The sequence below is a fragment of the Vannielia litorea genome, from assembly GCF_018424695.1.
Taxonomy (GTDB): domain Bacteria; phylum Pseudomonadota; class Alphaproteobacteria; order Rhodobacterales; family Rhodobacteraceae; genus Vannielia; species Vannielia litorea_A.
Genome location: NZ_QTNQ01000034.1, coordinates 1 through 41,440, shown reverse-complemented (window position 1 = coordinate 41,440; position 41,440 = coordinate 1). Strand labels below are relative to the sequence as shown.

At 63.4% G+C, this 41,440-nt stretch carries 48 protein-coding genes, 1 tRNA gene and 2 pseudogenes; 39 read left to right on the top strand and 12 right to left on the bottom strand.

Going from position 1 to position 41,440, the window contains the following annotated elements; all coding sequences use genetic code 11:
- Positions 1-204 precede the first annotated feature (204 nt).
- From DYI42_RS12970 to DYI42_RS12960, 3 genes are all read right to left on the bottom strand, one after another.
- Positions 205-519 (bottom strand): hypothetical protein, encoded by a 315-nt coding sequence (locus tag DYI42_RS12970; protein WP_213546400.1) that lies wholly within the window; start codon positions 517-519, stop codon positions 205-207.
- Between the two features lie 59 nt (positions 520-578).
- Entirely contained in the window at positions 579-833 is a 255-nt protein-coding gene (locus tag DYI42_RS12965) for a hypothetical protein (RefSeq protein ID WP_213546399.1), read from the bottom strand.
- A 473-nt stretch (positions 834-1,306) separates the two neighbouring features.
- Positions 1,307-1,972, bottom strand: coding sequence for a S24 family peptidase (locus DYI42_RS12960; RefSeq protein WP_213546398.1), 666 nt, complete (start codon positions 1,970-1,972; stop codon positions 1,307-1,309).
- 89 nt (positions 1,973-2,061) lie between these two features.
- On the opposite strand from DYI42_RS12960, the gene DYI42_RS12955 reads away from it, so the two are divergent.
- The 23 genes and pseudogenes from DYI42_RS12955 to DYI42_RS12850 all read left to right on the top strand — a co-directional run bounded on the left by DYI42_RS12955 (position 2,062) and on the right by DYI42_RS12850 (position 17,764).
- Positions 2,062-2,280, top strand: coding sequence for a hypothetical protein (locus DYI42_RS12955; RefSeq protein ID WP_213546397.1), 219 nt, complete (start codon positions 2,062-2,064; stop codon positions 2,278-2,280).
- 119 nt (positions 2,281-2,399) lie between these two features.
- The gene (locus DYI42_RS12950) at positions 2,400-2,639 is read left to right on the top strand and encodes a hypothetical protein (RefSeq protein ID WP_244867896.1); all 240 of its coding nucleotides are present in this window, start codon (positions 2,400-2,402) and stop codon (positions 2,637-2,639) included.
- Positions 2,636-2,788, top strand: coding sequence for a hypothetical protein (locus tag DYI42_RS12945; RefSeq protein WP_213546396.1), 153 nt, complete (start codon positions 2,636-2,638; stop codon positions 2,786-2,788). The genes DYI42_RS12950 and DYI42_RS12945 overlap by 4 nt, the downstream gene beginning before the upstream one ends.
- On the top strand, positions 2,781-3,020 hold the full coding sequence (locus tag DYI42_RS12940; protein ID WP_213546395.1) for a hypothetical protein: 240 nt from the start codon (positions 2,781-2,783) through the stop codon (positions 3,018-3,020). The genes DYI42_RS12945 and DYI42_RS12940 overlap by 8 nt, the downstream gene beginning before the upstream one ends.
- Positions 3,020-3,589 (top strand): hypothetical protein, encoded by a 570-nt coding sequence (locus DYI42_RS12935; protein WP_213546394.1) that lies wholly within the window; start codon positions 3,020-3,022, stop codon positions 3,587-3,589. Before DYI42_RS12940 ends, DYI42_RS12935 begins: the two co-directional genes overlap by 1 nt.
- Positions 3,590-3,615: 26 nt before the next feature.
- Complete coding sequence (locus tag DYI42_RS12930) at positions 3,616-4,308, top strand: hypothetical protein (protein WP_213546392.1); 693 nt, start codon at positions 3,616-3,618, stop codon at positions 4,306-4,308.
- An 11-nt stretch (positions 4,309-4,319) separates the two neighbouring features.
- Positions 4,320-4,580: pseudogene (locus DYI42_RS24485) on the top strand (DNA translocase FtsK); the annotation flags it as partial.
- A gap of 51 nt (positions 4,581-4,631) precedes the next feature.
- Positions 4,632-4,946: a DUF2312 domain-containing protein gene (locus tag DYI42_RS24280; protein WP_244867900.1), complete on the top strand. Its 315-nt coding sequence runs from the start codon at positions 4,632-4,634 to the stop codon at positions 4,944-4,946.
- Between the two features lie 2 nt (positions 4,947-4,948).
- Positions 4,949-5,509: pseudogene (locus DYI42_RS24670) on the top strand (DNA cytosine methyltransferase); the annotation flags it as partial.
- Positions 5,510-6,828: 1,319 nt separating this feature from the next.
- Positions 6,829-7,422 carry an HNH endonuclease gene (locus tag DYI42_RS24665; RefSeq protein WP_213546403.1) on the top strand — a complete coding sequence of 198 codons (594 nt, stop codon included), beginning with the start codon at positions 6,829-6,831 and terminating at the stop codon, positions 7,420-7,422.
- Between the two features lie 183 nt (positions 7,423-7,605).
- Positions 7,606-8,025, top strand: coding sequence for a RusA family crossover junction endodeoxyribonuclease (locus DYI42_RS12910; RefSeq protein WP_213546388.1), 420 nt, complete (start codon positions 7,606-7,608; stop codon positions 8,023-8,025).
- A complete protein-coding gene (locus DYI42_RS12905; protein ID WP_213546386.1) occupies positions 8,022-8,495 on the top strand; it encodes a winged helix-turn-helix domain-containing protein in 474 nt (157 codons plus the stop codon). Before DYI42_RS12910 ends, DYI42_RS12905 begins: the two co-directional genes overlap by 4 nt.
- Positions 8,492-8,815 carry a hypothetical protein gene (locus DYI42_RS12900; protein ID WP_213546384.1) on the top strand — a complete coding sequence of 108 codons (324 nt, stop codon included), beginning with the start codon at positions 8,492-8,494 and terminating at the stop codon, positions 8,813-8,815. The genes DYI42_RS12905 and DYI42_RS12900 overlap by 4 nt, the downstream gene beginning before the upstream one ends.
- A 261-nt stretch (positions 8,816-9,076) precedes the next feature.
- Positions 9,077-10,024 (top strand): YdaU family protein, encoded by a 948-nt coding sequence (locus DYI42_RS12895; protein ID WP_213546383.1) that lies wholly within the window; start codon positions 9,077-9,079, stop codon positions 10,022-10,024.
- Positions 10,021-10,695, top strand: coding sequence for a hypothetical protein (locus DYI42_RS12890; protein WP_213546382.1), 675 nt, complete (start codon positions 10,021-10,023; stop codon positions 10,693-10,695). Before DYI42_RS12895 ends, DYI42_RS12890 begins: the two co-directional genes overlap by 4 nt.
- A 115-nt stretch (positions 10,696-10,810) precedes the next feature.
- Positions 10,811-11,980 (top strand): SEC-C domain-containing protein, encoded by a 1,170-nt coding sequence (locus DYI42_RS12885; protein ID WP_342344659.1) that lies wholly within the window; start codon positions 10,811-10,813, stop codon positions 11,978-11,980.
- A gap of 205 nt (positions 11,981-12,185) precedes the next feature.
- Positions 12,186-12,707: a terminase small subunit gene (locus DYI42_RS12880; protein WP_213546380.1), complete on the top strand. Its 522-nt coding sequence runs from the start codon at positions 12,186-12,188 to the stop codon at positions 12,705-12,707.
- Positions 12,697-14,034, top strand: a complete 1,338-nt coding sequence (locus tag DYI42_RS12875) for a phage terminase large subunit (RefSeq protein WP_244867899.1) — start codon at positions 12,697-12,699, stop codon at positions 14,032-14,034. Before DYI42_RS12880 ends, DYI42_RS12875 begins: the two co-directional genes overlap by 11 nt.
- Positions 14,031-15,353: an anti-CBASS protein Acb1 family protein gene (locus DYI42_RS12870; protein WP_213546367.1), complete on the top strand. Its 1,323-nt coding sequence runs from the start codon at positions 14,031-14,033 to the stop codon at positions 15,351-15,353. Before DYI42_RS12875 ends, DYI42_RS12870 begins: the two co-directional genes overlap by 4 nt.
- Positions 15,346-16,494: a hypothetical protein gene (locus DYI42_RS12865; RefSeq protein ID WP_213546366.1), complete on the top strand. Its 1,149-nt coding sequence runs from the start codon at positions 15,346-15,348 to the stop codon at positions 16,492-16,494. The genes DYI42_RS12870 and DYI42_RS12865 overlap by 8 nt, the downstream gene beginning before the upstream one ends.
- 3 nt (positions 16,495-16,497) lie before the next feature.
- Positions 16,498-16,938 carry a hypothetical protein gene (locus DYI42_RS12860; protein WP_213546364.1) on the top strand — a complete coding sequence of 147 codons (441 nt, stop codon included), beginning with the start codon at positions 16,498-16,500 and terminating at the stop codon, positions 16,936-16,938.
- Positions 16,939-17,204: 266 nt separating this feature from the next.
- Positions 17,205-17,489, top strand: a complete 285-nt coding sequence (locus DYI42_RS12855) for a DUF4031 domain-containing protein (RefSeq protein WP_274608815.1) — start codon at positions 17,205-17,207, stop codon at positions 17,487-17,489.
- A complete protein-coding gene (locus DYI42_RS12850) occupies positions 17,486-17,764 on the top strand; it encodes a hypothetical protein (protein ID WP_213546360.1) in 279 nt (92 codons plus the stop codon). Before DYI42_RS12855 ends, DYI42_RS12850 begins: the two co-directional genes overlap by 4 nt.
- A gap of 385 nt (positions 17,765-18,149) precedes the next feature.
- Here DYI42_RS12850 and DYI42_RS12845 read toward each other — a convergent pair whose 3' ends face one another.
- The gene (locus DYI42_RS12845; protein WP_213546358.1) at positions 18,150-18,437 is read right to left on the bottom strand and encodes a hypothetical protein; all 288 of its coding nucleotides are present in this window, start codon (positions 18,435-18,437) and stop codon (positions 18,150-18,152) included.
- 315 nt (positions 18,438-18,752) lie between these two features.
- On the opposite strand from DYI42_RS12845, the gene DYI42_RS24660 reads away from it, so the two are divergent.
- Positions 18,753-19,046 carry a thermonuclease family protein gene (locus DYI42_RS24660; RefSeq protein WP_369334182.1) on the top strand — a complete coding sequence of 98 codons (294 nt, stop codon included), beginning with the start codon at positions 18,753-18,755 and terminating at the stop codon, positions 19,044-19,046.
- Positions 19,047-19,145: 99 nt separating this feature from the next.
- Here DYI42_RS24660 and DYI42_RS12840 read toward each other — a convergent pair whose 3' ends face one another.
- Positions 19,146-21,260, bottom strand: a complete 2,115-nt coding sequence (locus DYI42_RS12840) for an ATP-binding protein (protein WP_213546356.1) — start codon at positions 21,258-21,260, stop codon at positions 19,146-19,148.
- A gap of 68 nt (positions 21,261-21,328) precedes the next feature.
- Here DYI42_RS12840 and DYI42_RS12835 point away from each other — a divergent pair, with 68 nt between their 5' ends.
- Positions 21,329-22,555 (top strand): DNA cytosine methyltransferase, encoded by a 1,227-nt coding sequence (locus DYI42_RS12835; protein WP_213546354.1) that lies wholly within the window; start codon positions 21,329-21,331, stop codon positions 22,553-22,555.
- Positions 22,556-23,183: 628 nt separating this feature from the next.
- Here DYI42_RS12835 and DYI42_RS12830 read toward each other — a convergent pair.
- Positions 23,184-23,258 (bottom strand) — tRNA-Thr (locus tag DYI42_RS12830).
- A 284-nt stretch (positions 23,259-23,542) separates the two neighbouring features.
- On the opposite strand from DYI42_RS12830, the gene DYI42_RS12825 reads away from it, so the two are divergent.
- Both DYI42_RS12825 and DYI42_RS12820 read left to right on the top strand, forming a co-directional pair.
- Positions 23,543-24,343 carry a hypothetical protein gene (locus DYI42_RS12825; protein WP_213546352.1) on the top strand — a complete coding sequence of 267 codons (801 nt, stop codon included), beginning with the start codon at positions 23,543-23,545 and terminating at the stop codon, positions 24,341-24,343.
- Positions 24,327-25,208 (top strand): lysylphosphatidylglycerol synthase domain-containing protein, encoded by an 882-nt coding sequence (locus DYI42_RS12820; RefSeq protein WP_213546350.1) that lies wholly within the window; start codon positions 24,327-24,329, stop codon positions 25,206-25,208. The genes DYI42_RS12825 and DYI42_RS12820 overlap by 17 nt, the downstream gene beginning before the upstream one ends.
- A 3-nt stretch (positions 25,209-25,211) precedes the next feature.
- Here DYI42_RS12820 and DYI42_RS12815 read toward each other — a convergent pair whose 3' ends face one another.
- From DYI42_RS12815 to DYI42_RS12790, 6 genes are all read right to left on the bottom strand, one after another.
- The gene (locus DYI42_RS12815) at positions 25,212-26,261 is read right to left on the bottom strand and encodes a glycosyltransferase family 2 protein (RefSeq protein WP_213546348.1); all 1,050 of its coding nucleotides are present in this window, start codon (positions 26,259-26,261) and stop codon (positions 25,212-25,214) included.
- 3 nt (positions 26,262-26,264) lie between these two features.
- Entirely contained in the window at positions 26,265-27,815 is a 1,551-nt protein-coding gene (locus DYI42_RS12810; protein ID WP_213546346.1) for a hypothetical protein, read from the bottom strand.
- 192 nt (positions 27,816-28,007) lie between these two features.
- Positions 28,008-29,591 (bottom strand): FAD/NAD(P)-binding protein, encoded by a 1,584-nt coding sequence (locus DYI42_RS12805; RefSeq protein WP_213546344.1) that lies wholly within the window; start codon positions 29,589-29,591, stop codon positions 28,008-28,010.
- A 15-nt stretch (positions 29,592-29,606) separates the two neighbouring features.
- The gene (locus DYI42_RS12800; protein ID WP_213546343.1) at positions 29,607-30,677 is read right to left on the bottom strand and encodes a YeeE/YedE family protein; all 1,071 of its coding nucleotides are present in this window, start codon (positions 30,675-30,677) and stop codon (positions 29,607-29,609) included.
- Between the two features lie 42 nt (positions 30,678-30,719).
- Positions 30,720-31,094 carry an ArsR/SmtB family transcription factor gene (locus tag DYI42_RS12795; protein WP_440870642.1) on the bottom strand — a complete coding sequence of 125 codons (375 nt, stop codon included), beginning with the start codon at positions 31,092-31,094 and terminating at the stop codon, positions 30,720-30,722.
- Between the two features lie 15 nt (positions 31,095-31,109).
- The gene (locus tag DYI42_RS12790; protein ID WP_244867893.1) at positions 31,110-31,523 is read right to left on the bottom strand and encodes a hypothetical protein; all 414 of its coding nucleotides are present in this window, start codon (positions 31,521-31,523) and stop codon (positions 31,110-31,112) included.
- 60 nt (positions 31,524-31,583) lie between these two features.
- On the opposite strand from DYI42_RS12790, the gene DYI42_RS12785 reads away from it, so the two are divergent.
- The 12 genes from DYI42_RS12785 to DYI42_RS12730 form a co-directional block, all read left to right on the top strand.
- Positions 31,584-32,321 (top strand): cytochrome c biogenesis CcdA family protein, encoded by a 738-nt coding sequence (locus tag DYI42_RS12785; protein WP_213546341.1) that lies wholly within the window; start codon positions 31,584-31,586, stop codon positions 32,319-32,321.
- A 15-nt stretch (positions 32,322-32,336) separates the two neighbouring features.
- Positions 32,337-32,894: a thioredoxin family protein gene (locus DYI42_RS12780; protein WP_213546339.1), complete on the top strand. Its 558-nt coding sequence runs from the start codon at positions 32,337-32,339 to the stop codon at positions 32,892-32,894.
- A gap of 133 nt (positions 32,895-33,027) precedes the next feature.
- Positions 33,028-33,504, top strand: a complete 477-nt coding sequence (gene soxX / locus DYI42_RS12775; protein WP_213546337.1) for a sulfur oxidation c-type cytochrome SoxX — start codon at positions 33,028-33,030, stop codon at positions 33,502-33,504.
- Positions 33,505-33,549: 45 nt separating this feature from the next.
- On the top strand, positions 33,550-33,969 hold the full coding sequence (gene soxY, locus DYI42_RS12770) for a thiosulfate oxidation carrier protein SoxY (RefSeq protein ID WP_213546335.1): 420 nt from the start codon (positions 33,550-33,552) through the stop codon (positions 33,967-33,969).
- Between the two features lie 27 nt (positions 33,970-33,996).
- Complete coding sequence (soxZ, locus tag DYI42_RS12765) at positions 33,997-34,326, top strand: thiosulfate oxidation carrier complex protein SoxZ (RefSeq protein ID WP_213546333.1); 330 nt, start codon at positions 33,997-33,999, stop codon at positions 34,324-34,326.
- Between the two features lie 30 nt (positions 34,327-34,356).
- The gene (soxA, locus tag DYI42_RS12760) at positions 34,357-35,217 is read left to right on the top strand and encodes a sulfur oxidation c-type cytochrome SoxA (RefSeq protein WP_440870641.1); all 861 of its coding nucleotides are present in this window, start codon (positions 34,357-34,359) and stop codon (positions 35,215-35,217) included.
- A gap of 87 nt (positions 35,218-35,304) precedes the next feature.
- Positions 35,305-37,002, top strand: a complete 1,698-nt coding sequence (gene soxB / locus DYI42_RS12755) for a thiosulfohydrolase SoxB (RefSeq protein WP_213546332.1) — start codon at positions 35,305-35,307, stop codon at positions 37,000-37,002.
- 37 nt (positions 37,003-37,039) lie between these two features.
- On the top strand, positions 37,040-37,477 hold the full coding sequence (locus DYI42_RS12750; protein WP_213546331.1) for a DsrE family protein: 438 nt from the start codon (positions 37,040-37,042) through the stop codon (positions 37,475-37,477).
- Positions 37,478-37,525: 48 nt separating this feature from the next.
- Positions 37,526-38,800, top strand: coding sequence for a sulfite dehydrogenase (soxC, locus tag DYI42_RS12745; RefSeq protein WP_213546330.1), 1,275 nt, complete (start codon positions 37,526-37,528; stop codon positions 38,798-38,800).
- The gene (locus tag DYI42_RS12740) at positions 38,784-40,139 is read left to right on the top strand and encodes a c-type cytochrome (RefSeq protein WP_213546329.1); all 1,356 of its coding nucleotides are present in this window, start codon (positions 38,784-38,786) and stop codon (positions 40,137-40,139) included. The genes soxC and DYI42_RS12740 overlap by 17 nt, the downstream gene beginning before the upstream one ends.
- On the top strand, positions 40,136-40,843 hold the full coding sequence (locus DYI42_RS12735) for a c-type cytochrome (RefSeq protein ID WP_213546328.1): 708 nt from the start codon (positions 40,136-40,138) through the stop codon (positions 40,841-40,843). Before DYI42_RS12740 ends, DYI42_RS12735 begins: the two co-directional genes overlap by 4 nt.
- Positions 40,844-40,874: 31 nt before the next feature.
- Positions 40,875-41,440 (top strand): FAD-dependent oxidoreductase (locus DYI42_RS12730; RefSeq protein WP_213546327.1); only part of this gene is annotated, 566 nt, incomplete at its 3' end.

Genomic DNA, 41,440 nt, shown 5'->3' with positions numbered 1-41,440 from the left:
CCCTCACGGAACGGCATGTGCCGGCGGCGGGGCGGGAGGAGGGGGAGGAGACCCCGCCGCCGGCACATGCCGTTCCGTGAGGGACGTCGGCATTCGAATTGGAAAGGTGACCGGCGGGCATGTGGGCCGGGACAGATGCCCGCCCGCCGGTCGAGGTGACGCCGTCAGGCATGAGGCGTTCTTTGTTATCTGCTCGATTGTTCATCAGGCGACCCTCGCAGAGAGGTGGGAGGGAAGGTCGCGGAGGATGCTCAGGCGCTCGTTCTGGAGGTCGGCGATCTTTCCCCGATGGTGCGGGCCGGAACTCCAGGACGAGTTGTCCAGCTGAGTGCGCGCCTGGGCGATATCGTTGTCCAACCGGGCGAGGCAGCCGAGGATCTCTTCGTCTGTCGCCGGACCGACGACAGACCGGAAACTCACGCCGTTGCGAGAGGCAATTCCCTCCATCTGCTCGCGTGAGCCCACGAACGTGGTCTCCAGCCCGGTTCTGATCGATGTGAGTTTGGCGCTGTAGAGCATGGGTCTCTCCTTCGTCTGGCCCATAGTGCTGCCGCCCCGCAGGGCGGCAGGCGGATGGGTCAGTTGGACAGGCGGTCAGCGAGGTCTTTGATGTTCTGCGCGACCTCTGCGGACACTGCGGGCCGCGTCTCGCCGCCGCTCGGCGGGGCGATGACACCGGCGCGGGCGGCGCAGGTGGGGTCGGCAAACTGGAGCGCGTTGGTGCCTTCAATGGGCTTGGTCGCGCAGCCGGTCACCTTCTCGGTGATGCTCTGAGCCATGAGCGGGGCGCTGAGGGCAATCAGCAGCGCTGTGGCGGTGGTGAGGGTCTTCATCGGGGTCTCCTTCTCTGGTGCCCGGGGGGTGGGCGAGTAGAAGGGAGTTTGCCAAATGGCAAAGTCATTGGCAAGGGAAAAGTTTGCCAAATGGCAACTTTCCTCGCAATGAGCCGAATCGTCAGGGTGTGGTTGTGTTGTCGATAGGCGCGGCGCTTAGCGGCAGCGGCCCTCGTATACGTATGCTGGTACGGTTTCGTTCCTGGATCGCGATGTGATCGCATATCCAGAAGGGCAGTGTTGGGCGTTTCCTAGGAATTGGCCAATGAGCATCTCGTGCTGAGAGCGGAGCTCCTTGGGGTCATCGATGATGCCATCATAGGCGTCTGCGTGAACGACGTATCGGAACGTCATAGATCCATCTGGCGCTCTGCTTACTGAACCATTGCCCTTCATGAGATCGACCGCCGTGTTCGGATCCCCAAGGCATCCAGAAAGGCTGATCAGCAGGCAGGCGCACAGAATCTTCTTCTTCATGGTTCTTTCTTCCCTGTCCAGATCACCCGGCCGACAATCTCGATATCCATTGGATCCGCATCTTCTTCGGGGAAGTCCCGCACATTGTCGGAGCGAATGATGATGCTGGTCTTCCCGCGCCCCCAGCGCAGACGCTTCACTTTCAACAGATCATCATGCCGGATCACGAACATGCCGTCGTAGGCGATGTTCTTCTTTGTCGTGTCTACCATCACCAAGTCGTCATGGCTCAGGGTCGGGAGCATGCTGGCGCCGGTCACGCTGATGATGGCCAAGTGCTGTGGTGCGGTGGTCGTCAAGTGTCGAAGGTAGCCAGATGGAAAAGCAAGGTTCTCGGCCACGGCCTCGTAATCGGGAACAATCATGCCCACGCCGGCCGCCGCCGCAATATCGTAAACTGGAACAGAGGTGAGCGCTGCGTCGGAGGGGGCGCTGTTGCCGAATGCAGTCGGCGGGGTGGCTAAGGAGGTTGATGCGGTGCCGGTCAGGCCAAGGGCTCTGAGCAACTTCTCCGCATTTTCCGCGGATGTCGACGATGTTGGTCGATGCTTGAGCTTGGTTATGACATCGTAGCTGACGCCGGAGCGGCGCGACAGCTCTGCAGCTGACACGCCGCTTTCTTCCCAAGCCTGAATTATCCGATCGCGCACTGTCTTGCTCATGTGCGCGACTAAAGCACTTTGCCTGCCGACATCATATTTGCCAATTGGCATTGACATGATGTTGCCAATAGGCAAATGTCGGTGCTGATATGACGGAGCAAACCAACATCACCGAAGAGGTCAGGCGGTACTGCGAAGATGCAGGCATCGCCCCTTCGACCTTGTCCCTTCGGGCGCTGGGCAACGGGCGCTTCTTCGAGCGGAAGAAGCGGCGCGACATCAAGGATGCGGAGGACAGTGAAAAGCTCCGCGCCTACATGGCTCAGAACCCTCCCCAAAAGCAGTCCGATGGCGAGACTGCCGCATGAGCCGCTGTGTCGCCACGCAAGCAGAGGCCGGAGCTGTTGCCCCGGCCTCTGATCCTTTCTCTGGCTCCAAATCGTCAGGTCGCTGTTCACACACGCAACCTGGACCAGGAACCAAAGGAATGTCCTCAGGAAAGTTTTCCAAGCAGCAAGCGCTGTCGTATCGGCAAGCGTTCAAGGCCCGCTGGCAAAAGTTCATCCACAGTCACTTCGAGAGCCCCGAGCACGTTGCATTCACCTTCGGCGTCGATGCGACGACAGCGCGAAATTGGTGGGAGGGTAGCAACGCCCCCAGCGGTTTTGCTGTGGGCATGGCCTACGAGCGCTTCCCGTCCGAGGCGGCGCGGGAGCTGCGTGGATGATCCGGGTTCAGATCACGTGGCTCCGTTTTCAAGTCGCGCTCGGCATCCACATTGGCGCCACCGGCGACTTGATTGCCGCGCGCGCCGCTGCGCGGCTGAAGAAAATCTCCGGAGAACCTTCCGGGAACACTCGGGGTCGCCATGGCTGACGGAGCCCCTTCAGTCCCTGACCTCGCTTTCGACGGAGAGGCGTCCAGCATCAAGCGGGATGGCGAGCACCTTGTGATCCGCCTGCCTATCGTCGAGGCGCACAGCCTGCGGGTCGCCCTCCAGCCGTGTCCTTGCAAGGGCGCCAAATCAGCAAGCACCGCTGACATTCGCATTCGCATGTCCAAGGCCATCGCGAAGGCGATCTTCGCCAAGCCTCGGGACGGGGGCTGATGATGGCAGACCTGACACCAAAGCAGTGGGTGGCGTTGCAGATCCCATATGCCCGCGGAATGGCCGAGCTCGCTCCCGCCGAGAACGCGGCCAGGCGGGCAGGGGTGAGCAGCATTCGTTGCGCGCGCCCGCCGGTGGCCCTCATCACCGGGCCGAAGCGCAGGCTCACGGCAGCGCCATCGTCGCCACCGGCACCCGCGCCGTTGATCCCGAAAAGGACGAAGCGCGCAGCAAAGGCAGAGCGGAAGGAGATCCTGCGCGCCGCCTTCAGCCCCGAAAAGACCGTCCCGGGCCTCGCGGAAGAAACCGGGTTCCCTGACCACCGTGTCCGCGTCTGGCTGAAGGAAATGGGATTGACCCCGTCCAAGGCAGTCGGCGGTGGCGGCGGTCCTCGAAAGGCGACGCTCGAGCGTCGTGAGCGACTTAAGGCGATGGCCGAAGCCGGGCAGTCACTCGCAGAGATGGCGCGCGCCGAGGGCGTCTCTCGCGCTCTTGTCACACGCGATCTCGCGGAACTCAGGCTGAAGCTCACTGCAAGGGAAACCACTCCTCAAGAGCCGGTGAGATGATGGCTACAAGCAGTTCAACAGCAGTCATGGCGCGCCGTCACTCGGCGGCGGACAGCCTCGACTATTTCCCCACGCCGCCATGGGCGACACGTGCGCTCACCCGCCGCATCTGGGGCGCGGAGCGGATGAGCGTGTGGGAGCCTGCCTGCGGCGAGATGCACATGGCGAAGGTGCTGGCAGAGAGCTTCCGCTCAGTCTGGGCCTCCGACATCGTGGATTACGGGGCAGGGCAGGAAAGCACGCAGGATTTCCTGCTCGACTGGCCGGATACCCAGCCGATCCTTCACGGCGAGCCGGTGGACTGGATCATCACCAACCCGCCCTTCAACCGGGCCGCCGAATTCGTGCATCGCGCGCTCGGCGTGGCCCGGCACGGCTGCGCGATGCTGCTGCGCACCGCCTTCCTCGAAAGCGCCGGCCGCTACCATGACATCTTCGCCCGCACCCCGCCCAATGAGACTCTGATCTTCGCCGAGCGCGTGGTGATGGCCTCCGGCCTGCTGCTGGACCCGTCGCAACCCTACTGGTGCGCCCGCGATGGCAAGTGGAAGCAGCCCAGCACCGCCACCAGCTACGCCTGGTTCATTTGGCGCAAAGGGGGTGCCGCGAAGGTGCTGGACTGGATCCCGCCGGGCAGCCGTGCGGCGCTGGAGCGCCCGGGCGACTACCCCGGCAACCCGCAACCGCCTGCCCCTGAGGGCCAGGAGAACCTTTTCTGAAGGAGCTGACCATGAATGATCAGACCACCATGACTATGACCCTGGCAGATGGCACCACCACAGGACCGTTCACCGAAAGCGATTTGAAGCGTGCCGCCGACGGCGTTGACGCTCTCCTGCTACAGGCCGCGGAGATGGTGATCCAGGATCGCAAGTGCTCCACCAGCTACATCCAGCGCAAGCTCGCCATCGGCTACAACAAGGCCGCGCGCCTGGTCGAAGCAATGGAAGAGGCCGGGATCGTCAGCCCACCCAATTCAGTGGGAAAGCGCGATGTGCTCGTGGCCGAGTTGCCGAAGCACCTTCAGATCGCAAAGACAGCTATGACGTCAGTTAAACGCGCGCTTGGTGAGCGGTCGAGGCCTATTAAGGAGACTGCGGCCGATCAGGACGTGAAGGACAAGACCCATCGCGTGGCCGCCGAAGAGCTCCGCTCATTCATCGAGCGGTTCGAGCGTCTCGAGGCCGAGAAGAAGGACATCGCGGACGCGCAGAAGGAGGTGATGGCCGAGGCCAAGGGGCGTGGCTACGACACCAAGGTCATGCGCAAGATCATCGCGCTGCGCAAGCGCGAGCCCGACGACATCGCCGAGGAAGAGGCGGTGCTCGACATGTACAAATCCGCGCTGGGTATGTAACGATGGACGGATCGGCACTCCCCCTCATCATCGACAGCTTCGCCGGCGGCGGCGGCGCCTCGACCGGCATTGAGAGCGCGCTTGGCCGCAGCCCGGATATCGCCATCAACCACAGCGGCCCGGCGCTCGCGCTTCACGCGGCCAACCACCCCGACACGCTCCACCTGAACAGCAACATCTGGGATGTCGACCCGGTGAAGGTCTGCGCGGGCCGCAAGGTGGGCCTGCTGTGGGCCTCGCCCGACTGCAAGCACTTCTCGAAGGCGAAGGGCGGGGCCGTGCGCGACCGGAATATTCGCGACCTGGCGTGGATCGTCGTCGATTGGGCCGAGAAGGTGAAGCCCGACGTGATCTGCATGGAGAACGTCGAAGAGTTCGTGACCTGGGGGCCGCTGGGCGACGACGGGAAGATCATCAAAGAGTTCTCCGGCATGACCTACGAGCTTTGGCTCAAGCGGCTCAAGGCGGCGGGCTACCGGGTGCAATCCCGCGAGCTGCGGGCCTGCGATTACGGCGCTCCGACGATCCGCAAGCGGTGGTTCTTGGTCGCGCGCCGCGACGGGAGGCCGATTGTCTGGCCGAAGCCCACGCATGGAGATCCTGAAAGCCGGGCGGTGAAGCAGGGCAAGCGCAAGCCGTGGCGCACGGCGGCCGAGTGCATCGACTGGTCGATCACATGCCCCTCGATCTTCGACAGCTCAGAGGACATCAAGGAGAAGCACGGGCTGCGCGCCATCCGCCCACTGGCCGACAACACCATGGCGAGGATCGCGCGGGGCATGAAGCGTTACGTGCTCGACGCCAAGGCGCCCTACATCGTGAACCTCACCCACGGCGGGCGCGTGGAAAGCGTGGACGATCCGTTCGAGACCATCACCTGCGCCAACCGGGGCGAGAAGAGCGTGGTGGTGCCGTCGCTCATGTCAATGAAGGGCACCGCCCGCCGCGATAGCGCCGTGGATGCGCCGCACCCCACGGTGTTGGCCGGGGGCGGGCATAGCGCCGTCGTATCGCCCTTTCTGGCAACGATGCGGAATAGTCAGAAGCCGTGGCAGGGTGCAGACCAGCAGACGCACACCGTCACCGCTGGAGGCGCGGGGCTGACCTGCGTGACGCCCTACCTCGCCAGCATCGCCCACGGCGACAGCGGCGGGCGGCGCGAATACCCGCTGCAAGAGCCGATGGGCACCGTCACCGTGGGGGGCGTCCAGCATGCCGTTGTCGCGCCAGTCCTGACGCAGGCCCAGCACGGCGGCTCCTGCCGCCCGGTCGACGCCCCCGCTCACACCATCTGCGCGTCGAAGAAAGACCAGAACAGCATGATCGCCGCGACCATGGTTCACGTGGGCAACGGCGAGCGTGAAGGGCAGGCCCCGCGCGCCCTCGATATTGGCGCACCGCTCAACACGGTGGTCGCTGGTGGCGTGAAGCAATATCCGGTCGCGGCCTTCCTCGCCCAACAGAACGGTGGGCCGCGCATGGGAGCCCACGCCGGGCACGATCCGCGCGAGCCCGTGAGCACAGTCGCGGGCAGCGGGAGCCACCAAACCCCGGTGGCGGCCTTCCTGACCAAGTATTACGGCCAAGGCACCGGCGCGCCGCTCGATGAGCCCTGCCACACCGTCACGGTGGATGATCGCTTCGGCCACATTCAGGCCGACTTGGCTGCGCCGCCCTTCCGCCCCGAGCACGAGGACCGGGCGCGCGAGGTGGCCGCCTTCCTGCGCGCCCACGGCGCTTGGGGCGAAGAAGAGTTTGTGACGCTGGACCTGGATGGCGAGACATTCGTGGTCATCGACATTGGCCTGCGCATGCTGACGCCCCGCGAGCTGTTCAACGCGCAGGGCTTCCCTTCTTGGTGGAAAACGTGGAGGATCAAACAATGGCAAGGCCGCACAATCCAAGGGGCGGTCGCCCGCGCACAGCCCCTCGCGTCGAGCGCCGTTGCGAAGCCTGCGGAGCTCCCTTCGTGGCAATCATGGGCAGCAGGCCGAAGCGGTCATGTTCCCGTGTCTGCGCTGATCGACTTAGGGCAAAGGCGTCTAGTTCTACGCAGTCCCAAAAGATCCACGTCACCTGCGAGGAGTGCGGCCGGCAGCGTCTCGTTTCCCCTGCCTACCGAGTTCGAAGATATTGCTCGGTCGCTTGCGCAGCTGCATCAAACACGGGCGTTCGCAACGGGAACTGGAGAGGAGGAGCAACGTCCGAGCGGCAGACCTTCTACACATCCAGCGAGTGGCGGGATCTCTGCAACCAGGTTTGGCGGCGCGACGGGGCTTCATGCCGTCGATGCGGAAAAGCGCACGTCTATCCGGAAAGAGGCTTCGAAGTTCACCACATCGCGGGCTGGACAGCCTTCCCCAGCCTCCGCCGTGATCTTGGAAATCTTGTCCTCCTATGTGGCTACTGCCATCGCTTCGTCCATTCGCGACGGAACACTTCCAGCGAGTTCATACGCCGCTCAACTGACCATTGACGAAAGCTACGTGATCGAGGGCGTCTGGAGCGAGGACGCGCATGGCGAATGGTCCTTCACCCCCTTCTCCAAGCACGTGCAGATTTCGTGCTGTGGTAACAGCGTCTGCCCCGATCTGGCGGAGGCCCTTGCGGGGGCGAACGCGGCGCATCTGGCCGCTTCGTCGAGCCGGGAGGCAATGGCATGACCCAGGTCCTTGCTCTTCCAGCCCCCATCAGCCTGAACAACGCTTTCGCTAACGCGGCGAAGGGGCGGCGGAAGACGCCCGAGTACCGAGCGTGGCGCCGGCAGGCGGCGCAGATGCTCGCACTCCAGCGCATCCGCCCCGTCGAGCCGCCGGTCGAGATCACCTATCACGTCGGCGCCGACGGGGTAGGGGGTATGGATGGCGACAACGTCATCAAGGCCTATGCCGACGCGATGGTCGAGGCCGGTGTCCTGCCCGACGACAATCGGCGGATCGTGCCGGTCTTCCATCTTGTCTGGGTGCCGGGTCTCAAGGGCTGCGTGGCGGTGATCGCGCCCCACGCGGCTCCCAACATCGACATTGCTGCCTGGTGCCGTGGAGCACTCTCAGCCGAGGCCCGGAGGCTCTTGCCATGACCCGGGCGGCACATCGAGGCAAGACAGTGTCCAACGCGGCCTTCGCGCGGCTCTGGAACAATCACGACATGACGCTCGCGGAGATCGGAGCCGAGCTCGGCATCAGCGCCCAGGCGGTCCGCTTCCGGGCCGCGGCGCGGGACTTGCCGCCGCGCCCGCAATTTCCCCGTGACCGCCAGCAGTGCATCGGGCCTGAGCAGGAAGACAGCTTCCGCTCGATGTGGCGCTATGAGGTCGGGTGCTCCGATATGGCAGCACACTTCGGGACGAACATGGCGCGCATCTGCAAGACCGCAGAGCGGTTGGGCCTGCCGAAGCGGAGCATCTCGCGCTGGAACAAGATCAACACCGGCGAATGGCGGGAGCAACGACTGGCCGGGAAACTGGCTGCGTCGGCCGCCCAAACCCGGGCCGCAATCAAAGACGCCGACATGAAGGACATCATCATCGGACGGAGGGCTGCCCGATGAATGCGCCTGACACCAAGGGCTGCTACCTCCACTTCGCGCAGCGGGTGAGGGAGCGCATCGGCGATCACATCAAGCCCAAGGTTCTGTGGCTGGTCCTTTCCAAGGCAGTCCAGGAAGGCGACGAGCGGGTTGTCACATATGTCCAGCGCATCAGCCGGACAGGGCGGCGCCTGTGGCGCTTCCAGATCTCGGGCGCGCCGTACTACCTGATCTATGACCACGAGCTCGAATGCCCGATCACGGTGCTCCTGCCGAAGGGAAACCTGCGCTGCCACCCCGATCTGGGCTGCGAGAGCGTGAGCCTGGAGGAGGCGACATGACGCGGCGGTTAACCTGTCTTTGCCCTGGCTGCCACCGCACCCGCGGCCAGCGGAAAGGAGAGCCACCTATCCACGATGGTGAGGAATGGATCTGCGGCGTGCATTGGCGCGCGGTACCGAAGCACCTTCGGAAGCGGCTGGCCAAGGCACGGCGGCGCATCAAACGGGGCGATGAGCGGTGGCGTCGCGTCCTCCGCCGGACCTGGCGGCGCTGCCGCCAAATAGCCATTGAGGAAGCCCTTATGGGGCTGGAGGCATAGCTTGAGCTCTTTCAACGCTCAGAAGGCTCGAACCAAGTACGCGCTGCCGATGTGGGTGGATGCGTTCGTGCGCAAGACCCTCGAACTGTCCGCAGATGAGATCGGGGCCTACTTCCTTTTGTTGTCTGCCATGTGGGGGCGTGAGGAGTGCAGCCTCCCTGACGACGACCGCAAGCTGGCAAGGATTGCTCGCGCCACGCCCCAGACATGGAAGCGGCGCATCCGGCCGACCATCGAGCCCTTCTTCGAGGTGGCAGAAGGCAATTGGAAGAATGATCGCCTTTCCATCGAGGCCGTCAAAACCGAGAAATTCTTGAAGTCGCAGAGTGCCCGGAAGGGCGGAGGTGATCAAAAAAACGAGGCAGTTGCGCGCCATGGTGGTGCGCGAATGACCCCCACAGAAACGCAAGAAAAATCTGGTAAGTCTCTGAAAAACAAAGAACCACCGCCAACCGCGGATGCATCCACGGAAGTTCCGGGGCGGTATCCATTCCAAGAGACCAAGAGTAATAACAACTCAGATGATAAATCATCTTCGTTGTTATCAGCGCGCAGCGCGCGCGACGACGACGGCTATGAGGATTTCCTGAAGGCCCATCCGAAACCCCGGGAAACCGACCGGGGCCGGGAGGCTTGGGACCGAGCCGTTCGAGGCGGATGCCAACCGGCAGACCTGACGGCAGCGGCCCGGCGATACGCCACGGCCTCGGCGACCTACGACCGCGACAAGGTGAAATTCTCCGACAACTGGCTCTGCGAGGCAGCGTGGAAGAACTTCCCGCCGCCGAAGGACGATAGGGCCACGAGGCAGCAGAAGCTCGAGTTCTGGGCAGCGAAGATCAAGGGCGGCCGCGTCTTCGGCCTCACTGAGCAGATGAAGTTCGAATGCCTGCAGGCCGGGCTGGTGACCGAGGCAGAAATCAACAACGCGACGAGCGAGGGCGCATGAGCGAGCAGAAGAAATCACCATGGGACCTCGGCCCGGCAACTCTCGCCGTACTTGGCGACGTGCCGCAGATCCTCGCCGAGTTCCGCGAAGACCTCCGACAGGACCGGCGGCTGCGGGTTCTCGTGCTCGGGCCGGAGGATCCGAACGTCGGCCCGAGGGAGCGCCAGCGCCGCGTAGCCCGGGCCCGGCAGGCCACGGCCGACTGGATGCGCAGCAACGGCTACAGCCCGACCATCGAGCCCGCCTACCAGTTCGACGCCCGGACTGGCCGCAAGGTCAATCCAAACGGGGTCAAGCGGGCCCGCCGCCTCTGCTGGATCGAGCGCTACGAGCAGCAGGGCAAACTCACCGCCCGCCAGGCCAAAGCTGCGATGATGCTCCGGAACGCATGGGAGAATACACAGCGCACGGCCCCGGCCATCAAAAAGGTCCAGGTCGATACCAGCCCGAAACCCGACCAGAGCGTGGCGATCATGGTCGATCGGATCGGGGGCTATCACGCGGTCGCGCGGCATGTCTCAGCGCGCCACTGGCCGTACATCGCCCACGTTGTCCTCGAGAACCGGTCGATCCGAGCGATGGAGGGCTGCAAGGGGTCGCGGGCGTTCTATCGCTACATGGAGCGGTTGCGGGAAGGTCTGGATGAGCTTGCGCACCGGGCAGGCACGTGACACCAGATTGCAGCTGGCCGATTCCTTAGCCCGTCAGAGCAGTAGATCGTAATGGCGGTCTACGCTCGCCGAATTTTCGGCTTTTACCGGCGCTGGGGTTTACTATGTTCAAAGCATGGCACCTCACAGTTCCCTTCGCGCTCCAGCGCTTAAAGTTGACCCAATAACGCCAGTCGAGAAGATGGGGCGCAATGAGACGTGTTGGTGCGGATCAGGTCAAAAGTACAAGAAGTGCCACTTGGATCGAGAGCATCAGGACCCAGTCAATATCTTCGAGGCAGAGGGTAAGCTTTTTGCGATGCTTCGGGAGGGCTATTGTTCTCATCCTGATCAAGAAAATAGCCCGTGCAGTTCGAAGATTATCAAAGCTCATACGATCCAGAAGAGTGGTGGTATCGCGGAGATTGCAGAAGCGGGCCACGTGTTGACCGTAAAGCCCACCATGAAAGGTATGATCGAGTCCCAGGGGCAACCAAATCCGCGTAAGGTTGGTGTGAAGAACGCATCCGTGTTCCCCGGATTTTGCAACAGACACGACACAGAACTGTTTAAGCCAATCGAAGGGAAAACCCTAACGTTGGGCAAAGACACGGCGTTTCTTTTTAGCTACCGGGCTATTTCATATGAAAGGTTTGCAAAGGAAGTTCAACTCAGGGGAGTGCCCATTCAGCGAGAGGGGGATCGCGGCCTCCCGTTCCAATGGCAAGCAATGATCCAGAAATATCTGCATTTGCATGAGGCTGGAGTAAGAATTGGCTTGAGGGACGCCGAGCAGTGGAAGAAGGAGTTCGACGACCTGCTCATCCAGGGCTCACTGGACCTTTTCCATTATCTGGCTGTCCGTTTTGACTGCGTTCTTCCTGTTGTAGCTTGTGGCGCCTTTCATCCTGAATTCGACGCTTCAGGGGCGGAGCTGCAGCAGCTCGGCCGCGAGAGCAAGGATTACGAACACATGAGCGTCAATGTGACCACCTTCGGTGGGCAAACAATTGTGGTCTTCGGCTGGGTTGGCACCAATGTTGGCCCGGCCTCAGCTTTTGTGGACTCGTTCGAGAGCATTCCCGATGAGCGCAAGGCGGATGTTTTGGTTCGGCTCTTGTTTCTCCAGACCGAAAACGTGTACTTGCGACCGAGTTGGTGGGAGGCGCTCGATGAGCTTCGACGTGTCGCCTACAGGAAATTGCTCATGAGTGGAACGCCGACCCGGATGCGGTCAGCAAGCGAATACATGGACGATGGGGTTTCTGTCATCACTGCTGACGTGGTAGAGTCAGTCCGTGGATGACTGGACTGCGTTCGGCGACACCCCGAAAGTTGAGGAGTTTTTCCCATAGTGAGGCAGAGTAAAGGTGTGACGACGTATTGACCGGCACAAAAAACCCTGTAGATTCGCATTATCGCAAGAGGTGGGCCGGAGCCCGCCTTTTTTGTTTTCGGACCCCCAGAATCTGAACCGGAACACCAGCACCCCTTGAACGGAGGGCAGTGTGATGGCCCTCACGCCCAAGCAACAGCGCTTCGTCGAGGAGTACCTCGTCGATCTCAACGCCACCCAGGCCGCGATCCGGGCGGGGTACAGCCCCAAGACCGCAGAGCAGCAAGGTTCCCGTCTGTTGGGGAATGCTAAGGTTGCGGCCGCTGTCTCCGAGGCTCAGGCCGCCCGCTCGGAGCGCACCGAGATCACATCGGACTGGGTGCTGACCCGGCTGGCTGACGAAGCCGACGCCGACCTCGCCGATCTCTACGACGAGGGCATGAACCTGAAACCGGTGCACGATTGGCCGGAGATCTGGCGCAAGGGTCTTGTGGCAGGCGTCGACGTCGAGGAGCTCTTCGAAGGTCGCGGCGAGGATCGGGAGCGCATCGGCACCGTCCGCAAGCTCAAGCTCTCGGACCGGGTCAGGCGGATCGAGCTGATTGGCAAGCATGTGAACGTGCAGGCCTTCAGGGAGCAGGTGAACGCAACGGGGAGCATTACCGTGAACCTCGAAGGCAAGGACGCTGAGCTTTGAGCTCACGGCCAAGCAGGCCGAACAGCGTGACGCAGCCGCCTCGGCTGCGCGCCACATCCTCGCCTACGGTGGGTCGCGAAGCGGCAAGACTTTCGGCTTCTGCCGCTGTGTAGCCGCCCGGGCGCTCTCGGCGCCGGAGTCGCGCCACCTGATCTGCCGGCTGCATAACATCGACGTGCGCCAGGCGGTCATGATGGACACATGGCCGACGATGATGCGGCTGGCCTTTCCCGGCGTGCCGTACACGCCCAACAAGGCCGACCAGTTCGTGGTCCTGCCCAACGGCTCGGAGGTCTGGTTCGGGGGCCTCGATGACAAGGAGAGGGTCGAGAAGATCCTCGGCAAGGAATACGCGACGATCTACCCGAACGAGACGTCGCAGATCGCCTACGAGACGATCCTCACCCTGCGCACGCGCCTGGCGCAGAACATCACGAAGGTGAACGGCCATAGGCTCCCGCTCAAGGCCTACTACGACCTCAACCCGGTCGGTCGCTCGCACTGGACGCATCGGGAGTTCGTCGAGGGCGTGAGGCCGGACAACGGCCTGCCGCTTCCCTCAGGCACGCGGGCTTGGGTGCAGATGAACCCCGCGGACAACCCGAACCTGCCGCCGGAGTACCTAGAGGAGCTGGAGACACTCCCCGAGCGCCAGAGGCAGCGCTTCCTCGATGGCAAGTACCTGGCCGAGGTGCCGGGGACGCTCTGGCCTATCGAGCGAATGGACGCCACGCGGGTGGAAAAGGCACCCGAACTGACCCGCATCGTCGTCGCGGTCGATCCATCGGGTTCTGACGGGGCAGGGGGCGACAGCCAGGGCATCATCGTCGCGGGCAAGGGGGTGGATGGCCACGCTTACATCCTTGAGGACCTCACCTGCCGCCTGTCTCCCGCTGGCTGGGGGCGACGGGCGGTCGAAGCCTACGGACGCTGGAAGGCGGATCTGATCGTCGCGGAGGCGAACTACGGCGGGGCCATGGTCGAGAGCACCATCAGGACCGCAGACCAGAACGCGAAGGTGAAGCTCGTCAAAGCGTCCCGCGGCAAGCACGTCCGCGCCGAGCCCATCGCGGCGCTCTACGAAGAACAGGCCGACGACCGGGGCGAGATCATACGGCCCGCGCGAGCCCACCATGTCGGAGCCTTCTCCGACCTCGAAGACCAGATGGCCGCCTTCACCACCGAGGGCTACCAGGGCGCCGGCTCACCAGACCGGGCTGACGCGCTGGTCTGGGCCCTGACCGAGCTGATGCTCGGAGAAGAGACGACGGCGCAGATGTTCCTGAGCAAGTCCGTCCGGCAGAAGCTGAAAGGCAACCGCGCATGAACATGATGGTCAACGCCATGCGGCGCTTCTCGACGATGTTTCCGCCGGGCTGGTTTCCCGAGGCCAAACACAACTTCTACAAGGACTACGGGTGGCCGCAGGATGTCACCTTCGACATGCTCTACGGCATGTATCGCCGCAACGGGCTCGGGGCTGCGGCGGCCAACAAGACCATCCTCCGGACCTGGGAGACCCTGCCGAGCTTCTGGGAGAGCGAGGAACCGGCCGAGAGTGACACCGAGGCAGACCTTCGCCAGCGCCTGTCCGACATCCGAGCATGGCAGGCGCTGGTCGAGGCTGACCGGCGCTCGTTTGTCGGGGGCTACGCCGGTGCGATCCTCCGCTTCGCCGACAGCAAGCGATTCCAAGAGCCCGTCGACCGGGTACCGGGCGGGCTGGACGGGCTGGTGGAGATCGTGCCCGCATGGGCCGGTCAGCTGAAGGTGTCTCGCTGGGATACGGACGAGACCTCGGAGACCTACGGGCGCCCGACCATGTTCGTCTTCCACGAGGCAGCGGTCGATACTGGCGGCGCGGTCGAGCAACAGCACCAGCGCCAGCGCCAGTTCGAGGTGCATCCCGACAGGGTCATCATCTGGTCAGTCGATGGGACCGTCCACGCGCCCTCGGCTCTGGAGCCCGGCTACAACGACCTGGTCGACGCGGAGAAGATCAAGGGCGCCGGCGGCGAGGGCTTCTGGAAGAACGCCAAGGGCGCGCCCGTCATCGAAGTCGACAAGGAGGCCAAGCTCGCCGACATGGCCGCGACCATGGGGGTCTCGGTTGATGATCTCCTCGAGGCGCTGAACGAACAGGTCGACGACTTCCAGAAGGGGTTTGACAAGCTTCTCATGCTCCAGGGGATGGAGGCCAAGCCGACTTCGGTGACGCTGCCAATTCCAGAGCACTTCTTCAACGTCAGCGTCCAGAGCTTCGCGGCCTCGGTCAACATGCCGATCCGCATCCTCGTCGGCAACCAGACCGGCGAGCGCGCGTCCACCGAAGACCAGAAGGAGTGGTCGAAGGCCTGCATGGCCCGGCGCGAGCACATCGTCATCCCATCGCTGCGCGAGCTGCTGAACCGGCTGGAGCGTTTCCAGATCATCCCCGAGCGCGACTGGACCATCGACTGGGAAAGCCTGCTCAACGCCTCGCCCGAGGAGCGGATGAAGCGCGCCAAGACCATGTCCGAGATCAACAAGATCGGCAGCGACCCCTTGGGGGGCAGTGAGCCCGCATTCAAGGTTGATGAAATCCGCGCCGAGGTCGGCTTCGAGCCGCTGGACGAACTGAACCGAGAGGACGACGACGATGCCTAAGCAGATCCGGGTCAACATCCGCAGCAACGCGACCTCGAAGCCGAAGAAGGCCAAGCGTAATGGCCGCGACGTGATCGTGGTGTCATCGGCGACCCTGCCGGACAACATCGTGATGAACGACATCCAGTACCCGGCGCTGGAGATCGCCAACTCCTACGCCACGCTGGAGCGCGCGCCCGCGCCCCTCGGGCACCCGGAGGTCAACGGCAAGTTCGTCTCCGCCAGCGATCCCGAGGGCATCAACCGCGGCTGGTGCGGCGCCTGGAATGAGAACGTGCGGCAGGAGAATGGCCGCGTCCTCCTCGACAAGGTGATCGACGTCGAGGTGGCCAACCGTACCGAGGCGGGCCGCGAGCTGATGGAGGCCGTCAACAAGGGCGAGCCGATCCACACCAGCACCGGGCTCCTCTGCAACATCGAGGATGCTCCCGAGGGGGCCGGGTTCAAGCACATCGCCCGCAACATCTGGTTCGACCACGACGCCATCCTGCTGAACGAGCAGGGCGCCGCCACGCCCGACCAGGGCGTCGGGATGATGGTCAACCGGAAGGGCGAAGAGATCGAGGTCGTGAACAGCGTCATCGCGGATGATGCCATGCGCGACCTCGAATGGGCGACCGATTGGGCCGTCCGCGCGGTCGAGAAGATGGAGCGCGCCTCCATGATCGAACGCATCATGACCGCATTCATGGAGGCCATTCAGGGCTCCTCGCAGCGGGAAACCACCTCCAACAACGAAGGAGAAGACCAGATGGCTGATGAAAAGCAGCTGGAAGCGCTTTCCGAGCGGGTGAATGGCCTCGAGGAAAGCATCAATGGCATCGGCGACCAGATCGCCGAGGCCGTCACCAACGCGGTCAAGCCGCTCACCGACAACCTGGCCGAGATGAAGGCGAACCAGGAGGCCAAGGACAAGGCCGAGCTGGCCGACCTGGTGAAGACCATCGTCAAGGCGAACATCCTCGACGAGGAGGCCGCCGGTGAGCTCACCCTCAACGCCGCACGCAAGCTCGCCGCCAAGGCCGAGCCGGGCAAGGCCGCCGGGCTCACCAACGCGGGTGCGGGCGCGGGTGATGGTGCGGATGTCTATGACTTCAACGAAGTCATGGGCCTCGGCAACGCCGACAAGAAGGAGGCATAACCAATGACTGGTTACGCGATCTACCGCGGCCCGAGCCGCGCGCAGCCCGAGACTGTCAACCTTCCGCTGGCCGGGGCCTACACCCCGGGCGAGCTGATGGTCTCCGACGGGGCCGAGCTGACGCGGGCCGTTGCCGCTGACGCTCTCAACGAGCTCTTCGTTCTCACGAACCTGGAGTTCAACAACCAGACCATCAGCACCGCCTACGCGTCCGGTGACACCGGCGCCGCCTACCAGGCGGTTCCGGGCCAGACCTACCAGGTCCGGATGGCGGCGGGCACCTATGCCGTTGGTGCCGCTCTCACCGTGGACGCGAACGGGCGTCTCGCTGCCGTGAGCACCGACGAGCCCATCGTCGCCTACTGCAAACAGGCCGGCACCTTCTCTGCCGGCGATCTGGCCGACGCCGTCATCGCTGACCGCGTCCGCTCGGATCCGGCTTAAGGAGGGCCATTGATGCTTCGCTTCAGACCGTGCGTTGTACATGCGATGACTCTCTAAAAGATGGCCGCATACTGGGCGACGGATGCTAGATCGTACGGACCCAAGTCGCAACAGAGCGCCAAACGCAAACCGACAACGACCTTGGAGGCACCATCAGAGTCGACCGGCCCATGGCCGAGTGGGTCGTTTACATGGGCGAGCAATGCGAGAAGCATGGGTGCCCGCGGTGACGGTCTACGCAGACAATATGCGCGCGCCACGGGCAGATGAGAATGTGCGATGTGATCGCTTACCCGTGCACAGAGCTGCTGGTATTGGCCGACGGCATCGGCGTTGAAACTCGCCGGATCCAGCAGCCCGGCACCTATTGCGAGCATTTCGACGTTTGTCTCTCCAAGCGCGCCCTCGCTGTGGCTGCGAGCGCGGTTGAGGCTTCGATGATGTGCACTGGTACCATCCTGACGCCGACCTTCCTAACGTCGGGCTGGGGGTGCAGCGTGATGGCATTCTTGTGTATGATCGGTTGGATACCAAGTGGGAGGTGCCAATGACGGTGGAACTGGTAGAAGGGCCTTGGAAGGTTGCCGGTATCGAAGCCTTGCATTTTAGAGTTGCTCGGGACGGCGTTCATTTCCTGTGCCGGATCACGGACCTTGCACTATTCGACGACTACCGCGAGCCCTATGAGGGTAACACCATGGAAACGCTTTTCGAAAAACATCTCGAAGATATTCTTCGAAGGATTGCAGTGCTGCTACCGCAAGACCCAATTGCGGAGGAGGGCGAGCCCGTAGTCACTGTGCGAAGCGGAATGGCCATGCCATAGTCTCATGGCAGATTGTCTTTCGGAAACGGAGAGCGCAGATGGGGTGGTTGTTCGTCGGCGGAGTACTGGGCCTGATACCTCGAGTGATCGCTTGGGTCGTAGTTTGGAACCTCATCGGCGAAGACTGGCATTGGTTGCCACACGCGCTTGTGTCATGGCTCTTGGGTGACTTGGTCGCGACTATCGCCATGGGTTTTTTCAGGTCGAGGTAGAAGGCCGTCGTGCTTTGCATCCTCTCGGTCTGCGCCGCCCTCTATGTCGTTGACGGCGACACGATCCAAGGACCCGACAAGGTCCGGATCTGGGCGTTTGACGCGGGTGATATGCGCGAGCTAGGTGGGCCACACACCCGTCGCGAAGCGCTGCGGGCGGTACCGCTTCCTGACTATTCTTGGCTTGATGCTTTGGCCTCCAATTGCTCGCGCACGGACGCTTCAAATTCACTGTTTGCCATACTACTCGCTACGAAGGTGATCTCTTTCAACCCAAAAACAATGATGACCTCTGAACGAGCTTGCCTGCCCGGCATTACAGCATGCTGAATGATCGCAGCGTCGTGGTTCATCATCCTGAGAATTATGCCACCATCCTCGTAGTACTCGGAAACCGTCGCAACCTTTCCGTTTCGGTCGATCCCCCAGTACTGCCCCCTGTATGTTGAGCCCTTGGCCATCTCGCATGGTCCTCCAAAACTGCTCCCGCAATAGTACGACAACGTCCAGAAAACGAAAGGGGCCGCCCTATCGGACGACCCCGTGCAAGCCCTAGAGCCCGAAGTACCTCAACAGCCAGCCCAAGACTAATACGTCCAAGGAAGTCTGCATACGATACATCGTACCGTCGGACTTGCTGGCTTCGAGGATGAACGTCGCTCGCATTGCGAACCTCCATCATCTCATGGTGGGGGTCTCTTGTTGTAGCAGCCACCACCACTAAGCCAGTTACCGACAGTTCCATTTATGCATGCGGTCGTCGATACACTGCTGCTATGACAAGTGATACATGGGCTCCACCGACAGCAATTCAATACCTACGGAGACAAGTGCTCAGAAATGTTCTTGGGTCAGCAGGTGATTGTATACCCGCACACGGTGGGCCGACCGCGAAATGGGGGATGCAGCAGCTCACAATGGGCAAGCGTGTCACGTACGAGGGCAAGTACCGGGGGCGCTGGGACCGTCAGGTAGCGCAGTGCTTCCTGCCGAACGGCGCTGACCTGGCCTGCGAGATGATCCGACATGGTTACGCGATCAAGTATCGACGGTGTGAGGTTGCACAGTAACGGGGATTTAAGCGACGACAATGGATCGGTGGATGATCGACCCACACACTATGAGTGCGTCAACGGAAGTTAGTCTAGCGCAAAGGGCGCCTATATCTACTATATCACAACGGGTGCCTCGAATTGACCAAAAAGCTGTTGAAGGTACGGGTCCGTATCTGAAAGTTTTACCAATAGCTCCCAGGTTCTTGGGCCGCCAACTTGCTTTATGATCTCGAGCCTACTGTCGCCACCACTAATATCTGAAATTTCGATCATGCTTGCAAGCATCTCGACGTAAATCGATCGACACTCTAGGAATATTTCACTCCAGCTCTTTACCTCGACACGAGTATCCGTCGCCTGGTAGCCAGTCTTATTTCCAACCAAGACACCCGTCACTATTGCGTCCGACCGCTGCGCGGAAACAAAATCCAAATAGGACGTCAGCTGGCGGCCTTCTTCCACAGTAAGAACCAGTTCAGGAGATTTTATTTCGACGATCTTGATGGTCTTATCGTCAGGGGAGGTCAGAAAAACAAAGTCTGCTCTCTGGCTTTCGGTCATTCCCTTAATGGCCAATCCCGGATCATACCGAGGGCCATCCTTCAGAGCTTCAGCGGCCTCGTTGATTGTCGTCTTAAGCCACTTGTCTGCTGTCAACAGGTCACCGCGTGGTTGAAGAATCCAAGGGAACTCCGCAACAAGTTGCTGCAGATCGGTCTCAGACCTCTTATGGACAAGGTCGTACAGAACGGTCAGCGCGAACGCTCTTTGCGAAAACGTTAGGGCGAGGCCCATTTTTTCGGGGACTGAATGTGCCGACAGTTGGTTTACGATTTCCCCAATCTGGGAGGCTGTAGCGTTCGACTTCAGGAGGCTACCCCAAAGGTCCCCAAGAAACTGTCGAGTTGGCTGATTAATCCAAGCCTTCGATACCGCAATGAGGAGATCCTCGCGTGTTTGAACGGCGGCTTTTGTCTTCCCAATTTCCCGAGTGGCGTCAGACACTAGCTTGTCAATTTGGTCGTTCTCAGCCTTAGTGTAAGTGTTCGCTTTCTTACTCTGCCTGAGCTCATCGGCTTGGTTCGCTACCTCTTTGTCTTGCTTCTCGCGCCGATGTTCTTCGTAGGCTGATATCCAGCTAGACACTTTTCGCTGCCCCCAATCGTGCAGCGCTTGAAGCTTTGGAGAAGTCCAGTCGATGGCCGTCCGATCAGTGGAGATGAGGTCTTCATCGGCCTCGTCAATCCAGTCTGCCTCGACGACTGCATAGAGATACCTCTGGAAGACTTCTTTTCCCTTCTTGTTGAAAAAGTATGGCCGAGTCTGGGCTATCTTTCCGTGTGCAAATACCCCCACGCCGGCTTGATCGGATGACCATTCGGCGGTGTCGACAAAGCCAACCCAGAACTTCACTTGGTTGCCATCAACAGTTTCGGTCACCGTGCCGTTTCCCGTTGGGATTCTAAGTTCAAATTTAGGTAATGCTTCAGCCTCTGACAGGCGTTTGCCATTTACAAAGACAGTGAAGTCATCTCGTAGCAGCACTACGGTGAATCTGGCGCCAATTTCTGAAGCGATCTCATCCGTGTCGGGAAGGAGATTCTCACCGACCTTTGACATGCAAACCATAGTGCCTGATCGCATTTCTTGTGAGAGAATTTTTTCACGAAACGCTGAGGCCTTTTCCGTAACGAAAGCATCTGCACTTTTGATTTCTTCGTTCTCGGGCAAATCTTGAGCATGAAATTTGGGTGGGTAGCGTCCGTCTTGGCCGTGCGACAGTATGTCATCCAGATTGAGGGTGAACCAAGTCGTTGCACCGTTGACGATAGTGACGACATCGACAACTCGAGCAATGCCAAACGGGGCCAGCTTACCTAATCCTTTTCGACCCATTGGGCGCCTGCCTCCAGGCGACGTTTGGCTTGGGCTGCGCCTTTTTGGTTTGCCAACATGGAGGTAGTGATCTCGGACGTGTTCGTATGTCATGCCCAAGCCATTATCTTGGACAAGGATCGCTCCCGGCTCGCCTGGTTTGCCCGAGTTGAGTATGGTGACTTCCGTCCACTGTGCGTCGGCATCCCAGCTGTTGGCGAGCAGTTCGGCCAGCACGTTGCCAGCCTTGTTCTTGTACAACTTGATGCCGAGGTGCTCGATCACATTGTGTGCAAACTTAAGCTCGGCCGGGGGATTCTCATCTAACGGCAATGTGTTGTCCTCGAAATCCATGTTTTCAAAATGCCTTGTCGCCAGCGTGCTCGTGGGCAACTATACACACTCAAAAACGGGGGGCGATAGTGCCAACTTTCCAAGAATTCTTCGCGGGCGGCGGCATGGTGCGGGCCGGCCTGAGTGAGTGCTGGACCTGCTTGTTTGCCAACGACATCGATCCTGCCAAGGCTCAGACCTACACTGCCAACTGGGGAGAGGCAGGCTTTGTCCGGGGTGACGTGGCTTCCTTGTCCGCCGAAGATCTTGGGCAGCGCGCCGATCTCTCCTGGGCTTCATTCCCTTGTCAAGATTTGTCTCTCGCGGGTGGAGGTGCAGGCTTGGCCGGCACACGGTCTGGTGCATTTCGGGCTTATTGGCATCTGATCGAGGAGTTGGTCACTTTAGAGCGTCAGCCAAGTATCGTGGTATTAGAAAACGTTATGGGAGCTGTTACGTCGCATGGCGGCAAGGACTTCGAGACGTTGTGCTCGGCGTATTCTGATGCTGGCTATCGGTTTGGCGCATTCTCGCTGGATGCAGTTAATTTCCTGCCACAGTCGAGAAAGAGGCTCTTCTTTGTCGGTGTGAGTGATCGGGTTAGTTTATCGAAGGAATTGGTTTCTCAGTCCGCTGTCAAGGCTATCCATACTAGGGCTATTCGTGCTGCGCATTCAAAGCTGCCGGAGAGTGCAAAGAGGAAATGGCTGTGGTGGAGACTCCCAGATCTGCCTCCGAAGTGCACAGATCTCATGCGGTACCTAAATTCGCCTGAGGATCATCTAGTGCATTGGGATTCGCCGGAAAAAACAAAGCACTTGCTCTCACTCATGGATCCAATCAATTTGCAAAAGGTTGAAGATGCTCAGAGATCCCAAGGCACTATTGTTGGTACATTATACAAGCGCATGCGGAAGAACGCCGATGGCGAGAGCGTTCAGAGGGCGGAGGTGCGATTTGATGGAGTGTCAGGTTGTCTGAGAGTTCCAGCCGGAGGATCCAGTCTACAGACCCTCGTCATAGTAAGGGAGGGGCAGGTCCAGACACGAAATATGTCCCCAAGAGAGACGGCGGCGCTCATGGGGTTGAGCTCAAGCTACAAGTTGCCGAATTCGGCAACTAGCGCGTATCGTGTTACGGGCGACGGTGTCGCTGTCCCAATAGTGTCGTTTCTGCGAAAGCATCTCTTTGAGCCGCTGCTTACCAATTGCGAAGCAGATCAAGGTTCCGACTTGCCTCAGGTCACAGGTAGTGAGATTCATCTAGGTGTTCAGCTCAAAGCATTAGAAGCTGAGAGATTGCGAGCGGTTGTATAGAGTAAGGTGGATGCCCTCTCGGCTGAATGTTGGTGTCCATCGGATTGCCCGATGCGGCCAAGCCCTTGCCTCAGGCGTAGTCGTTGCGATTCATCTCCGCATTCCGCAAGGGCCGCACTTCGATCGAGTGATGATCTCTTAGCGCAAGACCTCTGGTTCACCTTCTAGAGCCGGCCTACTGCCCTCATGGCGGCAGCGATATTTCAGCCAGATGAAGTGCATCTACGTCCTCGGCTCCTGCAACTCTGAGCCCTGTCCGCTCTAATACTTGGGTACATTGCGCCTAAGCGTCACGCACATCCAGACTGGAGTCATGGTCACACAGCTTAAGGAGAACGTGCCATGAACTGTCAGCCCAAACCTCAATGCTGCTCGTGCTGCAAGTGTCGCTCGCTGCGAGACCTGCAAGAGGAGCTTCGCCGAAGAACGGAGTGGTACCGACGAAAATATGGAGTCGGCGAGGGTCGGCTTCACGCAACACCGGAGTGAACAAATGGTGCACCCCGTGTACGGAAATTGTACGGGGTGTACCTGAAATGGCCTGCATGTACTTGCAAAGTTCTGCAGACCTGAGCCCAAACGCTCGCCGCCAGGTGGTTTCTTCGCCCTTATTTCATTGGGGTTGTGGTGGTGCTGTGAGAGAGGATTGAACTCTCGACCTCACCCTTACCAAGGGTGTGCTCTACCACTGAGCTACCACAGCATTTGGCTCTGGGCGGCAAGGTGCTGCGGCTCCTCTGAACGTGGCCTGCCGGTGAAGGACATGTGGGGGCTGAGTTGGAACCGCCCTCGTAACCCGTTGACCAAGCTGGCTTCCTGTTTTTGGACCATCTGAGTGTAAACCATTGAAGGGTCACGCTTCGGCTGTATCCTCGCGGGATCACCGGCAGCCCACCCTCCGCCTCGCCGTGTCGCCCGTGCCACCCGGCGTCTGGTGAGCTCCGCCCCCGGCTATGCATTGCCCTGAAGACAGGCTAACCAGCAGCGATGAGCCAAGTGACCGCCCCTTCCCAAGATGCGCCCTCGCGCGACGCAGATATTCGCCCGCTCTACTACGTGCTCTCCGCCGGACGCACCGGCACCGTGTTCCTGGAAAATCTCATCAACCGGCATTTCCCCGAGGTGTTCATCGCGCATGAGCCTGCGCCCACCCGCTCGCTGATGATGCTCGGCAACCTGCGCAATGATTTCGGCCTCATGGGCGGGGCCGCGCGCTGGCTGTCGCGCCGCCACCAACGCGCCTTTCACGGCCCCTCAGGAAAACGCATCGAGGTGAACCCCTTCCTCTGCGCGGTGACAGACCTGCTGCCGCATCCCACGCGGCCCCTGCGGATCGTCCATGTGGTGCGCGAACCGGGCGGCTGGGCGCAATCGATGACCACCTTCAAGGCCTCCAGCCGGTACCGCCACGTGATCGATTACGTCCCCTTCGCCAAGCCCTTCCCGGCCCCCCGCCCGGCGGGCTGGCGCGGGCTCAGCCCCTTCGAGAAAAGCCTGCACCGCTGGGTCTGGTGCAACCGGCGCATCGCCGCCCTTGCCGAGAAGGCCGAGGCCTATGCGCTGGTGCGCAGCGAAGATATCTTCTCGGGCGAGGCCGAGCGGCGCGACGCGGCGATGAACCGGGTGTTCGACGTGCTGCAACTGGAGCCGCCCGCCAGCGTTGATCCCAAAGAGTTCGGCCAGCGGGTCAACCCCGCGCCCCCCGGGGTCGATCTGCGCGATGCCGCCGCGGAGCGGGCGATCTGCGGCGCCGCTGCGGCGGACTTCGGCTATGATCTCAAGGCGTAGCGCCTTCGCCCTTGCCATCAGCGCCGGGCTTCTGGCGCTGGTGCTCTGGGTTGCCGATGTCGGCGCCATCGACCTCTCCGCCATCCGCCCCGTGCTGCTGCTGCCCGCTGTCGCGGCCTATGTTGCCGTGCTGGCGCTGCGGGGCGCACAGCTGCGCCTGCTGGCCCCGCCCACCGGCGCGGGCCATGGCAGCTGGGTCGCGCTCGCTGGCCGTCACCAACTGGTGTTCATCCTCTCGCCCTCCGGCGCGGGTGATCTCGCCTTTCCGCTGCTTGCAAGGCGCATGGTGGGCCTGGGCACCGTCCCGGCAGCGGCGCTGATCGCCGGGGCGCGGCTGCGAGATATCTGCGCCGTCCTGGGGCTGGGCTGCGCCGGGCTTGCGGGCACTGGGCACCTACCATTGCTGGCCGGGGCGGGGGCGGTGCTCTTCTTCGCCGCGCTCTACTTCTCCGATATCACCGTGGCCCTTGCCGGGCGCCTGCTTCGCCGCATCCGCAAGGCGCCGCCGCCTGAGCACGTGGCCCCGCCCAACCGCCTTCCCGCCGCGCTGCTCACGCTGCTGCTCTGGCTGACCGCCTCGGGCGGGATCATGGCGGGCTTCGCGGCGGCGGGCCATCCGCTGGGGCCGTTCGAGGCCTGGGTGATGCTGGCGGGGCTCAACGTGGCCGGTGCGCTGGCGCTCTCGATTGCCGGGCTCGGCGTGGCGGAGGCCGGCGCGGCGGGGGTGCTGGTATTTCTCGGCATGCCATTGGCCGAGGCGGCGACCGTGGCCATTGTCGCGCGGCCGCTTCTGCTGCTCTCCAACGCCGCAGCAAGCGGGATGATCGAGGCGGTAACCCGGCTGGCCGGGGCCGCCCCGCGCTGAACCCTACCGTGTGCCGGTCGCGGCCAGCGTCTCTGCTTCGGGCGCTTTCGCCCCCATGGGCCGCGCTTTCAGCACGCGCACCCGCGCGATATGCGGATGCAACGCCGGGCGCTGCGAGGCGCTCACGTCGTGGCCGAGGAAGTTGAGCAACATCTGCACCCCCAGCAACACCGGAAAGGCGCTGAGCATGACGGTGCCCGCCGTCGCCGGCACGCCCGTGCGCGCGCTCTCGATCCACTGGGTCACGCCGTAGATGCCTCCGAAGACAAACAGCAGGCTGCCCACCAGCAGCATCAGCGAGGCGGTGGAAAAACCGCGCAGGAAGTAGTTGTAGAAGACGCGCGTGAACAGGTTGCGCGCATGCAGCCACGGAAATTTCAGCAGCGCGTCCAGCTCGCTGAGCCCGCTCTTCTCGTCGCCATAGACGGCCTCCATCGGCACGTCGCTCACCGCCGCGCCGACGGTGCCGAGGCGGAACAGCAGATCGCTCTCGAAGAAGTAGCGCTTGTGCAGCTTGTCCAGCGGCAGAATCGCGGCCACGTCGGCGTGGATCGCGGTGAAGCCGTTGGTCGGGTCGAACAGGTGCCAGAGGCCGGAGGAGAGCTTGCTCATGAACGACAGGCCCGCATTGCCGATCAGCCGCACGGTTGGCATTTTCTGAACGCCGGCGATATCGAAGAAGCGGTTGCCCTTCACGTAATCCGCCTCGCCCCGCAGGATCGGCTCGATCAGCGCCGGTATCAGGCGCGGGTCCATCTGCCCGTCGCTGTCGAGCTTCACGATCACCTTCGCGCCGCCCTCGATCGCCGCGCGGTAGCCGGTGACTGTGGCCGCGCCCACACCGCCGTTCACCTCATGGGTCACCACCTGCACGCGCGGGTCATCGGCGGCGAGTTCGGCCAACACTTCTGCCAGATTGTCGGGGCTGGCATCGTTCACGCAATAGATCCGCCCGATCCCCTCGGGCACCTCGGCGACGACAGCGCGAATGCTGCCCGCGGCCTTGTAGCAGGGGATCACGACGGCGGTGTTGGAAAGCGGTGAGCTGCGCATGGTTCAGGCTCCCTCGGTCAGCTTGAAGGCCCGTATGCCTGGCACACAGGAGTTGATTTCTTGATAACCCGACCAGACCTGCGCAAAGGCGGGGTCTTCGGTGTAGAAGGCTTCGAAGTCCATCGGCAGGGTGCCGATGGCGTGGCGGCCCTCGCGGGCGTCGATCAGCACCAGCGCGGGGTTCTGGCCCATGTCTTTCAGCGCGGCGGCGCGTTCGGCCTGCTCGGCCAGCGCCAGCACCCGGGCCGCCTCGGGCGTGAGGTCGCCCTGCGCCCGCAGCCGCACGATGGCGGGCAGGTAAAGGCGGCTGTTGGTGGCGGCGACCCAGCGGCGGTGGCTGTAGTTCGCCACCGGGAAGCCGGGGTAGGGGTGGGTCGAGAAGGCCATGAAGCCGCCGCCCTCGGGCAAGTTCTGTTGCACCATGCCCACAAGGCAGGCGGTGGCGGTGCCATAGGCGCCGCCCGCCATGCGGTAGCTCAACGCAACCGTGCTCTGAACCGCCAGCAGCGCCAGCCCCAGCGCCAGCGCTCCACCCGCCACCAGCCGGGCGGGGGCGTGGTGGAGCGCGCTCAGGGCGAGCGACAGAAGCGCCAGCGCGGTGACCGGGTAAAAGTGGTAGCTATAGCCCTTCGCCTGTGCCAGCGCAGCAACGAGGAAGCCCGCCGCCGCCAGCGCAATCACCATCGCGGCAGCCGGGCGTCCGCGCCCAAGCGCCGCCGCCAGCGCCACGACGCAGAGCGCCAAGGGCAGGGGCTGGCTCAGGACAACCTGAAGCATCGAGTGGCTGAAGCCCCAGTAAACCTGCGAGATCAGCGGCACCACCTCGGCCAGATAGGGCCGGGCGAAGAGCCAGGTCGCGGCCACATAGGCCACGCCCGTCAGCACGATCAGGAGGTTCTCCAGCGTCAACACCGGGCGCAGGCTGCGCCGCCGGGCCATCGCATAGAGCCCCACCAGCACCGGCACGGCCAGGAAATGCGGCTTGAAGCAAATGCCAACACCCGCTGCCAGCCCCGCCAGCATGGCGGCCAGTGGCGACACCGTGCGCGCCTCGGCCCGCGCCGCCATCAGCATCAGCCACGGCAGGCAGAGCGCCACCGCCAGATGCTCGCGCTGCCCAAAGTCGCGGCCTGCGCCAAGCGTCAACACCAGCGCGAGCCCGGTCAGCAGTGCGGCCCGGCGGGCAGGGGAGAGAGAGGCGGGCAGGGCACGGTTGAAGGCGCCAAGGCTCAGCGCCAGCAGCACCAGCACGACCGCGCGGAAGGTCTCCACCGGCTCGGTGCCCAGCAGCCGCGCCAGCCCGGCCACGGGCGCGTTCAGCCACCAGATCAGCGGCGGGTTGGCGGCAACGATCTCGCGTCCGAAGGTGCCGCCGTCAAGCAGCCGCTCCGACGAGTTGAGCACCCAGGCCACGTCATGGTTGAGGTAGGTCTGCGCCTGAACCAATCCGCCGACGAGTAGGGCAAGCAGGGCCGGAAGCAGCGCAGACTGGCCCGCACGGGCCAATCGGCCACGGTCCGAACTGTCTGATACGAGCGTTGAACCCGTCTGCATCTGTGCCCCTTCTCCGTCGCGTCTCACCGCCGTGTTTGTCACCAATCTGGAAACAAAAGGTGGCGGGATTGCGTCCTTTGCGGGGCGTTTGCGGGTGAAATCATTCGATGGCGAGGGATGCACGCGGACGTCCCGGTGCGGGTGGCAAAATCACTTCGGCGTCCTGCAAAAAAAGGCCGTTACGCCCTGGCGTCAGTCGCGCGTGGCGGCCTCGGCGCGGGCTGCCACGCCCTCGGCCCAGCGCTCCGCCGCAGCACCGAAACAATCGTGGATCGAGTCCACCGCAATCACGCTGCCAGAGGCCATCCGGCCCAGCACCGCGAGGCCGGGGGCGGGGCGCCCGTCCGGCATCAGCGCAAGCCCGTCGGCTGCGGTTGCCGCGCCCAGCCCCTCCGCCACCTCGTGCAGCCAGCCTTCCGCGCGCAGCGCCACCAGCGCCGGGTCGGTCACCGGCGCGAGAGCGGGCGCGGGAAGCACCGCGTCCACCATCGCCGCCGCCGTGAGCGTGGCGGCATCGCCATCCAGCACCCACCCCTCCGGCACCAGCCGAATGTCCGGGTCATCCACCGCCCGCAGATCCACCACGCCCGCGCCGATGAGCGCCAGCAATTCTTCGGCCGAGCGCAATGGCGGCCCGTAGGAAAAGCGCTTCAGCCCGTCGTCGAACTTCAGCAGCGCCGCCGCCGTCTCCGGAGCCATACGCGCCGGGTTGAAGCCGCGCCGCAACGCGTTCTGCCACTTGCGCCAGATCTGCCCCAGGGCATAGCCAATGTCGGGCGGTGCGCCCCGGGCCATGGCTACATGGGCCTCCAGCGCCTCCACCGCGCCCCGCGTCTCCTGGCTTCCGGGGGCGTCACGCTCTTTTGCCAGCCAGCGCTGCACCGGCGCCTCGCCCGCGCCAGACAGCCGGGCCACCGGGGCCTCCAAAGCTGCACACAGGCGCTCCAGCGCCGCCTCCGCCGGCAAGGCAACGGCCTGCGCCAGCGCGGCCGTGAAGGCCTCCGTCTCTGCCTCCTGCGGATCAAAGCGGGCGTCTACCTCGGCGTCTGCCGGCTTGGGCGCAGGGGCGTGGCCATCAAGCGAGAAGGGCAGGATGCGTGCAGGCTCACGCCCCGATCTCACGTAGCTGTCGCCCTCGAACCTCCCGCCCTGGCCCAGCGTCAGCAGCCGCAGCACATCCAGGGTCGAAAGGCCCAGGCCGCGCAGCCCCACAACCTTTCCGGCCCAACCCTCCGCCGCCTCGCGCAGGGCAGTGCCGGGGTAGGCCGGCCGCAGCGGCAGGTCGTGGGCCTCGGCGTGGTCCTTCCAACGGGCCAGCTGCGGATCGGGCGCGCTCTCGGCCTGGCCCTGGGTCAGCAGCACTTCGTCGAAGGGGCCGTGTGTTTCGCCCGCGCGCAGCCACCACGCGCCATCGCGACGCTCGATCGCCTCCAACCGCGGCGCGTGCATCACAAGGCTCATCCGCGCGGCCAGCGCCTCGAAGCGCGCGGCAAAGAACCGGCCCAGATCGGCCCGGGGCGGAAACACCTCCGGCCCTTTGCCGAGCCAGTCGCCAAAGGCGCTGCCGTCGATCCGCACCTCGCGCACAGGCAGGTTCAGCAGGCAAAGCGGGCTCTCGCCGGGGGCAAAGTTCGGCCCTGCGCCCCAGGGCTGCACCGGGTCGAACACCTCCACCCGCAGGCCCGCCGCGCGCGCCGCCAGCGCCTCCGCCGCGCCAAGGCCCCGCGGCCCCATCCCGATAATCGCGATCCGGCGCTTTTTGCCCGTGTCTGTCATGACAGGCTTTGTCGGCTATCCCCGCGCCGTATGGAAGCCTGAAATGAGTTGCTTCAGCCCCAGCGCCGCGCCCGCGAAGATCGCGGCGAAGGTCACCGGCGCCGACCAGGCCAGCACCGAGAAGGCGCTGATCCCCTGACCCACCGAGCAGCCCACCGCCAGAACCGCGCCGGGGCCCATGAGCGCCGCGCCGATCATCTGCCGCTTCAGCTCGCGCGGATCTTCGCAGGCCTCCCAGCGAAAATGCCCCTTGAAGAGCGAGCCCGCAAAGGCCCCTATGAGCACCCCCACCACCGAGCCCACGCTGAACGACAGGGTGTTGCCGCTCGCCGTCATCACCCAGAAGATCGTGTCGCCCAGCGGCTGAGAGAAGGTATGGGTGGCAATCCGCTCTCCCGCGAAGCCGGTGTGCGCCACCCAGTAGGTGCCGATCCAGCCCGAGAGCACCGCAAGCCCCACCCCGATGCCCCAGCCGATGTGCCCGGGCGAGCGCAGCATCTCCCGGCTCGCGAGCCCGAGGGCGAGCAGGACAAGGCCGAATGCGAGGGCCACCGCCACCGGCGAGACGCCCGCCGCGCCGCCAAGGCTTTCGGCAAAGCCCTGCGGCTGCACGGCCATGTCTTCCACCGGAAACAGCCACACGCGGGCCCGCGCCAGCGGGCCGGACAGCACCGCATAGGCCGAGAGGCCCATGACGAGCACAATGATGAAGCCGCGCAGGTCGCCGCCGCCCAGCCGGGCCAGCGCGCCGTAGCCGCAATTGCCCGCAATCGCCATTCCGTAGCCAAACATCAGCCCGCCCACGATGCTGCCGAGCGGCCCCCACACGCGGGTCAGGTAAAGCGTTTCCGTCGGGTCGAAGTGCCCGCCGGCGCGCGCGAGAGCCACGCCCACGACGGCGGTGCCGATGGCCAGCGCCCACATCCGCAGGCGGCGGCTGTCTCCGGCATAAAGCAGGTCTTCGATGGCGCCGAGCGTGCAAAAGCGGCCCACCCGCGCCGCGAGGCCCAGCAGGATACCGCCCGCAAGCCCCACGAGGGCCACGGCGTTGGCATCACCGATCCTGTCGAGAAGTGTTTCGAACACCCGGCTCTCCTCCCAAAGCTCCGGACATCCGCAATGGGCCGGTCAGCCCTCCTTGCAGAACATCTCGTAGACGACTTCCATCATCTTCTTCGGGCGGTCGTCGGCGAGGCTGTAGTAAATCGCCTTGCCGTCGCGGCGCGGCGTCACCAGCCCTTCGAGCCGAAGCCGCGAAAGCTGCTGCGACACGGCGGCCTGCCGGGCGCTCAGAAGCTCTTCCAGCTCGGTCACCGTCTTCTCGCCGGTCGCGAGGTGGCAAAGGATCATCAGGCGGCCCTCATGGCTTATCGCCTTCAGGAAGTTCGCCGCCGCCGTCGCGTTGGCCACCATCCTGTCCATGTCCTCGGCGCACATGTTCTTGTCGAACACCGGAAGGTTCGGCTTTTCGTCCAGCATGTTGTCGGTTCCCTCGGCTCTCATCCCACGCGCCCGGCCTCAGCCGGTCTCACCCTCATTTGTTTCGGCGGGCAGGGCCACGCCGCTTTGTTCCATCAGCTGCCCCAGCAGCCCCCAGAAGAAATCCTCGCCCGGGTATCCCTCGATCCGGCCCAGCTCGGCACCATCGCGCACCAGCACGAATGTTGGCGTAAAATGCAGCCCCCGGTCAAACGCGATGTCCTCCGGTGGCGCGCCGATCATCTCGCGGCGCAGCGGCGCAGCACGGCCCTCGGGCGTTTTGGCGTAGATCGGCCCGATCTCCTTGTTCCACCGCGCGCACCACGCACAGCCCTCCTCCTCCACCATGACCAACACGGTTTCGGCCCGTGCCAGTGCCGGCAGGACCGTGAGCGCGAAGGTCAGGAGAAGGGCCGAGAGCCACAGCGGCATCGATCCCGATTGACGTTCCATTCAACAAACATAATATGATAATGGGTCCAGAACAAGGCCCGCAATCAGGGAGGAGGGGTCATGCTGCTCGACGTCGGCATCTGGAGTGCGTTCATCGGCGGGCTGGTGGTGTTCTTCTCCCCCTGCGTGCTGCCCATCGTGCCCTTCTACCTGTCCTACATGGCGGGCGTCGGCATGTCAGAAATCTCGGCCGACGGCACCCTGGCGCGCGGCGCGCGGCTCCGCCTGATCGCCTCCGCCATCATGTTCTCGCTCGGCATGATGACCGTTTTTGCCATCCTCGGGGCAGGGGCCTTTGCCATCTCCGAGCTGTTCAAAACCTATATCGACTACTTCCGCTATGCCGCCGGGGCGCTGGTGCTCATCATGGGCCTGCACTTCCTCGGCGTCTATCGCATCGGCTTCCTCGACCGCACTCTCCAGATGGACGCGGGCGACACTTCCAACATGACGATCTGGTCTTCCTACCTCGTCGGCCTCGCCTTCATGGCGGGGTGGACGCCCTGCGTCGGCGGCGTACTCACCGGCGTCTTCATGATGGCCTCCACAGACGAGACCGCCTGGCGCGGGCTGCTCATGGTCAACGTCTTCGGCGCGGGCATGGTGCTGCCCTTCATCATTGCCGCTCTGTTCACCGCGCCCTTCATGCAGTTTGCCGGGAGCTTCAAAAAGCACCTCGGCAAGATGGAGAAGGTCATGGGCGTCTTGCTCATCCTCTTCGCCGTCCTAATTCTCACCGGGACCGTCAACGCCATCGCCTGGTGGCTGATCGAGAAGTTCCCGGTCTTCACCAGCTAGCAACGGGAGACCCAGATGAAACGCCTGCTCACCCTCTTCGCGGCCCTTCTCGTGGCCAGCGCCGCCCACGCTGAAATCGGCGACGATGGGCTGTACAAGGAGCCCTGGTTCCGCGACACCTTCAAGGACATGAGTGAGGACCTGTCTGAAGCGGGTGCCGAGGGCAAGCGCTTCATGGTCATCATCGAGCAAAGGGGCTGCATCTATTGCAAGAAGATGCACGAAGAGGTCTTCTCCGACCCGGTTGTGAAACAGCTGATCGAAGACAACTACTTCGTCGTCCAGTTGAACATGTTCGGTGACATTGAGGTCACGGATTTCGACGGCGAGTCCATGGCCGAGAAAGACATGGTCAAACGCTGGAACGCGCTCTTCACCCCGACGATTCTCTTTTTCCCCGAATCCGTGGAAGAGGGGCAGACCGGCGCACAGGCGGCGGTTGTCACGATGCCCGGAGCCTTCGGTAAGTGGACCACCGTGAACCTGCTCAACTGGGTGCTCGAAAAGGGCTACGATGGCGACGAACCCTTTCAAAAGTATCATGCTCGCAAGTTTTCCGAGCAGGCCGGATGAGCCATGCTGCACTGCAACATAATCACTAATTCACGTAAATGAATTTGATATTGCGGTGGTGCCCCTTTGTGCGCTACCGTATGCCGACAAAGGTAGCGGGTCCGGGAAGGCCCGGCCACCCAAGGGAGGGATCATGAACAAAACGCTTGGAGCGATCGCAGCCGTGTCCGTGCTCTGCACCGCGGCCTGGGCCGAAACCGTCGCCCCCACCGCCGTCGCCTACGATGAGTATGGCGCCGTCGAGGGGTCGCTGACCGGCACCGCCGGTGATGTCGAGAATGGTGCGGTTCTCATGAACAAGGGCGCGGGCAACTGCGTTGCCTGTCACCAGATCTCGGCCCTGCCCGAACTGGCTTTCCAGGGCGAGATCGGCCCCGCGCTCGACGGTGCCGGCAGCCGCTGGACCGAGGGCGAGCTGCGCGGGATCGTGGCGAACGCCAAGAAAACCTTCGAGGGCACCATGATGCCGTCGTTCTACAAGACCGAGGGCTTCATCCGCCTGGGCAACGCCTACACCGGCAAGGCCCACGAGGGCGATGTGGCACCGCTTCTGACGGCTCAGGACGTCGAGGATGTGGTGGCCTTCCTGATGACGCTCAAAGACGAGTAACCCATTTCTCACCGGCCCGCCGACCGGGCCGCAAAGGAGGCTTTGATGAACCTTAGCAGACGAGACACCCTGTTCCTGGGCGCCGGCGCGGCTCTGGCCGCCACGCTGCCCATGCCCGCCATGGCCGATGCCGTGGCCGATGCGATTTCCGCCTTCACCGGCGGGGCCGACGTGGCCGAAGGCGGCGTTGACATCGACGCGCCCGAAATCGCCGAAAACGGCAACACCGTGCCGATCGGCGTGAGCGCCGAGGGCGCAGAGAGCATCATGGTGCTGGCCACGGGCAACCCCACGCCCGCCGTCGCCACCTTCACTTTCGGCCCGCTGGCCGCCAGCCAGGCCGGGTCCACGCGCATCCGCCTCGCCAAGACCCAGGATGTCGTGGCCGTGGCCAAAATGTCCGACGGAAGCTTCAAGCAGGCGTCGGCAACCGTGAAAGTCACCATCGGCGGCTGCGGCGGCTGAGGCAGAGAGTTAGAGGAGACAAGCAAAATGGCATCTGGTGTCAAACCCCGCGTCAAAGTCCCCAAGTCGGCCTCTGCCGGCGAGGCGATCACGATCAAAACGCTGATCTCGCACCCCATGGAGAGCGGCCAGCGCAAGGACGGCGACGGCAACCCCATTCCGCGCTCGATCATCAACCACTTCACCTGCACGTTCAACGGCGAGACCGTGATCGACGTGAAGATGGAGCCCGCGATCTCGACCAACCCCTACTTCGAATTCGAGGCCACCGTGCCCGAGTCGGGGACCTTCGAGTTCACATGGCAGGACGACGACGGCTCGACCTACACCGAGTCCAAGGAAATCACCGTCGGCTGATCGCCGCCGCGCACGTTCAGGGAGGGACGCGTGACAAAAGCAAGCAAACGCGCAAGCTACATCGCACTCATAGCGGCTTCCGCCTTCGCGGTGGCTGCCAATGCCGGGCCGGATGAGGACAGCCTCACCATCAACGGCGAGACCGAGATCGTCACCGAGACGGCCGCGCCCGATCACCTGTCGGACGCCTTCGATACGATCTACTCCGGCTGGCGTTTCCGCACCGACGAAACCCAGGCGCTGGAGATGGACGACTTCGACAACCCCGGCATGCTGACGGTCGATGCCGCGATGGAGGCCTATGCCACCGTCGAAGGCTCGGCGGGCGAAAGCTGTCAGGGCTGCCATGAGGGCGTCGAGAACTTCGAGGGCCTGACGGCCACCATGCCCAAGGTTGATGAAGAGACCGGCAAGCTGGTGACCATGGAAGACGTCATCAACGAGTGCCGCACCGAGCGCATGGGTGCCGACGCATGGAAGTGGTCGGGCAACGAGATGCAGGGCATGGTCGCCCTGATCGGGCTGCAATCGCGCGGCATGCCGATGAACGTGGCCATCGACGGGCCCGCCGCCCCCTTCTGGGAGCAGGGCAAGGAGATGTATTACACCCGCTACGGCCAGCTCGAGCTGAGCTGCGCCAACTGCCACGAAGACAACTACGGCAACATGATCCGCGCCGACCATCTCAGCCAGGGGCAGACCAACGGCTTCCCCACCTACCGGCTGAAGCAGGCCAAGCTGATCTCCAAGCACAACCGCTTCCGGGGCTGTATCCGCGATACCCGTGCCGAGACCTTCGCCGAGGGCTCCGACGAGTTTCGCGCGCTGGAGCTCTACGTCGCCTCGCGCGGCAACGGGCTCTCGGTCGAAACCCCGGCGGTTCGCCAGTAAGCTAGGCCCGCGTCGGAGTGATCCGGCGCGGGTTTTCTGTCCCGGACAGATGCACACATGCGCATATAAATTCAGGATTACTCTCTTATGATCTCCCGCCGCGATTTCCTGCAAGTCGGCATGGCCGCCTCCGCCCTCCTCGGCACCTCCGGTTTCGGCAACTGGGCCCGCCTCGCGGCGCAGCAGGCGCTCACGCAGGACCAGCTTCTGGAGTTCGACACCTTCGGCAACGTCTCCCTCATCCACGTCACCGACATCCACGCCCAGCTGAAGCCCGTCTACTTCCGCGAGCCTTCGGTGAACCTCGGCGTCGGTGAAAACCTCGGCAAGGTGCCCCACGTCACCGGAGCCGACTTCCGCGCGCTCTACGGCATCGAAGACGGCTCGCCCTCCCACTACGCCCTCTCCTCCGGCGACTTCGCCGCGCTGGCCGCGCAATATGGCCGCGTCGGCGGGCTGGACCGCGTGGCCACCGTCATCAACTCCATCCGCGCCGACCGCCCTGATGCTCTCCTGCTCGATGGCGGCGACACATGGCACGGCTCCTACACCTGCCTGCAAACGCAGGGGCAGGACATGGTCAATGTGATGAACGCCCTCAAGCCCGACGCCATGACCTTCCACTGGGAGTTCACCCTCGGCTCCGACCGCGTCAACGAGATCGTCGAGGGCCTGCCCTTCGCCGCGCTGGGCCAGAACATCTTCGACGCCGAGTGGGATGAACCGGCAGAGCTCTTCCCACCCTACCAGATGTTCGAGCGCGGCGGCACCAAGATCGCCGTCATCGGCCAGGCCTTCCCCTACATGCCTATCGCCAACCCCGGCTGGATGTTCCCCGAATACAGCTTCGGCATCCGCGACGAGCACATGGCCGAGATGGTCGAAGAGGTCCGCAGCCAAGGCGCCGAGGTGGTCGTCGTGCTTTCCCACAACGGCTTCGACGTCGACAAGAAGATGGCCTCCGTGGTGCCGGGGATCGACGTCATCCTCTCCGGCCACACCCACGACGCGCTCCCCGAGCCTGTCGTGGTCGGTAACACCATCGTCGTCGCTTCCGGCTCCCACGGCAAGTTCGTCAGCCGTGTGGATCTCGACGTGCGCGATGGCCGGATGATGGGCTACCGCCACAAGCTCATCCCGATCTTCTCCGACGTCATCACGCCGGACCCAGCGATGACCGCCCTCATCGACGAGCAGCGGGCCCCCTACGAGGCCGAGATGGCCGAAGTGATCGGCCAGAACGACACCACCCTCTATCGCCGCGGCAACTTCAACGGCACATGGGACGACCTGATCTGCGACGCCCTCCTCTCCGAGCGCGACGCCCAGATCGCCATGTCCCCCGGCGTCCGCTGGGGCGCCTCCATGATCCCCGGGCAGGACATCACCCGCGAAGACATCTTCAACGTCACTTCGATGACCTACCCCAACGCCTACCGCACTGAAATGACCGGCGAATTCATCAAGGTTATCCTCGAAGACGTGGCCGACAACATCTTCAACCCCGATCCCTACTACCAGCAGGGCGGCGACATGGTCCGCATCGGCGGCATGGGCTACCAGATCGACATCAACAAGCCCCAGGGCGAGCGCATCTCTAACATGACGCTCCTCTCCTCCGGCGAAGCCATCGACCCTGCCAAGAGCTACACCGTCGCCGGATGGGCCTCGGTGAACGAAGGCACTGAAGGCCCGCCCATCTGGGATGTGGTCGAGGCGCATATCCAGAAGCTCGGAACGGTCACCGCCACCGACCATGACAACGTGAAAGTGGTCGTCGACTGAGGCCGCATCCGCGCGCGAACAGGGAGGAGACCAGACTATGAACAAGCTCATCACGGGTGCGGTGGCCGCCATGGCGCTCACCCCCGGCGCCGCATTGGCCGAAGGCAAAACCCATCACCTCGCCATTCACGTCGATCAGTCCGATGCGAAGGTCATGAACATGGCGCTGAACAACGCCGCCAACGTGGCCGCCTACTACGCCGAACAGGGCGACGAGGTGGTCATCGAAATGGTCGCCTACGGCCCCGGCCTGCTGATGTATGTCGACGGCAAAAGCCCCGTTGCCGACCGCATCTCGGCCATGTCGCTCGAGCTGGATAACATTTCCTTCTCCGCCTGCGCCAATACCCATGAAGCCATGAAGAAGAAACAGGGCGGCGACGTGCCCCTGATGGAAGAGGCCAAACTTGTGCCTTCCGGCGTCGTTCGCCTGATCGAACTGCAAGAAGAGGGCTACGCCTACGTCCGGCCGTAACGGCCCGCTGTCGGCGCGACCCGCGAGACCAACCAACCGGAGACCAACATGACAACGGAAAGCAAAGGCCCCTCGCGCCGACAGTTCCTGTCCAGTGCCGCCGCGCTCGGCGCTGGCACCGTTGCCCTTGCGGGATCGGCCCGCGCCGAGGGCGACCCGCTCATCACAGAAGTGCAGGAATGGGCCTCGGGCCTCGGCGAGGGCGTCGATGCCACCCCCTACGGCATGCCCATCGAGTATGAGGCCGACGTGATCCGGCGCAACGTGCCATGGCTCACCGCCGATCCGATCTCTTCGATCAACTTCACGCCCATCCACGCGCTCGACGGCACCATCACGCCCCAGGGCTGCGCCTTCGAGCGCCACCACTCCGGGGCCATCGAACTCCGCAAGGAAGACTACCGGCTGATGATCAACGGCCTCGTCGGCCAACCGCTCGTCTTCACCTACGCCGATCTGGAGCGTTTCCCGCGTGAGAACCACGTATATTTCTGCGAATGTGCGGCCAATACCGGCATGGAATGGGCCGGCGCCCAGCTCAACGGCGCCCAGTTCACCCACGGCATGATCCACAACATGGAATACACCGGCATCCCGCTGCGGACGCTCCTCAAGGAAGCCGGCTATGACGGCACCGTGGAGGGCCGCTGGGTCTATGTCGAAGGGGCCGATGCGTCGTCCAACGGGCGCTCGATCCCGATGGAAAAGGCGCTTGATGACGTGCTCGTGGCCTTCAAGGCCAACGGCGAAGCTTTGCGTAAAGAGCACGGGTACCCGGTGCGCCTCGTCGTGCCCGGCTGGGAAGGCAACATGTGGATCAAGTGGCTGCGCCGGATCGAAGTGACCGACGCCGCCGTGGAAAGCCGCGAGGAAACCTCCAAATACACTGACACATTGGCCGACGGCACGTCGCGCAAGTGGACATGGGTGATGGACGCCAAATCCGTCGTCACCTCGCCCAGCCCGCAATCCCCCATCACCCACGGCCCCGGCCCGCTGGTCATCACCGGCATGGCCTGGTCCGGTCACGGGCGCATTACCCGCGTGGATGTGTCCAAGGACGGCGGAAAAACATGGGAAACGGCACGCTTGGGGCGCACCCAGGGTGACACCAAGGCCCTGACCCGCTTCTACCTCGACACCGAGTGGGACGGCTCCGAGATGCTGCTGCAAAGCCGCGCAATGGATGTAACCGGCTACGTCCAACCCACAAAGACCCAGCTGCGCGAAGTGCGCGGCCTCAACTCGGTCTACCACAACAACTGCATCCAGACCTGGCATGTGAACACCGACGGGAGCGCCGAAAATGTCGAAGTTTCTTAATACCTTCGCCCCCGTGATGGGGGGCACCGCCGTGCTGCTCGGTTCGGCCTACATCCTCGCCGATCAGTTCGTCGCCGACATCCCCGCGCCGCTGCGCGGTCAGGCCGTGCCCGCTGCCTCGGCCCAGTCCGAGCCACCAGCCGAAGAGTTGGCGCAAGCCACCGATGAGGCCGCGACAGCCGAGGCCACCGAGGACGCTCCTGCCGAGGCGACGGCCGAGGCCACCGAGGAGGCCTCTGCAGAGGAGCAATCCGCCGTCACCCAAGCCGCCGCCAGCCCCAACACTGGCGCAACCTTCGGCCTTGGCCGCCCGGCCACCGACGATGAAATCGCCGCCTGGGATGTGAAGGTCATGCCCGACGGGCGCGGCCTGCCTGAGGGCTCCGGCTCGGTCGAAGACGGCGAAATGCTCTTCTCCGAAAACTGCGCCGTCTGCCACGGCGAATTCGCCGAAGGCTCCGGCAACTGGCCCAAGCTGGCGGGCGGCGATGATACCCTCGCCGACGAAGACCCGCTCAAGACGGTGGGCTCCTACTGGCCCTACCTCTCCACCACTTGGGATTACGTCCACCGCTCCATGCCCTTCGGCGCGGCCCAGACCCTCTCGGCGGATGACACCTATGCCATCACCGCCTACATCCTCTATTCCAACTTCATGGTGGATGAGGATTTCGTGCTCTCGAAAGAGAACTTCCTCGAAGTCGAGATGCCCAACGCCGATGGCTTCATCGTCGATGACCGCGCCGAAACGGAATATCCCCAATGGCGCACCGAGCCCTGCATGGAAAACTGCAAGGAGAGCGTTGAAATCACCATGCGTGCCACCGTGCTTGACGTGACCCCGGAAGAGGAAGGCGCAGCCGAGGCCGCCCCGGTGGAAGACGCCGCCTCAGAGATGGTGGTCGAAGAGCCGGTGGAAGAAACCGCCGACGCCGGGGCCGAAGCGGTGGTCGAAGAGGTCGCCGCAGAAGAGGCCTCGCAAGAAGCCCCTGCCGAGGAAACCATGGCCGCCGCAAACCCGGAGCTGATCGCCGATGGCGAAAAGGTCTTCCGCAAGTGCAAGGCCTGCCACCAGGTGGGCGAGGGCGCCGCAAACAAGACCGGTCCTCAGCTCAACGGCATCATGGGCCGCACCGCCGGCACCGTGGAGGGCTTCAAGTATTCCAAGGCGATGACTGAAGCGGGCGAAGGCGGGCTGGTCTGGAACACCGAGACGCTGGCTGAATTTCTCACCAAGCCCAAGTCCTTCCTCAAGGGGACCAAGATGTCCTTCAACGGACTGCGCAAGGAAAGCGACATCGAGGCGGTCGAGGCCTACCTCGGCAGCTTCTCTGAATGATCGGCCTCCGCGCCCTCGCAACACTCACCGCGCTCGGCCTTGCGCCGGGCGCGGCCTTCGCCTCCGAAACGGGCGACCCGGCGCGCGGCGCCCAGGCATTCTCCAAATGCAAGGGCTGCCACCAGGTCGGCCCCGAGGCCACCAACCGCATCGGCCCGCAGCTCAACGGTCTCTTCGGGCGCCGCGCGGCTTCTGTCGAGGGCTTCCGCTATTCCAAGGCCTTCACCCGCGCAGGCGAGAAAGGGCTGGAGTGGCACGCCGATACGCTCGACGCTTTCCTTGAAGAACCCAAGCAGCTCGTCCCCGGCACCCGCATGAGCTATCGCGGCGAGGCCGATGCGCAGGTCCGCGCCGATCTCATCGCCTATCTACGCAGCTTCTCCGCCTCACCGCAAAACATCCCCGAGGCCGACCCGACGGCTCGTGGCATCGACCATGATGTCGCCCCCGATATCCTCGCGCTGGTGGGCGATCCGGAGTATGGTGAATATCTGGCGTCGGAGTGCACCACCTGCCACCAGGCCTCCGGCGGTGACGAGGGCATCCCCTCCATCACCCTCTGGCCGGAAGAAGATTTCGTCATCGCCATGCACGCCTACAAGGCCAAGAAACGCGAGCACCCGGTGATGAACATGGTCGCCGGACGTCTCGGCGACGAAGAGATCGCGGCACTCGCCGCCTATTTTGCGACCCTGGAGGAGTGAACGGGTCGCGCAGAACAGGGAGGACACCAGCATGAAACTGAACCGACGGACATTCCTCGGGACCGCTGCCGCAGGCACCGCCGCGCTCTCCGCGCCCATGGTCCGGGCCGCCTCGCATGGCATGCCCCGGGTCGTGGTGATCGGCGGCGGGGCAGGGGGCGCCACCGCCGCCCGCTACATCGCCAAAGACAGCGAAGGCGCCATCGACGTGGTGCTGATCGAGCCGACCCGCACCTATTACACGTGCTTCTTCTCCAACCTCTACCTCGGCGGCTTCCGCGACCTTCAGAGCATCGCCCACAGCTACGGCACGCTGGCCTCCGAATACGGCATCAACGTGGTGCACGACTGGGCCGTGGGCGTGGATCGTGACGCCAAGACCGTCGCCCTCGCAGGCGGCGGCTCGGTGCCCTACGACAAGCTGGTGATCTCGCCCGGAATCGATTTCGTGCCCGGCTCCGTCCCCGGCTGGTCGGTTCTGGCGCAAAACGCCATGCCCCACGCCTACAAGGCTGGCAGCCAGTCCGAGCTGCTGAAAGCCCAGATCGAGGCCATGCCCGAGGGCGGCACCTACTGCATGGTGGCCCCACCCAACCC

Coding starts and splice junctions, on each gene's coding strand:
- DYI42_RS12780 (WP_213546339.1), top strand. CDS start 32,337: ATGAAACGCCTGCTCACCCTCTTCGCGGCCCTTCTCGTGGCCAGCGCC.
- DYI42_RS12965 (WP_213546399.1), bottom strand. CDS start 833: ATGAAGACCCTCACCACCGCCACAGCGCTGCTGATTGCCCTCAGCGCC.
- DYI42_RS12970 (WP_213546400.1), bottom strand. CDS start 519: ATGCTCTACAGCGCCAAACTCACATCGATCAGAACCGGGCTGGAGACC.
- DYI42_RS12785 (WP_213546341.1), top strand. CDS start 31,584: ATGCTGCTCGACGTCGGCATCTGGAGTGCGTTCATCGGCGGGCTGGTG.
- DYI42_RS12870 (WP_213546367.1), top strand. CDS start 14,031: ATGAACATGATGGTCAACGCCATGCGGCGCTTCTCGACGATGTTTCCG.
- DYI42_RS12845 (WP_213546358.1), bottom strand. CDS start 18,437: ATGGCCAAGGGCTCAACATACAGGGGGCAGTACTGGGGGATCGACCGA.
- DYI42_RS12840 (WP_213546356.1), bottom strand. CDS start 21,260: ATGGATTTCGAGGACAACACATTGCCGTTAGATGAGAATCCCCCGGCC.
- DYI42_RS12820 (WP_213546350.1), top strand. CDS start 24,327: ATGATCTCAAGGCGTAGCGCCTTCGCCCTTGCCATCAGCGCCGGGCTT.
- soxY (WP_213546335.1), top strand. CDS start 33,550: ATGAACCTTAGCAGACGAGACACCCTGTTCCTGGGCGCCGGCGCGGCT.
- DYI42_RS12960 (WP_213546398.1), bottom strand. CDS start 1,972: ATGAGCAAGACAGTGCGCGATCGGATAATTCAGGCTTGGGAAGAAAGC.
- DYI42_RS12950 (WP_244867896.1), top strand. CDS start 2,400: ATGTCCTCAGGAAAGTTTTCCAAGCAGCAAGCGCTGTCGTATCGGCAA.
- soxZ (WP_213546333.1), top strand. CDS start 33,997: ATGGCATCTGGTGTCAAACCCCGCGTCAAAGTCCCCAAGTCGGCCTCT.
- DYI42_RS12880 (WP_213546380.1), top strand. CDS start 12,186: ATGGCCCTCACGCCCAAGCAACAGCGCTTCGTCGAGGAGTACCTCGTC.
- DYI42_RS12955 (WP_213546397.1), top strand. CDS start 2,062: ATGACGGAGCAAACCAACATCACCGAAGAGGTCAGGCGGTACTGCGAA.
- DYI42_RS24660 (WP_369334182.1), top strand. CDS start 18,753: ATGACAAGTGATACATGGGCTCCACCGACAGCAATTCAATACCTACGG.
- DYI42_RS12910 (WP_213546388.1), top strand. CDS start 7,606: ATGACCCAGGTCCTTGCTCTTCCAGCCCCCATCAGCCTGAACAACGCT.
- DYI42_RS24665 (WP_213546403.1), top strand. CDS start 6,829: ATGGCAAGGCCGCACAATCCAAGGGGCGGTCGCCCGCGCACAGCCCCT.
- DYI42_RS12735 (WP_213546328.1), top strand. CDS start 40,136: ATGATCGGCCTCCGCGCCCTCGCAACACTCACCGCGCTCGGCCTTGCG.
- DYI42_RS24280 (WP_244867900.1), top strand. CDS start 4,632: ATGACGTCAGTTAAACGCGCGCTTGGTGAGCGGTCGAGGCCTATTAAG.
- DYI42_RS12860 (WP_213546364.1), top strand. CDS start 16,498: ATGACTGGTTACGCGATCTACCGCGGCCCGAGCCGCGCGCAGCCCGAG.
- DYI42_RS12805 (WP_213546344.1), bottom strand. CDS start 29,591: ATGACAGACACGGGCAAAAAGCGCCGGATCGCGATTATCGGGATGGGG.
- DYI42_RS12865 (WP_213546366.1), top strand. CDS start 15,346: ATGCCTAAGCAGATCCGGGTCAACATCCGCAGCAACGCGACCTCGAAG.
- DYI42_RS12740 (WP_213546329.1), top strand. CDS start 38,784: ATGTCGAAGTTTCTTAATACCTTCGCCCCCGTGATGGGGGGCACCGCC.
- DYI42_RS12890 (WP_213546382.1), top strand. CDS start 10,021: ATGAGCGAGCAGAAGAAATCACCATGGGACCTCGGCCCGGCAACTCTC.
- DYI42_RS12750 (WP_213546331.1), top strand. CDS start 37,040: ATGAACAAGCTCATCACGGGTGCGGTGGCCGCCATGGCGCTCACCCCC.
- soxC (WP_213546330.1), top strand. CDS start 37,526: ATGACAACGGAAAGCAAAGGCCCCTCGCGCCGACAGTTCCTGTCCAGT.
- DYI42_RS12790 (WP_244867893.1), bottom strand. CDS start 31,523: ATGGAACGTCAATCGGGATCGATGCCGCTGTGGCTCTCGGCCCTTCTC.
- DYI42_RS12795 (WP_440870642.1), bottom strand. CDS start 31,094: ATGAGAGCCGAGGGAACCGACAACATGCTGGACGAAAAGCCGAACCTT.
- DYI42_RS12900 (WP_213546384.1), top strand. CDS start 8,492: ATGAATGCGCCTGACACCAAGGGCTGCTACCTCCACTTCGCGCAGCGG.
- DYI42_RS12945 (WP_213546396.1), top strand. CDS start 2,636: ATGATCCGGGTTCAGATCACGTGGCTCCGTTTTCAAGTCGCGCTCGGC.
- DYI42_RS12815 (WP_213546348.1), bottom strand. CDS start 26,261: ATGCGCAGCTCACCGCTTTCCAACACCGCCGTCGTGATCCCCTGCTAC.
- DYI42_RS12930 (WP_213546392.1), top strand. CDS start 3,616: ATGGCGCGCCGTCACTCGGCGGCGGACAGCCTCGACTATTTCCCCACG.
- DYI42_RS12940 (WP_213546395.1), top strand. CDS start 2,781: ATGGCTGACGGAGCCCCTTCAGTCCCTGACCTCGCTTTCGACGGAGAG.
- DYI42_RS12825 (WP_213546352.1), top strand. CDS start 23,543: ATGAGCCAAGTGACCGCCCCTTCCCAAGATGCGCCCTCGCGCGACGCA.
- soxB (WP_213546332.1), top strand. CDS start 35,305: ATGATCTCCCGCCGCGATTTCCTGCAAGTCGGCATGGCCGCCTCCGCC.
- DYI42_RS12810 (WP_213546346.1), bottom strand. CDS start 27,815: ATGCAGACGGGTTCAACGCTCGTATCAGACAGTTCGGACCGTGGCCGA.
- DYI42_RS12905 (WP_213546386.1), top strand. CDS start 8,022: ATGACCCGGGCGGCACATCGAGGCAAGACAGTGTCCAACGCGGCCTTC.
- DYI42_RS12935 (WP_213546394.1), top strand. CDS start 3,020: ATGATGGCAGACCTGACACCAAAGCAGTGGGTGGCGTTGCAGATCCCA.
- DYI42_RS12855 (WP_274608815.1), top strand. CDS start 17,205: ATGAGAATGTGCGATGTGATCGCTTACCCGTGCACAGAGCTGCTGGTA.
- DYI42_RS12885 (WP_342344659.1), top strand. CDS start 10,811: ATGGCACCTCACAGTTCCCTTCGCGCTCCAGCGCTTAAAGTTGACCCA.
- soxX (WP_213546337.1), top strand. CDS start 33,028: ATGAACAAAACGCTTGGAGCGATCGCAGCCGTGTCCGTGCTCTGCACC.
- DYI42_RS12850 (WP_213546360.1), top strand. CDS start 17,486: ATGACGGTGGAACTGGTAGAAGGGCCTTGGAAGGTTGCCGGTATCGAA.